The 54,951-nt window shown below is 32.2% G+C and carries 70 protein-coding genes and 1 pseudogene (1 of these 71 only partly in view); 54 read left to right on the top strand and 17 right to left on the bottom strand.

Features of this window, described 5'->3' with window-relative positions:
* Both HNQ03_RS12900 and HNQ03_RS12895 read right to left on the bottom strand, forming a co-directional pair.
* Positions 1-876, bottom strand: the 5' end (the start) of a protein-coding gene (locus tag HNQ03_RS12900) for a hypothetical protein (RefSeq protein ID WP_173780104.1). It extends 1,608 nt beyond the left edge of the window; only the first 876 of its 2,484 coding nucleotides appear in the window; the start codon lies at positions 874-876; its stop codon lies off the left edge, out of view.
* Positions 877-1,188: 312 nt separating this feature from the next.
* A complete protein-coding gene (locus HNQ03_RS12895; RefSeq protein WP_173780103.1) occupies positions 1,189-2,160 on the bottom strand; it encodes a hypothetical protein in 972 nt (323 codons plus the stop codon).
* Between the two features lie 137 nt (positions 2,161-2,297).
* On the opposite strand from HNQ03_RS12895, the gene HNQ03_RS12890 reads away from it, so the two are divergent.
* The 33 genes and pseudogenes from HNQ03_RS12890 (at position 2,298) to HNQ03_RS12725 (ending at position 20,086) form a co-directional block, all read left to right on the top strand.
* The gene (locus HNQ03_RS12890; protein WP_173780102.1) at positions 2,298-2,564 is read left to right on the top strand and encodes a transposase; all 267 of its coding nucleotides are present in this window, start codon (positions 2,298-2,300) and stop codon (positions 2,562-2,564) included.
* A 14-nt stretch (positions 2,565-2,578) separates the two neighbouring features.
* Positions 2,579-3,367: pseudogene (locus HNQ03_RS16055) on the top strand (IS3 family transposase); the annotation flags it as partial.
* A gap of 295 nt (positions 3,368-3,662) precedes the next feature.
* Entirely contained in the window at positions 3,663-4,184 is a 522-nt protein-coding gene (locus HNQ03_RS12875) for a hypothetical protein (protein ID WP_173780099.1), read from the top strand.
* 9 nt (positions 4,185-4,193) lie between these two features.
* A complete protein-coding gene (locus HNQ03_RS16260; RefSeq protein WP_173780098.1) occupies positions 4,194-4,490 on the top strand; it encodes a DUF805 domain-containing protein in 297 nt (98 codons plus the stop codon).
* A 212-nt stretch (positions 4,491-4,702) separates the two neighbouring features.
* Positions 4,703-5,329, top strand: a complete 627-nt coding sequence (rplC, locus tag HNQ03_RS12865; RefSeq protein ID WP_173780097.1) for a 50S ribosomal protein L3 — start codon at positions 4,703-4,705, stop codon at positions 5,327-5,329.
* The gene (rplD, locus tag HNQ03_RS12860) at positions 5,320-5,949 is read left to right on the top strand and encodes a 50S ribosomal protein L4 (RefSeq protein ID WP_173780096.1); all 630 of its coding nucleotides are present in this window, start codon (positions 5,320-5,322) and stop codon (positions 5,947-5,949) included. Before rplC ends, rplD begins: the two co-directional genes overlap by 10 nt.
* A 3-nt stretch (positions 5,950-5,952) precedes the next feature.
* On the top strand, positions 5,953-6,249 hold the full coding sequence (gene rplW / locus HNQ03_RS12855) for a 50S ribosomal protein L23 (RefSeq protein WP_173780095.1): 297 nt from the start codon (positions 5,953-5,955) through the stop codon (positions 6,247-6,249).
* Positions 6,250-6,263: 14 nt separating this feature from the next.
* Positions 6,264-7,085, top strand: a complete 822-nt coding sequence (rplB, locus tag HNQ03_RS12850; protein WP_173780094.1) for a 50S ribosomal protein L2 — start codon at positions 6,264-6,266, stop codon at positions 7,083-7,085.
* A 2-nt stretch (positions 7,086-7,087) separates the two neighbouring features.
* Positions 7,088-7,366, top strand: a complete 279-nt coding sequence (rpsS, locus tag HNQ03_RS12845; protein ID WP_173780093.1) for a 30S ribosomal protein S19 — start codon at positions 7,088-7,090, stop codon at positions 7,364-7,366.
* Positions 7,366-7,767: a 50S ribosomal protein L22 gene (gene rplV / locus HNQ03_RS12840; RefSeq protein ID WP_173780092.1), complete on the top strand. Its 402-nt coding sequence runs from the start codon at positions 7,366-7,368 to the stop codon at positions 7,765-7,767. Before rpsS ends, rplV begins: the two co-directional genes overlap by 1 nt.
* Before the next feature lie 2 nt (positions 7,768-7,769).
* A complete protein-coding gene (rpsC, locus tag HNQ03_RS12835) occupies positions 7,770-8,516 on the top strand; it encodes a 30S ribosomal protein S3 (protein WP_173780091.1) in 747 nt (248 codons plus the stop codon).
* An 80-nt stretch (positions 8,517-8,596) separates the two neighbouring features.
* Positions 8,597-9,022: a 50S ribosomal protein L16 gene (gene rplP / locus HNQ03_RS12830; protein ID WP_173780090.1), complete on the top strand. Its 426-nt coding sequence runs from the start codon at positions 8,597-8,599 to the stop codon at positions 9,020-9,022.
* 11 nt (positions 9,023-9,033) lie between these two features.
* Positions 9,034-9,228: a 50S ribosomal protein L29 gene (gene rpmC / locus HNQ03_RS12825; RefSeq protein ID WP_173780089.1), complete on the top strand. Its 195-nt coding sequence runs from the start codon at positions 9,034-9,036 to the stop codon at positions 9,226-9,228.
* A gap of 11 nt (positions 9,229-9,239) precedes the next feature.
* Positions 9,240-9,494 carry a 30S ribosomal protein S17 gene (gene rpsQ, locus HNQ03_RS12820; RefSeq protein WP_173780088.1) on the top strand — a complete coding sequence of 85 codons (255 nt, stop codon included), beginning with the start codon at positions 9,240-9,242 and terminating at the stop codon, positions 9,492-9,494.
* Entirely contained in the window at positions 9,494-9,862 is a 369-nt protein-coding gene (gene rplN, locus HNQ03_RS12815) for a 50S ribosomal protein L14 (protein WP_173780087.1), read from the top strand. The genes rpsQ and rplN overlap by 1 nt, the downstream gene beginning before the upstream one ends.
* A 20-nt stretch (positions 9,863-9,882) precedes the next feature.
* On the top strand, positions 9,883-10,203 hold the full coding sequence (gene rplX / locus HNQ03_RS12810) for a 50S ribosomal protein L24 (RefSeq protein ID WP_173780086.1): 321 nt from the start codon (positions 9,883-9,885) through the stop codon (positions 10,201-10,203).
* An 11-nt stretch (positions 10,204-10,214) separates the two neighbouring features.
* The gene (gene rplE, locus HNQ03_RS12805) at positions 10,215-10,766 is read left to right on the top strand and encodes a 50S ribosomal protein L5 (RefSeq protein ID WP_173780085.1); all 552 of its coding nucleotides are present in this window, start codon (positions 10,215-10,217) and stop codon (positions 10,764-10,766) included.
* 3 nt (positions 10,767-10,769) lie between these two features.
* Positions 10,770-11,039 (top strand): 30S ribosomal protein S14, encoded by a 270-nt coding sequence (gene rpsN / locus HNQ03_RS12800; RefSeq protein WP_173780084.1) that lies wholly within the window; start codon positions 10,770-10,772, stop codon positions 11,037-11,039.
* Between the two features lie 152 nt (positions 11,040-11,191).
* Complete coding sequence (rpsH, locus tag HNQ03_RS12795) at positions 11,192-11,590, top strand: 30S ribosomal protein S8 (RefSeq protein WP_173780083.1); 399 nt, start codon at positions 11,192-11,194, stop codon at positions 11,588-11,590.
* Positions 11,591-11,608: 18 nt separating this feature from the next.
* On the top strand, positions 11,609-12,154 hold the full coding sequence (gene rplF / locus HNQ03_RS12790) for a 50S ribosomal protein L6 (RefSeq protein WP_173780082.1): 546 nt from the start codon (positions 11,609-11,611) through the stop codon (positions 12,152-12,154).
* A gap of 15 nt (positions 12,155-12,169) precedes the next feature.
* Positions 12,170-12,517, top strand: coding sequence for a 50S ribosomal protein L18 (gene rplR / locus HNQ03_RS12785; RefSeq protein WP_173780081.1), 348 nt, complete (start codon positions 12,170-12,172; stop codon positions 12,515-12,517).
* A gap of 19 nt (positions 12,518-12,536) precedes the next feature.
* Positions 12,537-13,058, top strand: a complete 522-nt coding sequence (gene rpsE, locus HNQ03_RS12780) for a 30S ribosomal protein S5 (protein ID WP_173780080.1) — start codon at positions 12,537-12,539, stop codon at positions 13,056-13,058.
* Between the two features lie 11 nt (positions 13,059-13,069).
* The gene (gene rpmD, locus HNQ03_RS12775; protein ID WP_173780079.1) at positions 13,070-13,246 is read left to right on the top strand and encodes a 50S ribosomal protein L30; all 177 of its coding nucleotides are present in this window, start codon (positions 13,070-13,072) and stop codon (positions 13,244-13,246) included.
* 80 nt (positions 13,247-13,326) lie between these two features.
* Positions 13,327-13,776: a 50S ribosomal protein L15 gene (gene rplO, locus HNQ03_RS12770; protein WP_173780078.1), complete on the top strand. Its 450-nt coding sequence runs from the start codon at positions 13,327-13,329 to the stop codon at positions 13,774-13,776.
* Between the two features lie 8 nt (positions 13,777-13,784).
* Positions 13,785-15,167 (top strand): preprotein translocase subunit SecY, encoded by a 1,383-nt coding sequence (gene secY / locus HNQ03_RS12765; protein ID WP_173780077.1) that lies wholly within the window; start codon positions 13,785-13,787, stop codon positions 15,165-15,167.
* A gap of 5 nt (positions 15,168-15,172) precedes the next feature.
* Positions 15,173-15,388, top strand: coding sequence for a translation initiation factor IF-1 (gene infA, locus HNQ03_RS12760; protein ID WP_147756836.1), 216 nt, complete (start codon positions 15,173-15,175; stop codon positions 15,386-15,388).
* A 132-nt stretch (positions 15,389-15,520) separates the two neighbouring features.
* Complete coding sequence (rpmJ, locus tag HNQ03_RS12755; protein ID WP_007839480.1) at positions 15,521-15,637, top strand: 50S ribosomal protein L36; 117 nt, start codon at positions 15,521-15,523, stop codon at positions 15,635-15,637.
* 3 nt (positions 15,638-15,640) lie between these two features.
* Positions 15,641-16,018 carry a 30S ribosomal protein S13 gene (rpsM, locus tag HNQ03_RS12750; RefSeq protein WP_173780076.1) on the top strand — a complete coding sequence of 126 codons (378 nt, stop codon included), beginning with the start codon at positions 15,641-15,643 and terminating at the stop codon, positions 16,016-16,018.
* 12 nt (positions 16,019-16,030) lie between these two features.
* A complete protein-coding gene (gene rpsK / locus HNQ03_RS12745; RefSeq protein ID WP_173780075.1) occupies positions 16,031-16,420 on the top strand; it encodes a 30S ribosomal protein S11 in 390 nt (129 codons plus the stop codon).
* An 80-nt stretch (positions 16,421-16,500) separates the two neighbouring features.
* Complete coding sequence (gene rpsD / locus HNQ03_RS12740; RefSeq protein ID WP_173780074.1) at positions 16,501-17,109, top strand: 30S ribosomal protein S4; 609 nt, start codon at positions 16,501-16,503, stop codon at positions 17,107-17,109.
* Positions 17,110-17,142: 33 nt separating this feature from the next.
* Positions 17,143-18,138 (top strand): DNA-directed RNA polymerase subunit alpha, encoded by a 996-nt coding sequence (locus tag HNQ03_RS12735; RefSeq protein ID WP_173780073.1) that lies wholly within the window; start codon positions 17,143-17,145, stop codon positions 18,136-18,138.
* Positions 18,139-18,144: 6 nt separating this feature from the next.
* Positions 18,145-18,699: a 50S ribosomal protein L17 gene (rplQ, locus tag HNQ03_RS12730; RefSeq protein ID WP_173780072.1), complete on the top strand. Its 555-nt coding sequence runs from the start codon at positions 18,145-18,147 to the stop codon at positions 18,697-18,699.
* 124 nt (positions 18,700-18,823) lie between these two features.
* Complete coding sequence (locus HNQ03_RS12725) at positions 18,824-20,086, top strand: alkaline phosphatase family protein (protein WP_173780071.1); 1,263 nt, start codon at positions 18,824-18,826, stop codon at positions 20,084-20,086.
* 39 nt (positions 20,087-20,125) lie between these two features.
* Here HNQ03_RS12725 and HNQ03_RS12720 read toward each other — a convergent pair whose 3' ends face one another.
* The 6 genes from HNQ03_RS12720 to HNQ03_RS12695 form a co-directional block, all read right to left on the bottom strand.
* Positions 20,126-20,485 carry a hypothetical protein gene (locus tag HNQ03_RS12720; RefSeq protein WP_173780070.1) on the bottom strand — a complete coding sequence of 120 codons (360 nt, stop codon included), beginning with the start codon at positions 20,483-20,485 and terminating at the stop codon, positions 20,126-20,128.
* 332 nt (positions 20,486-20,817) lie between these two features.
* Positions 20,818-21,492 (bottom strand): hypothetical protein, encoded by a 675-nt coding sequence (locus tag HNQ03_RS12715; RefSeq protein ID WP_173780069.1) that lies wholly within the window; start codon positions 21,490-21,492, stop codon positions 20,818-20,820.
* Between the two features lie 209 nt (positions 21,493-21,701).
* Positions 21,702-22,256, bottom strand: a complete 555-nt coding sequence (locus HNQ03_RS12710; RefSeq protein WP_173780068.1) for an REP-associated tyrosine transposase — start codon at positions 22,254-22,256, stop codon at positions 21,702-21,704.
* 228 nt (positions 22,257-22,484) lie between these two features.
* Positions 22,485-23,060 carry a hypothetical protein gene (locus HNQ03_RS12705; RefSeq protein WP_173780067.1) on the bottom strand — a complete coding sequence of 192 codons (576 nt, stop codon included), beginning with the start codon at positions 23,058-23,060 and terminating at the stop codon, positions 22,485-22,487.
* 4 nt (positions 23,061-23,064) lie between these two features.
* Positions 23,065-23,364, bottom strand: a complete 300-nt coding sequence (locus HNQ03_RS12700) for a hypothetical protein (RefSeq protein ID WP_173780066.1) — start codon at positions 23,362-23,364, stop codon at positions 23,065-23,067.
* A gap of 94 nt (positions 23,365-23,458) precedes the next feature.
* A complete protein-coding gene (locus HNQ03_RS12695) occupies positions 23,459-24,289 on the bottom strand; it encodes a hypothetical protein (RefSeq protein WP_173780065.1) in 831 nt (276 codons plus the stop codon).
* Between the two features lie 44 nt (positions 24,290-24,333).
* Here HNQ03_RS12695 and eno point away from each other — a divergent pair, with 44 nt between their 5' ends.
* From eno to HNQ03_RS12675, 4 genes are all read left to right on the top strand, one after another.
* Positions 24,334-25,626 (top strand): phosphopyruvate hydratase, encoded by a 1,293-nt coding sequence (gene eno / locus HNQ03_RS12690; RefSeq protein ID WP_173780064.1) that lies wholly within the window; start codon positions 24,334-24,336, stop codon positions 25,624-25,626.
* Positions 25,627-25,826: 200 nt separating this feature from the next.
* Positions 25,827-27,113 carry a citrate synthase gene (locus tag HNQ03_RS12685; protein WP_173780063.1) on the top strand — a complete coding sequence of 429 codons (1,287 nt, stop codon included), beginning with the start codon at positions 25,827-25,829 and terminating at the stop codon, positions 27,111-27,113.
* A 369-nt stretch (positions 27,114-27,482) separates the two neighbouring features.
* A complete protein-coding gene (locus tag HNQ03_RS12680; RefSeq protein ID WP_173780062.1) occupies positions 27,483-27,668 on the top strand; it encodes a hypothetical protein in 186 nt (61 codons plus the stop codon).
* A 153-nt stretch (positions 27,669-27,821) separates the two neighbouring features.
* Positions 27,822-28,736, top strand: coding sequence for a dimethylarginine dimethylaminohydrolase family protein (locus HNQ03_RS12675; protein ID WP_173780061.1), 915 nt, complete (start codon positions 27,822-27,824; stop codon positions 28,734-28,736).
* A 140-nt stretch (positions 28,737-28,876) separates the two neighbouring features.
* Here the strand turns inward: HNQ03_RS12675 and HNQ03_RS12670 are convergent, their stop codons facing one another.
* A complete protein-coding gene (locus tag HNQ03_RS12670) occupies positions 28,877-29,536 on the bottom strand; it encodes a copper homeostasis protein CutC (protein WP_173780060.1) in 660 nt (219 codons plus the stop codon).
* A gap of 5 nt (positions 29,537-29,541) precedes the next feature.
* Entirely contained in the window at positions 29,542-29,925 is a 384-nt protein-coding gene (locus tag HNQ03_RS12665; protein WP_173780059.1) for a GxxExxY protein, read from the bottom strand.
* Positions 29,926-30,367: 442 nt separating this feature from the next.
* Between HNQ03_RS12665 and ctlX the strand changes: the two genes are divergently transcribed.
* The gene (gene ctlX / locus HNQ03_RS12660) at positions 30,368-31,291 is read left to right on the top strand and encodes a citrulline utilization hydrolase CtlX (protein ID WP_173780058.1); all 924 of its coding nucleotides are present in this window, start codon (positions 30,368-30,370) and stop codon (positions 31,289-31,291) included.
* 89 nt (positions 31,292-31,380) lie between these two features.
* Here ctlX and HNQ03_RS12655 read toward each other — a convergent pair whose 3' ends face one another.
* Entirely contained in the window at positions 31,381-33,582 is a 2,202-nt protein-coding gene (locus tag HNQ03_RS12655; protein WP_173780057.1) for an outer membrane beta-barrel family protein, read from the bottom strand.
* A gap of 383 nt (positions 33,583-33,965) precedes the next feature.
* On the opposite strand from HNQ03_RS12655, the gene HNQ03_RS12650 reads away from it, so the two are divergent.
* Complete coding sequence (locus HNQ03_RS12650) at positions 33,966-35,186, top strand: carboxypeptidase-like regulatory domain-containing protein (protein WP_173780056.1); 1,221 nt, start codon at positions 33,966-33,968, stop codon at positions 35,184-35,186.
* Positions 35,187-35,266: 80 nt separating this feature from the next.
* Complete coding sequence (locus HNQ03_RS12645) at positions 35,267-35,701, top strand: hypothetical protein (protein WP_173780055.1); 435 nt, start codon at positions 35,267-35,269, stop codon at positions 35,699-35,701.
* Positions 35,702-35,747: 46 nt separating this feature from the next.
* On the opposite strand, the gene HNQ03_RS12640 is transcribed toward HNQ03_RS12645, so the two are convergent.
* From HNQ03_RS12640 to HNQ03_RS12625, 4 genes are all read right to left on the bottom strand, one after another.
* The gene (locus tag HNQ03_RS12640; protein WP_173780054.1) at positions 35,748-36,086 is read right to left on the bottom strand and encodes a DUF3817 domain-containing protein; all 339 of its coding nucleotides are present in this window, start codon (positions 36,084-36,086) and stop codon (positions 35,748-35,750) included.
* A gap of 130 nt (positions 36,087-36,216) precedes the next feature.
* Positions 36,217-36,804, bottom strand: a complete 588-nt coding sequence (gene nadD / locus HNQ03_RS12635; RefSeq protein ID WP_173780053.1) for a nicotinate (nicotinamide) nucleotide adenylyltransferase — start codon at positions 36,802-36,804, stop codon at positions 36,217-36,219.
* A gap of 174 nt (positions 36,805-36,978) precedes the next feature.
* Complete coding sequence (gene recJ / locus HNQ03_RS12630) at positions 36,979-38,688, bottom strand: single-stranded-DNA-specific exonuclease RecJ (protein WP_173780052.1); 1,710 nt, start codon at positions 38,686-38,688, stop codon at positions 36,979-36,981.
* Between the two features lie 153 nt (positions 38,689-38,841).
* Positions 38,842-40,467, bottom strand: coding sequence for an ABC-F family ATP-binding cassette domain-containing protein (locus tag HNQ03_RS12625; protein ID WP_173780051.1), 1,626 nt, complete (start codon positions 40,465-40,467; stop codon positions 38,842-38,844).
* Positions 40,468-40,621: 154 nt separating this feature from the next.
* Between HNQ03_RS12625 and smpB the strand changes: the two genes are divergently transcribed.
* From smpB to HNQ03_RS12600, 5 genes are all read left to right on the top strand, one after another.
* Complete coding sequence (smpB, locus tag HNQ03_RS12620; protein WP_173780050.1) at positions 40,622-41,080, top strand: SsrA-binding protein SmpB; 459 nt, start codon at positions 40,622-40,624, stop codon at positions 41,078-41,080.
* A 77-nt stretch (positions 41,081-41,157) separates the two neighbouring features.
* Positions 41,158-42,597 carry an OmpA family protein gene (locus tag HNQ03_RS12615; RefSeq protein WP_173780049.1) on the top strand — a complete coding sequence of 480 codons (1,440 nt, stop codon included), beginning with the start codon at positions 41,158-41,160 and terminating at the stop codon, positions 42,595-42,597.
* A gap of 91 nt (positions 42,598-42,688) precedes the next feature.
* Positions 42,689-43,435, top strand: coding sequence for a YebC/PmpR family DNA-binding transcriptional regulator (locus HNQ03_RS12610; RefSeq protein ID WP_173780048.1), 747 nt, complete (start codon positions 42,689-42,691; stop codon positions 43,433-43,435).
* A gap of 50 nt (positions 43,436-43,485) precedes the next feature.
* Positions 43,486-44,310: a UDP-2,3-diacylglucosamine diphosphatase gene (locus HNQ03_RS12605; RefSeq protein WP_173780047.1), complete on the top strand. Its 825-nt coding sequence runs from the start codon at positions 43,486-43,488 to the stop codon at positions 44,308-44,310.
* Positions 44,310-45,281, top strand: a complete 972-nt coding sequence (locus HNQ03_RS12600) for a glycosyltransferase family protein (protein WP_173780046.1) — start codon at positions 44,310-44,312, stop codon at positions 45,279-45,281. Before HNQ03_RS12605 ends, HNQ03_RS12600 begins: the two co-directional genes overlap by 1 nt.
* Here the strand turns inward: HNQ03_RS12600 and HNQ03_RS12595 are convergent.
* Both HNQ03_RS12595 and HNQ03_RS12590 read right to left on the bottom strand, forming a co-directional pair.
* The gene (locus HNQ03_RS12595) at positions 45,270-45,569 is read right to left on the bottom strand and encodes a GNAT family N-acetyltransferase (RefSeq protein ID WP_173780045.1); all 300 of its coding nucleotides are present in this window, start codon (positions 45,567-45,569) and stop codon (positions 45,270-45,272) included. The genes HNQ03_RS12600 and HNQ03_RS12595 overlap by 12 nt on opposite strands.
* Positions 45,570-45,580: 11 nt before the next feature.
* Positions 45,581-46,336 (bottom strand): RDD family protein, encoded by a 756-nt coding sequence (locus HNQ03_RS12590; RefSeq protein WP_173780044.1) that lies wholly within the window; start codon positions 46,334-46,336, stop codon positions 45,581-45,583.
* 23 nt (positions 46,337-46,359) lie between these two features.
* On the opposite strand from HNQ03_RS12590, the gene HNQ03_RS12585 reads away from it, so the two are divergent.
* From HNQ03_RS12585 to HNQ03_RS12545, 9 genes are all read left to right on the top strand, one after another.
* Positions 46,360-47,343, top strand: coding sequence for a stage II sporulation protein M (locus HNQ03_RS12585; protein WP_173780043.1), 984 nt, complete (start codon positions 46,360-46,362; stop codon positions 47,341-47,343).
* The gene (locus HNQ03_RS12580) at positions 47,330-48,289 is read left to right on the top strand and encodes a DUF4013 domain-containing protein (RefSeq protein ID WP_173780042.1); all 960 of its coding nucleotides are present in this window, start codon (positions 47,330-47,332) and stop codon (positions 48,287-48,289) included. The genes HNQ03_RS12585 and HNQ03_RS12580 overlap by 14 nt, the downstream gene beginning before the upstream one ends.
* A complete protein-coding gene (locus HNQ03_RS12575; RefSeq protein ID WP_226927514.1) occupies positions 48,279-49,079 on the top strand; it encodes a DUF4129 domain-containing protein in 801 nt (266 codons plus the stop codon). Before HNQ03_RS12580 ends, HNQ03_RS12575 begins: the two co-directional genes overlap by 11 nt.
* A gap of 1 nt (position 49,080) precedes the next feature.
* On the top strand, positions 49,081-50,244 hold the full coding sequence (locus tag HNQ03_RS12570; RefSeq protein WP_173780040.1) for a DUF4350 domain-containing protein: 1,164 nt from the start codon (positions 49,081-49,083) through the stop codon (positions 50,242-50,244).
* 328 nt (positions 50,245-50,572) lie between these two features.
* Positions 50,573-51,043, top strand: a complete 471-nt coding sequence (tnpA, locus tag HNQ03_RS12565; RefSeq protein WP_173780039.1) for an IS200/IS605 family transposase — start codon at positions 50,573-50,575, stop codon at positions 51,041-51,043.
* A 309-nt stretch (positions 51,044-51,352) separates the two neighbouring features.
* Positions 51,353-52,345, top strand: a complete 993-nt coding sequence (locus HNQ03_RS12560; protein WP_173780038.1) for an AAA family ATPase — start codon at positions 51,353-51,355, stop codon at positions 52,343-52,345.
* 79 nt (positions 52,346-52,424) lie between these two features.
* Entirely contained in the window at positions 52,425-53,747 is a 1,323-nt protein-coding gene (locus HNQ03_RS12555; protein ID WP_173780037.1) for a DUF58 domain-containing protein, read from the top strand.
* 31 nt (positions 53,748-53,778) lie between these two features.
* Complete coding sequence (locus tag HNQ03_RS12550) at positions 53,779-54,204, top strand: OsmC family protein (protein ID WP_173780036.1); 426 nt, start codon at positions 53,779-53,781, stop codon at positions 54,202-54,204.
* Positions 54,205-54,209: 5 nt separating this feature from the next.
* Positions 54,210-54,689: a hypothetical protein gene (locus tag HNQ03_RS12545; RefSeq protein WP_173780035.1), complete on the top strand. Its 480-nt coding sequence runs from the start codon at positions 54,210-54,212 to the stop codon at positions 54,687-54,689.
* Positions 54,690-54,951 lie beyond the last annotated feature (262 nt).

Below are 54,951 nucleotides of genomic sequence, written 5' to 3'. Positions count from 1 at the left end.
GTTGTATGCCAATAGAAAGTACGCCACATTTTTTTCTTCTGCATTTTTTGCCATTTTCACCAAAGATTCAAACTCACTATTGTTGCTGAATTTCATGGAATTATAGGCGCTCTTTTTCTTATTTCTAGAATGCATAAAAACTTGAAAAAAATCGTAATTCGCTTCGTTAAATAACAATAGTCCACGTTCTGCGCCAGCTTTCTGATCGAGTGCATACCAATAAATAGGCGTATCTTTTTTCAATGGTTCTACATATTTTTTAAAGTCATTTACAGATGCTGCAAATTTGCGAGAATAATGGTTGAAACGTACCATTTGATAGCCATACCTCAATTTTATTTCAGGATTTTTTGCGGCGTTATAAAGACTTTTTAAGGCAGCAATAGTTTTTGCATAATTTAATTGAGTCGCATTTTTTTCAGAAGAATCTGATGGATAATAAAAAGAATCTGGATTTTCTTGGTATTGAATTCTCATGTAAGGTTCCATATATTTGGCCTGAATGAGATAATCCATTGCTTCTTTATATTTTGTATAAAATCTAACGCCGGTTTTTTGAAATAATGGGTGAGAGAGCTTCCCAGATTTTATATTATTTAAATGTTTGATGTCTACTAAGGTTACCAAAGCTCTGGTTTCTTCATAATTCAAATCATTATTAAAGAATTTCTGCCAAGCTTCAATATTTTCATCTAAAATTGCGTTTTCATCCTCATAAAAAGGACTAGAATATGTGAGCAAAAAAGGTTGATATGCTTTATTCGGAATTAAATTTTGCGTGAAAACATTAAAATATTCATAATCTGGTTCATACCATGCACAAGCTTTGGATTGTCCGTAAAATGCGATTAATACTAGTAAAATTAGTTTTTTCATTAGAGGTGTTTTTTAATATTCTTTTCAAAATTGACTTTGAGAGTTTTTAATTTTGCCTTAATTTTCTTAACCAAAACAAACTATGTTTGTTCCTTCTTAAAAAAAGCGCACTTAATTCTCTCAATTCCTTAATAAAACTCAATGGTGAAAATTAACAGCAAAAATAAACTTTGTCCTCCCGATTGCTCTCGGGATTTACCCTTGGTTTTGCTGAAACTTAACAAAGTTGTTAGACGCAGTCAATCTCCGATTTGACAAAGGTTGTGGATGAAATATCCACTATTAATTTTGTAAAGTTTAACATCCACAAATTCAAAATTGATAGTTTTTCAAAAACCGACGATCCAATTGATAATAAATGATGTTGTATTCAGAAATTTTATCATCAATAAATGCTAACGTTTCATCCAAATCATTTTGCGCTACAGATTCAATTTTAATGGTAAAATCTTTGCTCAAATACATCCCGAAATAGAAACCATCTTGCTTTAATTTAAAAGTGTTTTCAGAAATTTTTATAAAATTAGTATTATTTTTTAAATCTTGTATTGTTAAAGCGTTAATTAATTTATGTTTATTTTCAAAATTAGTAACAATTCCCCAGGAATAAATAGGAAGCGCAATATCCATTCTTAAAGGATAATCATCCAAATCGGAGAGATAATTTTTTAAAGTAGGCACATCCAGAATAGAATTTTTTGTTGAATTTTCTAATGGGGAAGAAGTTGCATAGCACATCAAATATACTTTTTGAACAGGTGGAATTCCCGTCGCTTTTTTATCTTTCACTTGATGCAGTCTCAAAGTGCAAGTAATCTGTTTTCCCGAAATTTGCTTTAAAGTCTCCAGAAATTTAAAATAATCATCTTTCGTTCCGGCAGTCCAATCACAATCTATTTGTAATTCATTATTAGTGTTGAGTTGAAGTTCTGCACTTTTTTTCTGTATTAAATTATGGATGCTTTCTGCAAGAAATTTTATTTCTTCTTTATTAATATGTAGAAACGCTTCATTTTTAATAAACACAACGGGAACAATTTTCTTATCCGTTTGAAAAGAAGCATCTTTAGTAATCACACCAACAGGTTGAAATTTGCCAGCAACTATATCTACATCAAAAAAACGAGTGTAGAGTAGAGGAACTTTCGCATTTTGAAGCGCAGTTTTTTCTTCATTATTTAAAGCCAGATTTGTTTTCCAATAATAGAAAGTGTGTTCTTTTGGAGTTTTGTCTTTGCAATTAAAAATTAGAAATAATAACAAAAAATAGAGGAGTTTTTTCATTGTTAAATTTAGAAAAAATAAATCATTAATGAAAGATTATTAATTCAAACATTTACCTTATTGTGAAATTCATCACTTTGTAGTCTTCCCCAAAAACCGGATCATTTAAAAATGTAGTTTTTAAATTTGGGAAGAATATGAAAAATAGCAGATTTACAGAAGTTCAGATCATTAAAATTTTGTCTGAACAGCAACAAGGAAAAACGGTAAATGAAATTTGCCGTTCAAATGGAATTAGCCAGCCAACATTTTACAAATGGAAGAGTAAATATGGAGGTCTGGATGTTCAACAGCTTTCGAAAATGAAAGAGATGGAGAAAGAACTCTCGCAGTACAAAAAAATTGTGGCAGAGCTTACTTTAGAAAATGTGGTAATGAAAGATGTCATCGCAAAAAAGTTCTAACGCCTTGTGAGAAGCGAGATTTAGTGGTTTATTCCAAAGAGTTCCACAAGATCAGTTCTCGCAAGGCGTGTAAGATCTTCAGTTTGAGAAGCTCGGTTTTCTATTATCAAAAGGTAATTAAAAGTGCCGATGATGAAATACGCATGGAATTGGTTTTGCTTGCAGAAAAGCATCAAACATGGGGATTTTGGACAATGCATCACCGTTTGAGAAACATAGGTTTTAAGTGGAATCATAAGCGAGTTTATAGGATTTATAAATCAATGAAACTCAATTTGAGGTGCAAAAGAAAGAAACGACTTCCAGCGAGAGTAAAAGAACCGTTGCTACGCCCAATTTACCCCAATGTAACTTGGAGTATGGATTTTATGCACGATACTTTGGAATGTGGAAAAAGCGTGAGAACCTTGAATATCATTGATGATTTCAATAGAGAGATTTTGAATATTACAATTGATACCAGTTTACCATCGTCAAGAGTTATCGCACAATTAAAGCAATTAATTGAATGGCGGGGAAAGCCGGAAAAAATAAGAGTAGATAATGGACCAGAGTTTATTGCAATGAAATTGAAGTTTTGGTGTGAAGAAAACGAAATCAAACTTCACTACATTCAACCAGGAAAACCTACGCAAAACTCATTGGTGGAAAGGTTTAACAGAACATTTCGGGGAGAGTTTTTAGATGTTTATCTATTTGAAAACATTATACAGATGAGAAATTATGCAGAAATATGGATGTGGATGTACAATAATGAAAGACCACATAGCGCATTACAATACCTTACACCACGGGATTTTTAATTGAAATATGGAAAACTCAGCCACACCAATCCAGCAGAGTTTCCAACATTCCAACAAAATTTTTACAGCGACAACAACAATTTATTAACAAAAAACTCTACTTTTGAATGTACCTAATGGTGGGAAGATTACAACTTCAATATTTTGTATTGTAAACTTTTTTCTGTACATTATAAACAAAATAAATATTATGATTAAAAGTTATTTAAATTTAATGTCCTACCTTTTTATTATGTTAATAATTAGTTGTAGTCGGCAAAACAATCCTGACATAGTTTCCAAAAATATAAATTCTATGACTTTGAATACAAATGATGTAGAAAGAAATAGTAAAGAAAATACTTTGACTTACAATGGTTTAATTATTTTCGATAAAACCACCAAAGAGACAAAAGCAGTTAATTTAAAAAATTCACCTGTTCCAGACATTACAATTTTGGCTCAGGAGAATCCTAATCTTCAATATCATCTGATGAAAAGTGAAGTTGAGCTTTTAGGTATCGTTCCAATTTTTAATAATGACGAAGAATTTACAGACTATATTGTCGAAAATAAAAGTGTGATAAATGCAAATGTAACGTTGTATTTAGATCATGAAGTAATTAATATTGTTCAAATTACTAATGGAGGTATTTCACAAATTGTAAGTAGTGGTGGTTCGGAAGATAGTGATTATCCGTGTACTTACGATGGCATAAGAACTTGTGTTGATGAAGGTATTCATGACCAAAACTGGTATCAAATGGTATTATGTATATCAGAAGGTTTTGGATGTGTAGTAGAGTGGTATATTAACTGTACAATTGATAACTGTTAAAAATTAACTATGAAAAATTACTTTAATTCGCTTGCAAACCTATTCAATTTTAATAAAAAAATTTCTTTGAAAGTATTTTGGATTTTTTTTGGTGTTATGATGATATTAAATATCATTATGCGATCATTGTATATGAGAGAAATTATCACAATAGAAATCTATAATGTTTATACTATACTCATTTTATTAACTTTTATATCATTTGGATTTAGACGATTAAAAGATGCTGGATTTTCTGGCTTTTTGTTTCTGATTCCGATACTTAATTTAATTTTAGCAGGGTTTCCTTCCAAAAAACAAGTATAGCAACTACGATCATCATTCAATTTAATCTTCATTTAACCGTGAAGATTTTTTTATTTCAACAAATTTAAAATTATTTTCAATCTCATTTTGTCAATTCCAAAATTATTTATACATTTGCACACTCAATTTGAGGAAGAAGTGTGCCTATTTCAATCATAGAAATCACTAAAACTCAATGAGAAAAATAGAAATCTTAAAAAGATATAAAATATATGTCAGGTATAATTGGAAAAAAAATCGGGATGACATCTCTTTTTGACGAGGCTGGGAAAAATATTCCTTGCACCGTTATTCAAGCAGGTCCATGTACGGTTTTACAGGTCAGAACCATAGAGAAAGATGGGTACGTTAGTGCTCAACTAGGTTTCGATGACAAGAGTGAAAAGAACGTTGGTAAAGCGTTAATCGGCCATTTTAAAAAGGCTGGTTCTACTCCTAAAGCTAAATTAGTTGAATTCTATCACGAATTCGTTAATAATTTAACAATGGGAGATGTAGTAAAGGTAAATCTATTCGCAGAAGGCGAATTTGTAGATGTAACTGGAACGTCAAAAGGTAAAGGTTTTCAAGGGGTTGTGAAAAGACACAACTTTGCGGGGGTAATGCAAGCGACTCACGGACAGCACAACAGATTAAGAGCTCCAGGTTCGATCGGTGCAGGTTCAGATCCTTCTAGAGTATTCAAAGGAATGCGTATGGCAGGAAGAATGGGTGGTGATAAAGTTACCGTACAAAACCTTCAAGTGTTAAAAGTAGACGAAGAGCAAAACCTTTTAGTAGTAAAAGGAGCTATTCCGGGAGCAAAAAATTCTTATGTAATTATCAGAAAATGGAATTAGTAGTATTAAATACACAAGGAAAAGAAACCGGAAGAAAAGTTGCATTTGATGAGTCCGTTTTCGGTATCGAACCAAAGCAACACGCGGTTTACTTAGAGGTGAAGCAATATCTTGCTGCACAAAGACAAGGTACGCACAAATCTAAAGAGAGAAGCGAAATTACAGGTTCTACAAAGAAACTGAGAAAACAAAAAGGAAGTGGTGGAGCCAGATATGGTGATATCAAAAATCCATTGTTCAAAGGTGGAGGTAGAGTTTTTGGTCCAAGACCAAGAGATTATAGATTCAAATTGAACAAATCTCTAAAAAGATTGGCAAAAAAATCTGTGCTTTCTCAAAAAATGAAAGATAACAGTATTATGGTATTGGAAGATGTATCTATGGATGCTCCAAGAACTAAAGATTTTATCACTATATTAGATGCATTAGCATTGAATGGTAAAAAATCTTTGTTCATTTTACCAGAAGCAAATAAAAATCTTTATTTATCATCAAGAAACTTAGGCAAAACGAAAGTTGCTAATTATAATGAGATCAGCTCTTATGATTTAGTACATGCTGGAGAAATTGTTTTCTTTGAAGGTGCTGTAGAGAAATTTCAAGAAAATTTAAAGAAATAAAGCATGTCGATAATTATAAAACCCGTTATTTCGGAAAAAGCAAACTACTTGACAGAATTGAGAGGAGATTATACTTTTTTGGTAAACCCAAAAGCGAATAAAATCCAAATCAAAAATGCGATAGAAAAGGCTTACAATGTGAAGGTAGCTGATGTGAGAAGTATGATATACGCTCCAAAAGTGACTTCTAAGCAAACCAAAAGAGGTATGCAAGTAGGTAAAACAAATAAAGTGAAAAAAGCAGTTGTATCTCTTGTTGAAGGAGAAGTAATTGATATTTTTTCAGTAGAAAACAATTAAAATAAACAAAAGTAATGTCTGTTAGAAAATTAAAACCTATCACCCCGGGACAGAGATTCAGAATTGTAAACAATTTTGAGGAAATTACTACTAACAAACCAGAGAAATCTCTAACCGTTGGTATTAAAAAATCAGGTGGTCGTAACCAAACAGGTAAAATGACCATGCGTCACATCGGAGGTGGACACAAAAAGAAATACAGAATTATAGATTTCAAAAGAAACAAATTAGATGTTTCTGCAGAAGTTCTATCTGTAGAGTATGATCCGAACAGAACTGCATTTATCGCACTTTTAGAATATACAGATGGAGAGAAGAGATACATCATCGCTCCAAACGGTATCAAAGTAGGACAAACAGTAATTTCTTCGGAAACAGCAGAGCCTAATGTAGGTAATGCTATGAAATTGAAAAACATTCCATTAGGAACTGTGGTTTCTTGTATAGAATTAAGACCAGGACAAGGTGCTGTAATGGCAAGAAGTGCAGGTTCTTCCGCACAATTAACTTCTAGAGATGGTAAATATGCCATCATCAAGTTGCCTTCTGGAGAATCTAGAATGATTTTAGTAGAATGTATGGCCATGATTGGAGCTATATCTAATTCTGATCACCAACTTACCGTTTCTGGTAAAGCAGGTAGAAGCAGATGGTTAGGTAGAAGACCAAGAGTAAGACCAGTAGTGATGAATCCTGTAGATCACCCAATGGGAGGTGGTGAAGGTAAATCTTCTGGTGGACATCCAAGATCTAGAAACGGTCAACCGTCTAAAGGTTACAAAACAAGAAACAAAAACAAAGAGTCTAACCGTTACATCTTATCTAAAAGAAAATAATTATGGCAAGATCACTTAAAAAAGGACCATTTATTTACTATAAATTAGATAAGAAGGTTCAAGCAAATATAGAGTCTAATAAAAAGACAGTAATCAAAACTTGGTCTAGAGCGTCTATGATTTCTCCAGACTTTGTAGGGCAAACAATTGCTGTACATAATGGGAAATCATTTATTCCTGTTTATGTAACAGAAAACATGGTAGGTCACAAATTAGGAGAATTTTCTCCTACTAGATCATTCCGAGGTCATACTGGTAACAAAAATAAAGGGAGTAGATAATGGGATCAAGAAAACAAGATAGCGCAATAGCTAGAAAAGAAGAAAAAAGAGATATTGTACAAGCTCGTATGAATGATTGTCCTACTTCTCCAAGAAAAATGAGATTGGTTGCAGATATTATCCGTGGCGAAAATGTAGAAAGAGCACTTTCTATATTAAAATTCTCCAAAAAAGGAGCTTCAATTAGATTAGAAAAATTGCTTTTGTCTGCAATGGCAAACTGGCAAACCAAAAATGAAGGAGCAGATATTGAAGAAGCAGATCTTATCGTAAAAGAAATTATGGTAGATAGTGCAAGACAATTGAAAAGATTGAGACCAGCACCACAAGGAAGAGGTCATAGAATCAGAAAAAGATCCAATCACGTTACATTAATCCTTGGTAATAAAGAAAGCAAATAGGTATGGGACAAAAAACAAATCCAATAGGAAACAGATTAGGAATCATCAGAGGATGGGATTCTAACTGGTATGGCGGAAAAGATTATGGAGACAGAATCGCTGAAGATTACAAGATCAGAAGATACCTAGACGCAAGATTATCAAAAGGTGGTGTTTCTAGAATATATATAGAAAGAACTCTTAAATTAGTTACTGTTACTATTACCACTGCAAGACCAGGTCTTATCATTGGAAAAGGTGGACAAGAAGTTGACAAATTGAAAGAGGAAATGAAAAAATTGACTGGCAAAGAAGTTCAGATCAATATTTTTGAAATCAAAAGACCAGAGCTAGATGCTGTATTAGTAGCAGATAGTATTGCAAGACAAATTGAAAACAGAATTTCTTACAGAAGAGCTGTAAAAATGTCTATCGCAAGTACCATGAGAATGGGAGCTGAAGGTATCAAAGTACAAATTTCAGGTAGACTGAATGGTGCAGAGATGGCTAGAAGTGAAAACTTTAAAGAAGGTAGAATTCCACTATCAACTTTCCGTGCAGATATAGATTATCACATTGCCGAAGCTGCTACACAATATGGTAGATTAGGTGTGAAAGTTTGGATTATGAAAGGGGAAGTTTACGGTAAAAGAGATCTAACACCATTAGTTGGTCAACAGAAAAAAGGTCCTTCTACAGGTGGTGGAGATAGAGATCGCCGTTCAGGTGGTGATAGAGATAACAGAAGACCTTCAAGAGACAGAAAATAATTACAAATTTTAGGCTCAAATTTTAAATTACCGTTACTTTTTTAAAATCAAAATCTAAAATTCAATCTAAAATTTAAATTATGTTACAACCAAAAAGAACCAAGTTTCGTAAGGTCCATAAAATGAAAATGAAAGGCATAGCTGGTAGAGGACACCAACTTGCTTATGGAACTTTCGGAATCAAAGCTACAGATGGAGCTTGGGTTACTGCAAGACAAATAGAAGCAGCACGTATTGCTGCAACTAGATATATGAAAAGAGAGGGTCAACTATGGATCAAAATATTTCCAGACAAGCCTATTACCAAAAAACCAGCCGAAGTAAGGATGGGGAAAGGAAAAGGTGCTGTAGAATATTGGGTAGCTGTAGTAAAACCAGGTAAAATAATGTTTGAAGTTGGCGGTGTTCCTTACGAAGTTGCTAAAGAAGCACTACGTTTAGCTGCACAGAAACTTCCAATTGTTACTAAGTTTGTAGTAGCTAACGATTTTGTTAAACCTCAATAAAAGATCTAGAAATGAAAAATGCTGATATCAAAAATTTAAGCGCAGGAGATTTGCAAAATAATCTAACTTCTATGCAAGCAGAATACACAAAGTTGAAACTTGCACACAAGATTAGCCCTTTGGAAAATCCTATTCAAATCAAAGATTTGAGAAGAACAATTGCAAGATTGCAAACAGAATTGTCTGCTAAACAACAACAACAATAATTCATTTTAAAATGGAAAGAAATTTAAGAAAACAAAGAATCGGAATTGTTTCTAGCAATAAAATGGAAAAAACTATTGTTGTAAGTGAAACAAGCAGAATAAAGCACCCGATGTATGGAAAATTCGTTTTGAAAACGAAAAAATATACAGCTCATGATGAAAATAATGAGTGCAACGAAGGAGATACAGTGGAAATTGTAGAAACAAGACCTTTGAGCAAGAGTAAGAGATGGAGATTAGTAAGAATCATTGAAAAAGCTAAATAATGTTACAAACAGAATCAAGAATAAAAGTAGCTGATAATACTGGTGCAAAAGAAGTACTAGTGATCAGAGTTCTAGGTGGAACAAGAAGAAGATATGCTTCAGTAGGTGATAAAGTGGTAGTTACTATCAAAGAAAATTCATCCGCTGGATCTGCTAAAAAAGGACAAGTTTCTAAAGCAGTTATTATTAGAACAAAAAAAGCAGTTCGTAGAAAAGATGGTTCATACATCAAATTTGACGACAATGCTTGCGTTCTTTTAAATCCAACAGGAGAAATGAGAGGTACACGTGTTTTCGGACCAGTTGCTAGAGAATTAAGAGATAAGGAATATATGAAAATTATATCTCTTGCTCCAGAAGTACTTTAATTTTACAAAATTCCAAGAAAATGACAAAATTAAAATTGAAAAGAGGAGATAACGTAATCGTTACTACCGGTAAATATAAAGGTACCAAAGGAGAAATTCTTCAGGTAATAAGAAAAGAAGGTAAAGATCCTAGAGTAATTGTTGCAGGCGCAAACATTGTTAAAAAACATATGAAGCCTTCTGCACAAAGTCCTCAAGGTGGTATTGTAGAAAAAGAAGCGTCTATTAATATTTCTAATGTTATGCTAACTGACAAAGATGGTAAAGCAACAAAAACTGGAAGTAAAATGGATGGCAATAAGAAAACTAGAGTAGCTAAATCTACCGGAGAAACAATATAATTAATACAACGATGGAATATATAGCTAGACCCATTAATAATTACAAAGAAAAAATTGTTCCTGCAATGATGGAAGAGTTTGGGTACAAATCCGTAATGGAGGTTCCTAAATTATTGAAAATCTGTCTTTCTCAAGGTTTGGGAGAAGCAAGTGCAGACAAGAAAATTGTAGATTATGCAATAGAAGAATTGACGATGATCACTGGTCAAAAGGCAGTTGGTACTATTTCTAAAAAAGATGAAGCAGCTTTCAAATTAAGAAAAGGAATGCCAATTGGAGCTAGAGTTACTTTAAGAGCGCATAAAATGTATGAGTTTTTAGATAGACTTACTTCTTCTGCTTTGCCAAGAATTAGAGATTTCAATGGTATCAAAGCTGATGGTTTTGATGGTAGAGGAAACTATAATCTTGGGATTACAGAACAGATCATCTTTCCAGAAATAGCAATTGATAAAGTAAAGAAAATTCAAGGAATGGATATTACTTTTGTTACAACTGCGAAAACTGATAAAGAAGCGAAAGCATTATTAACGCATTTTGGTATGCCTTTTAAAAAGAACTAAAAGATGGCTAAAGAATCAATGAAAGCGCGTGAGCGCAAAAGAGAAGCTACAGTAGCAAAATATGCAGAGAAAAGAAAAGCTTTGAAAGAAGCTGGAGATTACGAAGCATTACAAAGATTACCTAAAGACGCTTCACCAGTAAGATTACACAACAGATGTAAAATCACTGGAAGACCAAGAGGATACATGAGAACTTTCGGCTTATCTAGAGTTACATTTAGAGAGATGGCAAACAAAGGTCTTATCCCAGGTGTGAAAAAAGCAAGCTGGTAATTATTATCAATAAAAAATCCGGGTAATTAAGTTGAAATAAAGAACCAAGAGACAAGATAAGAGAACCAAGATTTAAATCTTGATTTTTGAATTTAAAATCTTGATTCTGAAATCAAAACTAATTATCATTAACCAAAATAATTTAATAAAAAATGGTAACAGATCCAATTTCAGATTTCCTAACTAGAGTAAGGAACGCTCAAAGCGCAGGCCACAAAGTGGTAGATATTCCTGCATCAAATGTTAAAAAAGAGATTACGAAAATTCTTTTTGAACAAGGTTATATTTTGAATTACAAATTCGAAGAAAGCGAAGTTCAAGGGAATATCAAAATCGCTTTAAAATATGACAAAAAAACCAACAAACCAGCTATGAAGTCTATACAAAGAGCTTCTAGACCGGGTTTAAGACAATACAAAGGAACAAAAGATCTTCCAAGAGTATTGAATGGTTTAGGTGTGGCTATTATTTCAACATCAAGAGGATTGATGACTGATAAGAAAGCCAGAGAAGAAAAAGTAGGTGGTGAGGTAATTTGCTACGTATATTAACAATTAAAAATTAGGAAAATGTCTAGAATTGGTAAAGCAATTATCACTATTCCTGCAGGAGTTACAGTTACCGAAGAAAATGGTGTTGTAACAGTAAAGGGTGCTAAAGGTACCCTAACGCAAGAATTAAAAGGTGGTATTTCATTAAAACAAGAAGACGGCGTACTTACACTATCCCGTGCTACAGAATCTAAAGAAGATAAAGCACTACACGGATTGCTAAGAGCGTTGATAAACAATATGGTGATAGGAACCTCAGAAGGTTTCACCAAAAAATTAGAATTAGTAGGTGTAGGTTATAGAGCTTCACATGCTGGGCAAAGATTAGATTTATCTTTAGGTTTCTCACACGGTATTGTAATGCACATGCCAGAGCAAATCACGATTGAAACACTTACAGAAAAAGGTAAGAACCCAATAATTACATTGTCATCTTTTGATAAGCAACTTCTTGGGATGGTATCCGCAAAAATAAGATCTTTCAGAAAACCAGAACCATACAAAGGGAAAGGTGTAAGATTCGTTGGAGAAATAATAAGAAGAAAAGCTGGTAAATCTGCTTAATAAAATCATAAGAATATGGCACTTACTAAAGTACAAAAAAGAATAAGAATAAAAAGAAGAGTAAGAGGGAAAATCTCTGGATCTTCAGAATTACCGAGATTAACTGTTTACAAAAGCAATAAAGAAATTTATGCTCAAGTAATAGATGATGTCTCTGGAACTACGTTGGCTTATGCATCTTCTAGATCATTGGATACAACAGGTACAAAAACAGATGTTTCTATTGCAGTTGGTAAAGCAATAGCAGAAAAAGCACAAACTGCTGGTATTTCATCAGTAGTTTTTGATAGAAACGGATTTGTATATCACGGAAGAATAAAAGCACTTGCTGATAGCGCAAGAGAAGCAGGACTAAAATTCTAATCATTAAATTTCGGAAATTATGTTAGGTATAGAAAATATAGAAAGAGTGAAACCGGGAGGATTAGAATTAAAAGATCGTCTTGTTTCTGTAAATAGAGTTACAAAAGTAACCAAAGGTGGTAGAGCATTCGGTTTTTCTGCAATTGTTGTTGTAGGAAACGAAGATGGTATCATCGGCTTTGGTTTAGGAAAATCTAAAGAAGTAGCTTCAGCTATTGCAAAAGCAGTAGAAGATGCTAAGAAAAATTTAGTAAAAATACCAAGAAAAAATACTACAATTCCTCACCAAACTTCAGCAAGATTTGGTGGTGCAGATATTTTCTTGAGACCAGCTTCACAAGGTACCGGTGTTATCGCCGGTGGACCAGTTCGTATGGTAGTAGAGAGTGCAGGTATTACAGATTTACTTTCAAAATCTAAAGGATCTTCTAATCCACATAATGTTGTAAAGGCAACTTTCAAAGCATTATTGGATATTAGAACACCAGAAGAAATTGCAAGAATGAGAGGTATATCATTGGAGAAAGTTTTTAAAGGTTAATTTTTAAGAAAATGGCGAAAATAAAAATCAAATTAGTAAGAAGTGCTATTAATAGAACTAAAAGACAAAAGAGAACTCTTGAAGCTTTAGGTTTTAAAAAATTGCAACAAGTAGTAGAACATGATGACTCTCCAGCAATTCTTGGAATGGTGAGAGCAGTAGGTCACCTTCTAGAAGTTCAAAAATAAGAAATTAGACAAGAGATTAGAGACGGAATTTTTATGAAGTCTCCAATCTCTAATCTTTTAATCTCAAATCTAAAAATATCATGAATTTAAATAAATTAAGACCAGCAGCAGGTTCTACACATAATTCAAAAAGAATTGGTAGAGGGCAAGGAACTGGAAAAGGTGGTACTTCCACAAAAGGACACAAAGGACAAAAGTCTAGATCTGGATACTCAAGAAAAGTAGGTTTTGAAGGTGGTCAAATGCCTTTGCAAAGAAGATTGCCTAAATTTGGTTTCACCAACATCAATAGAAAAGAATTTAGAGGTATCAACCTTGATACATTACAAATGCTTATCGATACTAAAGATGTAAAAGGAGACATCACAAGAGATGTTTTGATGGAACATGGTTTAGCAGGTAAAAATGATATGGTGAAAATTTTAGGTAGAGGAGAGCTGACAAGTGCAGTTTCTGTATCTGCAAACAAATTTACCAAAACAGCTGAAGAAGCTATTGCTAAAGCAGGCGGAAAAGCAATCACTCTTTAATACAAGAAATGAACGGATTTATACAAACACTCAAGAATATTTGGAGTCTAAAAGAATTAAGAGAAAAAATTCTCTTCACTTTGGGTATTATCCTAGTGTATAGATTTTCAACATACATTTCTCTTCCAGCAATTAATCTTGCTGAAGTTGGAGATTTATTAGAACATTATAAAAGTCAAGGTGGTAATAAGCAAGGTGCAGGTCTTTTAGGTTTGCTATCTTCTTTTACTGGTGGTGCTTTTGCAAATGCTTCTATCATGGCTTTAGGAATAATGCCGTATATTTCTGCATCTATTATTGTGCAATTAATGGGTATGGCAATTCCATATTTACAAAAACTGCAAAAAGACGGAGAGTCTGGTAGAAATACCTTAAATCAGATAACAAGATGGCTTACAATAGCTGTTTGTTTAGTTCAAGCTCCATCTTATCTTACCTCAATTACACAAATGTTTTTGCCTTACTCGCAATTTCAATCAGCTTATTATATAGAACCAAGCCAGTTTATGTTTTGGTTTCCTAGTATAGTATTATTGGTTGCAGGTTCTGTATTTGCAATGTGGCTAGGAGAAAAGATTACAGATAAAGGTATCGGTAACGGTATTTCTATCCTTATTATGGTAGGTATTTTAGCAGGTCTTCCACAAGCTTTCGTACAAGAATACGTTACGCAAACTGGAGCAGCTGGTGCTGGTACAATAGTGATTTTGATAGAAGTAATATTCTGGATGGTCGTTATACTACTAGGAATTTTACTTTCTGTTGCAGTTCGCAAAATCCCAATTCAATATGTAAGTAGAGCACAAGCTAGAGGTGGTGTTACTAAAAATTTGATGGATGGCGCAAGACAATGGATACCATTAAAAGTTAATGCAGCAGGTGTAATGCCAATCATTTTCGCTCAAGCATTGATGTTTTTACCAGGACTTTTAACAAAAGTAGATTCCACGAATACATTTTTGGGAGGTTTTAAAAATGTTTTTAGCTGGCAATACAATCTCTTGTTCGCACTTTTGATTATTATATTTACATTTTTCTACACTGCAATCACAATTCCTGTGAATCAAATGGCAGATGATCTAAAGAGAAATGGCGGTCTAATACCGAAAGTAAGACCAGGAAAAGATACATCTGATTACTTGGATGATATTTTATCAAAAATAACTTTGCCAGGTTCAATATTTTTAGCTATTTTTGCAATCCTTCCAGCGCTTGTGTTTGGTTGGCTAGTTCAAACAGAAGGATTTGCTTTGTTTTTCGGAGGAACCTCACTATTAATCATGGTTGGAGTTATTTTGGATACAATACAGCAAATCAACACGTATTTACTAAATCATCATTATGATGGTTTGATGCAGTCTAAATTATCTAGAACATCAAACCCACAATAAATTAAATGGCAAAACAGAAACATATAGAACAAGACGGCGTAATAACGGAAGCACTTTCCAACGCGCAGTTTCGTGTTGAACTAGAAAATGGGCATATTTTAATTGCTCATATTTCTGGTAAAATGAGGATGCACTACATCAAACTTCTTCCTGGTGATAAAGTTAGATTAGAGATGTCTCCTTACGATCTATCGAAAGGTAGAATTACATTCAGATATTAATTCAGAAAGTTCTGAATTTTATTATAGAAAACAACTTGTAATCCTGTGATTACAATTATCATTAAAATTTAAACAAAAGGGAATGATGCCGTAAGATCTCATTTAACCGTTGGAAAATTAAACAAAAGTCAAATGAAAGTTAGAGCATCTATCAAAAAAAGAAGTGCTGATTGCAAAATCGTCCGCCGAAAAGGTGTACTTTTCGTGATCAACAAAAAGAACCCAAAATTTAAACAAAGACAAGGCTAAATTATGGCGAGAATTGCAGGTATTGATTTACCAAAAAACAAGAGAGGAGTTATTGGTCTTACTTACATCTTCGGTGTAGGAAGAAGCACTGCTTCCCAAATTCTAAAAAACGCTGGTATCAGCGAAGATAAGAAAGTCAACGAATGGAATGACGATGAATTGGCATTGATCAGAAACTACATCACAGAAACCGTAAAGGTAGAAGGTGAATTGCGTTCTGAAGTTCAAACAAACATCAAGCGATTGATGGATATTGGATGCCAACGAGGAATACGTCACAGACTAGGATTACCTTTAAGAGGACAAAGAACTAAAAATAATTCTAGAACCCGAAAAGGAAGAAGAAAAACTGTTGCTAACAAAAAGAAAGCAAGTAAATAATCGGTAAGAATTATGGCAAAACAAACGAAAGCTACAAAGAAAAGAAAAGTAAAAGTAGAAGCGATTGGGGAAGCTCATATCCAAGCTACTTTTAATAATATCATTATCTCTTTAACCAACAAAGCTGGTGAAGTGATCTCTTGGTCATCTGCAGGTAAGATGGGATTTAGAGGTTCTAAAAAGAATACTCCTTTTGCTGCTCAAATGGCAGCAGAAAACTGTGCAAACATAGCACATGAAGCAGGTCTTCGAAGAGTGAAAGTATTTGTGAAAGGTCCAGGTGCAGGAAGAGAATCTGCTATTAGAACTTTAAACAATACAGGTATAGAAGTGAGTGAGATTGTAGATATTACTGCAATACCACACAACGGATGTAGACCTCCTAAAAGAAGAAGAGTATAATTTATTCAATGTTTATAAATTCAATTTTAATGTATTTAAAACCTTGAATTTTTAAATTCTGAACCTTTAATAAACAAATTATGGCAAGATATACAGGACCAAAAACAAAAATCGCACGTAAGTTTGCAGCTCCTATTTTCGGTGATGATAAAAACTTCGAAAGAAGAAAAAATCAACCACCAGGACAACACGGACCAAACAAGAGACGTAACGCGAAAAAATCAGAGTACGCTATACAGCTTACCGAAAAACAAAAAGCAAAATATACTTATGGCATCTTAGAAAGACAATTTTCTAATATGTATAAGAAAGCAGTAAGAGCAAAAGGGGTAACTGGAGAAGTTCTTTTACAACTTTGCGAATCTAGATTAGATAATGTAGTATTCAGACTTGGATATGCAAAAACTAGATCTGGGGCAAGACAATTGGTTTCTCACCGTCACGTAACAGTGAATGGAGAATTGGTGAACATTCCTTCTTACATTTTGAAAGATGGAGATGTAATCGCAATTCGCGAAAAATCTAAATCTTTAGAAGTAATTGCAGATTCCCTTGCAGGAAAATCTAATTACGATTGGCTACAGTTCAACGATGAAAAACAATCTGGTACTTTTATTTCTGCACCAGAAAGAATGCAAATTCCTGAAGATATTAAGGAACAGCTGATCGTGGAACTTTACTCTAAATAATAATTACTCTCAAAGTTTGCTCAACCAAATTATATGGCAATTTTACAATTCATAAAACCCGATAAAGTAATATTACTCAATTCTGATGATTTCAGAGGTCAGTTTGAATTCCGACCATTAGAGTCTGGATTTGGATTAACTATAGGAAATGCATTAAGAAGAGTTTTACTTTCGTCTTTAGAAGGGTTCGCTGTTACAGCGATAAAAATAGAAGGCGTAGAGCACGAATTTTCTACTATTCCTGGCATCATTGAAGATGTTACAGAAATGGTTTTAAATATGAAACAACTCCGTTTAAAAGCAAATACAGAGAATGCAACTTCTGAGCAGGTAACTGCAACAGTTAGTAATCAAACATCTGTAACTGCAGGAGATCTTGCAAAATCCATTAGTGGTTTTGATGTTTTGAATCCAGATTTAGTAATCTGTACGATGAACAAAGATGTAACTTTTGAAATTACTTTTGGTATAGAAAAAGGTAGAGGATATGTACCATCAGAATTAAATAAAAATACAAACGCACCATTGGGAACAATAGCGATTGATTCTATTTTTACACCAATTAAAAAAGTACAATATTCTGTAGAAAATTATCGTGTAGAGCAAAAAACCGATTATGAAAAATTGGTTTTGGATATAGAAACAGATGGTTCTATAAGTCCACAAAACGCTTTGACGGAGGCTTCCAAGATTTTGATTTACCACTTTATGCTTTTCTCTGATGAGAGAATCACTTTGGAAACAGAAGCTGTAAAAGCATCTATTCAATACGACGAAGAAACACTTCATACAAGACAATTGCTAAAATCTAAATTAGCAGATATGGATCTTTCCGTTCGAGCATTGAATTGCTTGAAAGCTGCTGAAGTAGAAACATTAGGAGAACTGGTTTCATATAGCAAATCAGACTTAATGAAATTTAGAAATTTCGGAAAGAAATCTCTTACAGAATTAGAAGAGCTAGTACATGCTAAAGGTTTAAACTTTGGTTTTGATACAGCAAAGTATAAACTAGACGCTGATAAATAAAATAAAATGAGACACGGCAAAAAATTTAATCACTTAAGCAGAACCGCTCCACACAGAAAAGCTATGCTTTCCAATATGGCATGTTCTCTTATTGAGCACAAAAGAATTAACACTACTGTTGCAAAAGCAAAAGCACTAAGAGTTTACATAGAACCTATCATCACGAAATCTAAAGAAGATACTACACACAATAGAAGAACAGCCTTCTCTTACCTACAAAGTAAAGAAGCCGTTACAGAATTGTTCCGTGAAGTTGCTCCAAAGGTTGCAGAAAGAAACGGTGGATACACTAGAGTTATCAAAACTGGTTTCAGACTAGGTGATGCTGCAGATATGGCAATGATAGAATTAGTAGATTTCAACGAAATGTACAATCCTAACGAAGAAGAAAAGAAAACTACTAGAAGAAGTAGAAGAGCATCTGCTCCGAAAACTGAAAAAGTAGCCACTCTTGCAGATGCAAAAGCTGAAGCAAAATCTGAAGAAACTGTATCTGATGCAGTAGTTGAGGAAACTCCAACAGCTGAAGTAGATTCTGAAGAAGAAAAAACAGAAGAGTAATCTTTTAAGTTTTCTTTTTACAAATAATAAATAACCACTTACTTTTTTAGGTGGTTATTTTGTTTTAAAAAATTTTCCAACGATCTCTAAAAATTAGCAGTCCATTTTAAAAATTTCATCTATTATGAAACATCTTATTTTTCTATTAATCTTAAGTTTTAATTTTTCCTATTCTCAATCAGATACAGCTCAAATCGTAATTCCGGATAGAGAAAATACCATCGCTGCAACAAAAAAACCTTATGTGATTCTTATTTCTGCAGATGGCTTTCGATATGATTTTGCTAAAAAATATAATGCTACTAATCTTCTAAAACTTGCCGAAAGTGGAGTTCAAGGAGAATCTATGTTGCCAAGTTTTCCGAGCATCACTTTCCCCAATCATTACACCATTGCAACAGGATTATATCCTGCCCATCATGGTTTGGTAGATAATTATTTTTATGATTATAAAAGAAAGGAAACTTATGCAATGAGCGACAAAACGAAGGTAAGAGATGGCAGTTGGTATGGAGGAATCCCACTATGGAGCTTGGCAGAAAAGCAAGGGATGATAGCTGCATCAATGTTTTGGGTAGGGTCAGAAAGTGATGCTGGAGGTAAAAGACCAACGTACTATTATAATTATCACGAGAAATTTTCCCCAGATGATAAGGTAGAAAAAGTCATCAATTGGTTGAAATTACCTGAGGATAAAAGACCTCATTTTATCACCTTATATTTTCCAGAAGTAGATCATGATGGGCACAAATTTGGACCAGAAAGCCCAGAAGCAGAGCAAGCTGTGCATGTGGTAGATGCTGCTGTAGGAAGTTTAGTAGCAAAAGTAAAAGAATTGGGATTAGAAAATATGAACTTTATTTTTGTTTCAGATCACGGGATGATAAAAGTAGCAAAAGAAGAAGCGATGGATATTCCAGAAATTTTGAAAGATAAATCTCGATTTGATTACTATAATTCTCAAACACTTTTGAGGGTATTTGTGAAAAATCCTGAATTAGTAAAAGAAACCTACAAAGAATTAAAGAGAAGTAAAAACAGAAATTACAAAGTTTATCTCGATAGCAACTTCCCCAAAAGATTTCATTTTTCAGAAAAAGACGACTTGTACGATAGGATCGGGCAAATACTTTTAGTTCCAAAAGCACCAAATATTTTTCTAGAAAAAGGGAAGAAAACATCTGTAGGAAAGCATGGCTACGATTCCAAAAAAACGCCCGAAATGCGTGCAACTTTCTACGCCTTCGGACCAGCTTTCAAAAATAATCTTAAGATAAAACCATTTGAAAATATACACGTCTATCCTTTGATAGCGCAAATATTGGGACTTAAAATTACAGAACCAGTAGATGGCAACATCAAAACACTAGAAAATACATTAAAATAGTTTTTCACATACCAAGAGCGAATTCAAAAGTTGAAATAATTATTTAGATAAAACAAGTGGAATTACTTGGTTGTCTTGTATAATAAACAAAGAATCTTTGGTCAATTTTGCTTGCACGCCATTTCTCTCGTAGATTTGGGTATCTTCATCACCATCTTTTTTGTCTAGAACAAATTTGGTATTGTTAGAATTGATGGTAATGGTATGATCTGCACCAGCATTTTGAAAAGTGACCTTTGCCCGTTCGCTATCACTTGCAATGTAGGTATAGCTTTGTGTTTCATCCATATTTAAAGAATTAATGCTCTGCTGTGCATTGTCTACACTTTCTGCGTTATTCTTTTTGCAGGAAATCAAACTTAAAACAATACATGCAGTTATTAAAATAGAATTTTTCATAAATAATTATTTTAATGAAAGTTAAGGATTTTATGCCAAATAAAACCTTTGCTTTTTTAAATTTTAAGGTTTTGAAAATCAGTATTAAATTAAATCTTTACAAGCTTTTGGAAGCCTTGTATCAAGGGTTTGTAGAAACCTGCGCATGTTTGTGATGAAACCTGCGCATGTTTGATATGAAACCTAAGCAAGAATGGAGTGAAACATGCGCATGTTTATGGTCAAAGTTGCGCAGGTTTTATTTTAAGGTGAATTAATTTGTTTTTTTTTAATGATGTTGGTCTCCGATTACAAATCCGCGACAGCAGGAGAAAAAAGAAAAGAGCTTGAAATTAGGAAGTTGACATTAACATAGCATCTTCTATTTCCCAATAATTATCATGCAATCTTAGTATAAATACAGCATTTCTACCGTAATAATCTTTTTTTATATGATGGTCAACAAAAACTAATGCTCTTTTTTTTGAAGTATCGAATACAATCTCTGAAAAATAGATAACACCTATCTCACAATCATTTGTATCATACTCTGCCAGATCTAGGACTTTTGCGGTACACAAATTAAATTGATTTGCTTTTATAGTACTTCGTATGCTTAAATTTTTAATATCTGGACTATTAGAAAAGTCTTTAAAAAAATCCTTCGTTCTGATTATGCGTCTTAAATAAACCTCGGTATTATCTGTAGCAAAATATGTATTTTTACTTTTAGTAGAATCTATATACAAATTGCAAAATTTTTCAGGATGATTAAAAATTTCGTTGTGCGCTTTTGTCTTCTCTTCGATATATAAATTATCATCATGAACTCTTAAACTATCAAAATATCTTTTATCACCTAAATAATCTTCTCTAAAAAAATAAGGTATCAACTGATCTGTTAAATCATTATATAGTTTTACATTAGTATCAGTAGATTGGCTTACACATTCTTTCAATTCCTCCTTACAATTCGTAATTAATAAAGAGAATAATAAAATCGTAACTATTTTAGTTTTAAAATTCATATTATTTAGGGATTTTGAGTTAATAACATGGTCTTGCTCGTAAATTATCTTCTGATTTTTTATAAATATCTAAAATAGATGGCTTTTTTTCTGATTTCAAGTCCCTGATTTAACGTTGTTGCCTAAAATCTTTTGCAGCATTATTCCCGTTGTCGCGGATTTTTAACCCGATCTCTTCCGATGTCGCGGATTTGCAATCCGTGACCACTTCACCCCATAAAAACAACTTCCACATCTATCGCACATTCTAAATCCGCATAATTTCTTGCACTGCTAAAATAGTAATGTTCTGGCTCACTTACAATTTTCTGCTTCACAGGATTTTGATGAACGTAATTTATTTTTTCTTTAATCCATTTATTAGAAAATACTTCTTCTGCATGATAGCCATCTTGCCAAACTTTATAATTTTGCTCTCGTGCAAGATGTTCGCAAGATTTTTTAAAATAATCTAACATCCACTCTTTTCTACTTTCAGGTTCAGATTGCATGGTTTCAATTATTTTCTTTGAAGTAAATTTTTTGAGATCTCGCATTATTTCAGAAAGCAAATATTTTCCGTCTGCTCTACAAAATAAATGCAGATGATTAGACATTAAACAATACGCAAAAATCGTCAAGCCTTTTTGTGTTTGGCAATATTTAAAAGAATCAATAATGACCATTTTCTGCGATAGTCTTGTAAAAACATCTACCCAACCAACAATTGTGATCGTGATGAAATAGGCACTATCTATTTCTGTGGCTTTGTAAGAAGTGGACATATTTTTTAATTAAAAATAGTTATAAGTTGGTCACGGATTACAAATCCGCGACATCTGGTTTTACCAATATCCCTCTATTATCAGAAACTTCTCCAGTGTTTACATCTAATAAACAGATACCTATTTCTATAATATCATTTACCATATTCTAGAAGTTTGCCTTCCCAACAAATAGCTTCTACATCTACAACTAATATTTTATCTAATATTTGTGCCATAATTATCCTACTATGGTATTATAGGTTCTGCATGTTCGTAATATTCAAAACCTTGCCACGAAAATGAAGTCAAGTTTGGATCGCCTATATCCCAAGCAAAAATATCTTGCTGATCGGTAGTATCATCATAGATTATAAAACAATCACCATTTTCATCATACTCAAATGTATATTTTGGCTCATTATTTTCATAAAAATATTTCCTTGTTTCAGTATTTATTGGTAATCCTGAAATATCAAGTCCTTGATAACATACTATTTTATTTCCACTATCAATAACTGATTTACATCTACCTACTAATATTCCATTTTCATAAGAATAAATAACTTCTAATTTAAGGTTATTTACAAAAGAAATATTGTAAAAAGAAACTTTTTTATTGAGGTATAAAGGTAATAAATTGTTTATATTTTCTGAATCATCTAAATAATAATAAGTAAATTCTACTTTACTATTTTCTATTCGTTCTGATTTTTTTAGTATGCCGTCTATATAAAATTCTTTGAGATATTCTTTCAACGAGGTTGTTTGGTTATTAGTAATATCCTTACCATAAATATTTTTAAATTTATTTGTTCCTGCCATAATATTAAAATTTTAAATAAGGTGGAACATCAAAGTCTGATATTGTAATGTAGAACTTTCTTTTTGAAACTTCTTTTGTAACTATCGAATCTAACTCCATATATTTTTGAAGTGTATTATAATTTGCACTATCTTTTTCATATATTTCTATAAACTCTTTATTTATATCAGGAGAAAGAACATCTCTAAATAATTTTTCATTTATATAAAATGTAACAATTTCTAACTCTTCTTTATTCCATTCTTTTTCCGACTTGCACCCTATAAAAAGGAGCAAAATTATTAGTAATTTAATAGATTTCATTAATTTCCTTTTTTTTTATTAATCTTCAACATCAGACATATTTTTAATTAAAGATAGTTATAAGTTGGTCACGGATTACATATCAGGTCACGGATTACAAATCCGCGACATTGGGTTTTTGAAATTCTTCCCATAGTTGATTAACTTCTTCTTGATTGGGAATACCATCACTACCAACTAATTTACATTTTTTATCTATATAATCTAAAAAATCATTATCAATAGAGGGTAGTTTAAAGTTAATACTTTTACTATGACTCATTGTTATATTACCTATATATATACCTTCATGCATATAAATATTGTCTTGAATAAATAATTGAATTAAGCCTTTATATGGATTTTGCAAATTAAATTTTATTACATTTTCTTTATCTTTAAAAACTTCCCAAGTAATATAAAAATATATGTATACATAATTTAATACATTTGTACTAAATTCAAAATTATATTTTATTGAAACATATTCTTTAAATTCAGTTATTGTGGGTAATTGATTATGCCAATTTTGATTAATATCATTTATTAACATTTGATTATCTAAACTAATCTTTCTTGCAAATGGAGTGTATGCTAAGTTTAAATTATCTTTCCAAATTTTTATTATATTAATAAAATCTTTGAATAATAATATACTTGAAACTTTATTTCCTGAATTTATTTTTAATATTGATGGATTATTTTTAAACAATTCATCTATTATTGAGTAAAATTTTTCTTGTATTGTCATATTATTGTAATTTATAAAAGTTTTTCTTTTCCCATATCGCGGATTTGCAACCTCATCCGAATTGATTTGTTCAATAAGAATCGATTCACTATCAAGATTACCTGTTATATATTTTTTAACTGATAATCCGATCTCGCGGATTTGCAATCCGTGACCAATCTTTACACAAAAGTAAATAAAATTTCCCGCCACCATAAAATTCCTTAAATTTGTAGTATTATACTATAAAAACAAAAAACATGAGTTACATTTCTTACATTGAGGCACGTCAAATTTTAGATTCCCGCGGAAATCCTACCATAGAAGTAGATGTTTTCACAGAAAGTGGAGCAATGGGAAGAGCTGCAGTTCCTTCTGGAGCTTCTACCGGAGAACATGAAGCCATGGAATTACGTGATGGCGGAAGCGCATTTATGGGTAAAGGCGTAAGCAAAGCCGTAGAAAATGTAAGAGAGATCATCGCGCCAGAATTAATAGGAATGCCCGTTACCGATCAGAATTATATCGATCAAATGATGATTGAATTAGACGGTACAAAAAATAAATCTAGCCTCGGAGCAAATGCAATTTTAGGTGTTTCTTTGGCAACGGCAAGAGCAGCGGCAACACATTTGAGAATGCCTTTGTATAAATATGTAGGTGGTGTAAATGCAAACACGCTTCCTGTTCCAATGATGAACGTGATCAATGGTGGTTCGCATTCAGATGCACCGATTGCTTTTCAAGAATTTATGGTAATGCCTGTGAAAGCAGAATCTTTCAGCGATTCTTTAAGAAAAGGGACAGAAATTTTTCATCATTTGAAAGCAATTCTTCATGGTCGTGGTCTTTCTACCGCTGTTGGAGATGAAGGTGGTTTTGCGCCAAAATTTAAAGGAACAGAAGATGCGCTAGATACACTTTCTCAAGCTGTAGAAAAAGCAGGATATAAAGTGGGAGATGATGTAATGTTTGCATTAGATTGCGCCGCGTCCGAATTCTACAAAGACGGAATGTACGATTATAGAAAATTTGAAACACCAGAATCTGCGCATTTCAATAGAAGCGAACAAGTAAATTATTTAGCAGAATTGGCCGCAAAATATCCAATTATTTCCATAGAAGATGGTATGCACGAAGACGATTGGGAAGGTTGGAAAATGTTGACAGATAAAATTGGAGATAGAGTACAATTAGTTGGCGACGATTTGTTTGTAACCAATGTAGAAAGACTTTCTAGAGGTATCAACGAAGGAATTGCGAATTCAATTTTGGTAAAAGTAAACCAAATCGGAACTTTAACAGAAACCATGGATGCTGTACAAATGGCACAACACAACCGATATACGTCCGTAATGTCTCACCGTTCTGGCGAAACAGAAGATTCTACGATTGCAGATCTTGCTGTAGCAATGAATTGTGGACAAATAAAAACGGGTTCCGCATCTCGCTCAGATCGTATGGCAAAATATAATCAACTTTTGAGAATCGAAGAAGCGTTGGGAGAAACAGCATATTTCCCAGGTTTAGATGCCTTCAAAATAAACAGATAGACAAAATCAATACACCGGATATTACGTTCGGTGTTTTTTGTAAATATTTGAAAATCAAATTAATAAATCTATAAACTATCAAAAAGACTGTTGAAAGGCCAAGATTTATAAAAATTTAACAATTATTTATTATAAATACAATGGTATTATTTTAATATTAAACACTTTTTCCGTACTTTTATCAAAACAAAATAAAGACAATGTCAGAAAATAAAGTAACAATAAACTACGATGGGAAATCCTTTGATTACCCAATTATAGAAAGCACCATTGGTGATAGAGGTATAGATATTTCTAAATTGAGAGATCAAACTGGTTTGATCACTTTGGATTTAGGATTTAAAAATACAGGTTCTACCATCAGTCAAATTACTTATTTAGATGGCGACAAAGGTGAACTATCGTACAGAGGATATCCGATTGAGCAATTGGCAGAAAAATCTAATTTCACAGAAGTAATGTATTTGCTTTTGCACGGAAATTTACCTTCCAAAGAGGAATTTTCAAGCTTTGAAGGAAGATTAAAATCTGACAATTATGTAAACGAGGAGATGAAAAAACTCATCGATGCTTTTCCAAGATCTGCACATCCAATGGGAGTTTTATCTTCCATGACTTCTGCACTTACAGCATTTAATCCAAAAGGTGTAGATGTAAAATCTAAAGAAGATTTAGATCATGCATCTGAAGTTCTACTAGCGAAATTTTCACATCTTTGTGCTTGGACTTACAGAAAAACACAAGGTTTACCATTAAATCACGGAGATAATTCTCTTAATTATGTAGAGAATTTCTACAGAATGGCATTTCGCAAACCAAACGAAGATTTCGAAATGGATCCTGTGGTTGTAGATGCATTAGACAAAATATTAATTCTTCACGCAGATCATGAGCAAAATTGTTCTGCTTCTACCGTAAGAATGGTAGGTTCTGCACATGCAGGTCTATTTACATCCGTTGCTGCAGGAGTTTCTGCACTTTGGGGTCCACTTCATGGTGGTGCAAACCAAGCGGTGATAGAAATGCTAGAAATGATTGATAAAGATGGTGGAGATGTTTCTAAATACGTAGAAAAAGCAAAAAATAAAGACGACAATTTCCGTTTGATGGGCTTTGGTCATAGAGTTTACAAAAACTTTGATCCTCGTGCAAAAATCATTAAAAAAGCAGCCGACGAATTAATTGCTAAATTAGGAATCCAAGATAAAACTTTAGAAATTGCAATGCAATTAGAAAAAGTAGCATTAGAAGATCCATACTTTGTAGAAAGAAAGTTGTATCCAAACGTAGATTTCTATTCTGGAATTGTATACAGAGCTTTAGGAATTCCTACAGAAATGTTTACCGTAATGTTCGCATTAGGAAGACTTCCAGGTTGGATTTCCCAATGGAAAGAAATGCGTTTGAACAACGAACCTATTGCTCGTCCAAGACAAGTATACCAAGGTGAAGCTGTAAGAGATTACGTTTCTATGGAAAGCAGATAATTTTTTCATTTAAAATATTTACAATCCCTTTCAATTTTTTGGAAGGGATTTTTTTCTGTCGTTGCGAGGAAAAAAAGAGTGCGCTGTCATTGCGATCTCGATAACTATCGGGAGAAGCAATCTTAACCTTAATTTTTTGGGCGCCAATTCCCGCCTTCCGTTCCCAAAACGAGGAACGAGTTTCGATGATTCAAATGAAAAATAGAAAATCTGAATCAATCTTTTTTTTGCTGGCTTCGACAAGCTCAGCCACCAAAAAAAGGATTTCCACTCAAGTCGGGGCGCAGATTTTCGCTAGATTCAAAATTTTGTAACAAATAGAAAATTCAATTTACTCATTGAAAATAGTCATCTTTTAAAAGTAAAATCATGAAAAAAGTTGAGAAAAAATATATTATCTTTTTGATAGTAGGAATTATCTTATTACTATTGCCCTTTATTCCCATAAATATTATCTCGAAAAATTTAAATGTATTGAGTTTTTGGCAAGGAGCAGGTGGAGCGCTTATATTTTTAGGCTTATTTTTTATTCTAAAAAATCAATTTTTAAAATGATTACAAGACAATATATTTTCGGAAATCTTAAAAAATAATCTACAAATTTTTATAATAATTTAATCTAGAAAATTTCTATTTTTATAAATACCGATATTAAACAAAACTCCCAAAACTACTTAACAATTCGTATATTTGTTTTTTACCATTTATATGAAGTTAAACATCAATAACGAAACCGGCAAATTAAAATCAGTAGTTCTTGGATTACCAGATTCCATGGGTGCACCACATTCTCTAGAAGATAGTTTTGATGCCAAGAGTTACCATTCAATTCAAAATAATATCTATCCTCAAGAAAAGGATATTACTTTTGAGATGACAGAATTTGAAAAGATTTTGAAAAAGCATGATGTAGAAGTTTACCGTCCGAGTTTGATAAAAGATTACAATCAAGTTTTCGCCAGAGATGTTGCTTTTGTAATAGAAGATAAGATGATTATTTCTAATATTATTCAAGATCGCTATGATGAGCAAGATGCTTATCGCAAAATATTTGCGAGAGTAGGATGGAAAAACATAATCAATCTTCCAGAATCTGCACATATAGAAGGCGGCGATGTTATTTCTTGGAACAATTTCATTTTTATAGGAACTTGCTTTTCCGAAGATTATAGAAACTTTAAAACTGCCAGAACAAATGAATATGCAATAGAAATTTTAAAAGAATATTTCCCTAAGAAGAGAATTATAGATTTAGAATTAAAGAAAAATGACACAGATCCTTTTCAGGGGATTTTACATTTGGATTGCACGTTTAATCCTATTGGCAAAGATAAATGCATCATTTACAAAGATGGTTTTGTAAGTGAAGACGATTATAAATTAGTGGTACAAATTTTTGGGGAATCAAATTGTTTTCATGTGACAAAGCAAGAAATGTTTGAAATGAATCCAAATATATTTTCCATTTCGCCAGAGATTGTGGTTTCAGATTCTAGTTTTACGAGGTTGAATAAGCACCTGCGAGAAAACTGGGGAATGACGGTAGAAGAAATTCCTTACCGAGAAATTTCCAAAATGGGTGGTTTATTGAGATGTTCTACTTTGCCATTGGTTAGAGAGTAGGTTTTACAACAGCCAGTTTGTCATGCTGAAAGCATCTTGAAGTCTAATAATACTACAGAGTTTCCTACGGAAAGACAAATAATGGGAAAATTCTGCGAAGAAATAGAAGTCACTCTTGTAAAATTCACCAATATTATTTCCTAAATCCACGTCTTGATCTCACTAATCTCTGTCTCATCCGCAAAAATGCCATATTTTGTAATTGCAGAAGAATGGAAATTGCTGCCGCCAGTTTCCTCTTTTACCCTTTTTATATTATCGGATCGTAAACCACCGCCAATTATTATATTTATTTTGTCGGAGTGTTTTTCGATGCTTTTTTTTATATTTTCCGCGCCATCTCGCAAATTTTCTGCGCCGCCAGAAGTCAGCACATTATGAAAGCCTAATTTTACTATTTTTGAAATTCCAAGTTCATAATCTGGTACACGATCTATTGCTTTATGAAAGGTACATGGAATTGGATGTGCAAGATCTAGCAAAAATTTATTTCTTTCTAGATCTATTTCCTGCTGTCTGCCCAAAATTCCAAAAACGAAACCATCTGCTCCATATTTTTTAAATTTATTGATGGATTCTATCATTTCTGCAAATTCATCGTCGCTGTAGTAGAAGTCGCCACCTTTTGGGCGAATCATTATATAAATGGGTTTATCAAATTTTTCTTTTAAATATTTAAATTCTTCCAGATCTGGCGTTGTTCCACCTTGAAATCTATCTCTACAAAATTCTATTCTATCTGCAACCGAAGCCAAGGCAATCTCTGCCGAAGTAAGATCAAAACAAGCAATTTCTAACATAATTTTTACAATTTATTTACCTTACGTTTAATACCATCTTTTAATAATTTAGAGTGAAAATTGATAATTATTCCTAATTTTAATTTAGTCAATTTTAAATAAGTCAAAACTTGAGCATCAACAATTGGATGAAGTTCTGATACAGCTTTCACTTCAATAATCACTTTTTCATTTACCAATAAATCTAAACGATAAGCGTTCTCAATAACGAGGTCTTTATGTTTCAAAGGTAGTGAAAGCTGAGCTTTAACATCAAGCCCAAGTTCTTTTAGTTCATAAGCTAGAATATCTTCGTAAGCTTTTTCTAACAAACCAACTCCATATGTTCTATGAATTTCCAAGGCAACTCCTATTATTTTATAGGAAATTTGATTTTCAGAAAGTTCCATTTCTATTTATTTCTAAAATATATTGAACTAATTTAAGATAAACTTTTGATAAATGCTATAATTGCAAATGAAACTCTAAGATTTTTTTTAACGCAAAGATATTTTTTGCTAAATTCTAACTTTAGTATGCAAAGATTTAATTGCAAGCAATTTGATTAAGTTTGTGAATAGTGATATATAAATTATTCGATTATTTTGTTTCCGTCAAACGTTAATTTAAATGATTTTTTTACAGCGTTTAAATTAAAAGCACTTCAAACATACGCTTCAATGACAAAGTCATAATCTTTGCCTACTATTTAGTAAATATACAGATAATCTTTGCGTTAAGAAAAAAGAAAAATTCTCAGTTTTATATTATTATAAAAATTTTAATCATCCTTATTTGTGATTAAAAATAATCAAAAAAATCATACTTTTGCCTAATTGAAATAAAAAAATTATGCAAACTACAGATACACTTTTGATGATTGAGCCTATTGCTTTTGGCTATAATGCTGAAACGGCAGAGAATAATTATTTTCAAGTAGAACAAAAGGGAAACGATATTCAAGCAAAAGCTTTGGTGGAATTTCAAAATTTTGTAGAAAAATTAAAATCTAAAGGCATTAACGTCATTTCTATAAAAGATACTTTGGAACCACATTCGCCAGATTCTATTTTTCCAAATAATTGGGTGAGTTTTCATGTTGATGGAACCGCGGTTACCTATCCGATGTTTGCAGAAAATAGAAGAGTGGAAAGAAGAAATGACATTATAGAAACCATTAAAACTGAAGGTTTTTTGGTGGAAAATATTTTAGATTTATCTCCTGCAGAAAATATGGGGAAATTTTTGGAAGGAACAGGAAGTATCATTTTTGATCATGATAATAAATTGGCCTATGGCTCTGTTTCATTGAGATTGGATGTAGAATTGTTTCAAGATTTTTGTGAGAAAATAGAATATACACCAATAGTATTTCATTCTTATCAAAATGCTAACGGCGAAAGATTGCCAATATACCACACCAATGTGATGATGTGTGTTGCAGAGCAATTTGTGGTAATCTGTTTGGATTGTATTGATGACGAAATGGAACGCGAGAAAGTGCAAGAAGTCATCAAATCTAGCCACAAAGAATTGATAGAAATTTCTGAAGATCAGCTGCAAAATTTTGCGGGTAATATGCTTCAAGTACAAAATACAGATGGAAAACAATTTTTGGTGATGAGCGAAACAGCTTTTAAATCTTTAACAGAAGAACAAATTTCTTCTATTGAAAACCATTGTGAAATTATTTATGCAGATTTAGAAACCATAGAAACCAACGGTGGTGGAAGTGCGAGATGCATGTTGGCTGAAATATTTTTGCCGAAATTGTAGAAAATTTAAACAATCTTCTTTTCAAATTTAAAAAATCCACACCAAAAATGATGTGGATTTCTTTTGAGAAATTAAAATGAAAAATTGAATTAAGTTCTGTCTTTTATAGATGAATTTGCGCTTTCCGTTTTGCGGATTTTTTCTACTTTTTTATTTCCAAAATTATAGGTTGCTCTTAAATTCACGCTTCTTTTGTATCGGTTTTGATTTACGCTGTTAAAGTATCCTGTGTTCTGTATTTCTTTGAAGGATTCTACATTGGTGCCTAAGATATCATTTACTTCAAACATAAAAGTCCAATCTTTATAGATTTTCTTTACAGATAAATCTAAACTTTGTAGGGTATCTAGTTTCCCTAATTCTACTTCTTGAGGCGATAAGTAGAAATAATTTATGCCAAAATACCAATCTTTTTTAGAAGATAAACGGATCGTATTATTAAGTTGCACCATATAAAAAAAGGTGTCTTTATTGATGTCATAAACGGGAAATTCTTCATTGGTAATTGGATCTGTAGAAAGTGAACCTTTAAAAATATTGTAGGCTAAATTTAAACTATTATTGGCATTCCAAATACCGTTAAAAAATGTTTTTTGCATTCCTATTGTGGCACCAAATTCCTGTTTATCTCCATAGTTTGTTCTTATGTATCTTAATTCAGTTTCGCCATTGGCATTTGTTTTTTGCAAAGGAATTTCTTGGTTTTCATCTTTTATAAAAGTGTGATTTAATACAAAGAAGTATGAATTTTTGAACATATAATTTATTTCATTCGTGTAGTAAGTAGATGCTTTCATAAAAGGATTATTCTGCACATAGTTTAATTCCGTAATGTATTGTCGGGTAGGATTTAGTTGGCCAAAAGATGGTCTTCTAATTCTACTAGAAAATGTATAGCTTAAAGAATTGTCTTTGTTAAAATTATAGTTTGCGCTTGCATACGGCAAAACATCAGCATAATCATTTGAGAAATGATAGAAAGGATCCTCTTTACCCAAAACGTCACCCTCGTTATGCGTTAATTCTAGGCGAGCTCCTATTTTTCCTGAAAATTTTTCACCGATGCTTTTCTCTAATGTTCCGTAAAATCCAGAAATATTTTCCTTGTATACAAAATGGTTAGAAAGATTGGCATCTATTCCAGATGGCGGAATTAAATTTTCAAAAGTGGTATCGTTATCCGTTTTTGTGTTGTTGTAGTTTCCTCCAAAAGATAAAGTAGTTTCGTGTTTTAATTTTAGAAAATAATCTGCTTGGAAACCATAATTATCTACAAATTGTGGATTGGCTTGCAAAAAACGAGAATTTACACCATTTGTAGCAAGATTGGTAGTTGTATTGGTGTTCTGTTGCATTCTATTATAATTTAAATAAGAAGCATTCATCACCAATTTACTGCCTTCTTCATCTGTTTTTAATTCATAATTTAAATTCAAAGAGTGGCTTTTAGACGTTGCATCTTCTATATTTAAAGTATTTGTTTTTTTGGTGGTATTTGCAATTAGATCTATTGCCGTATTATTTAAATTGGTTTGCGAATTATTGCTCCAATTATATCTGGTATTGTAAGACAGTCCAATATTTTGTTTTGGTGTAAGCTCATAATCTAAATTAATGTAGCCTCCCAAATTCTGATTGGGATCTGTCATTCCTCCAATACTGGTATTATTAAAAGTCGAATTTCCATTCGTTAACGTTAAATCTCTGCGAGTTTGTTGCAAACTAGAGTAGATGTTTCCATCTGCGCCCAATTTATCTTTTCTGTAATTTAGACTCAAAGCTGCAGAAGGCATATTGTAGAAAGATTGCTCGTCTGCTAATTTCAAAGTCCCATTTAAGCCATCGGTTTGCTTTTTTTTCAATACGATATTGATGATTCCATCGTTGCTTTCTACCACAAATTCTGAAGAAGGAACGGTGATAATTTCAATTTTCGAGATATTTTCTGAAGGCGTGTTTTTTAGCATTTCCATCACAGCTTCTGCATCCATATTGGTTTTTCTTCCATTGATGTAGATAATTGCGTTGTTTTTACCTAGAATTTTCAATGTAGAATTGTCTGTAGAAGAAACTAATGGTGTTTCTTTTAGTAAATCAAAAGCGGTAGTTCCTTTTGCAATTGGCGAATTGGCTACATCGTAAATCATGCGATCTGCTTTTTTTAAAAATACTTTTTTTTGAATGATTACTTCTTCTATATTTTCAGATTTTATAGAATCTTTTGGCGACGTTTCTTGCGCAAAATAGAGAGAACCAGAAAGTAAGGCGAGAGAAGTGATTAAAGTTTTCATGGTAAAATAGTTTTTAATAAAAAATAAAAGCCGCAGGTTATTAGTTTTGTGAATTTGCTTATTCGTTTTTCGCGACTTTTAGTTTCGGTAGTTTAGTTTTGTTATTAATTGACATTACAAAGATATGTTTTAAATTTAGTAATATGCAATACAAAGTAGTGTATTATTTTAAATTTATTTATAATTAATTGATTGTCAGTACTAAAAATTTATATTGATGAATTTGAATTTTAAATTATCAGCAAGAAACAGAGTATAAAATTCAACTCTTGCGTCTATTTTTAATTAAATTTTAGCAATTCTCGCTTCAATATTGCCAATAAATAATCTGAATTAATTTTGGAATATATTATTTACCTTTATGAGGTTAAAAAGCCAAAACCATGAAAAAATCAATTTTACTCTTGATTTTAGTGTTTTTTTTCACAAACGGATGCCGAACTGAAGCGATTGAAGAGACAAATGAAACAAACATCGTTTCCCCAGAATTTCAATACAATTATGGAAATACCGTAAACAGAAATTTCTTTGGTCAAGTTTTGGATAGAAGCGGAAATCCTGTATCTGGAGCTACAATTTCTATAGGAACTTCTACAGTTCAAACCAATTCTAAAGGGTTTTTCTTACTAAAAAATGTTTCGGTAAAAGAAAATTTTGCACATGTAAAAGCCACAAAATCTGGTTTTGTAAATGCTTCTAGAGTTTTGCTTCCTACAAATGGAGACAACCGCATCAATATCATGATGATACCTGCAACTACTACTGCTACAGTAAATTCTGGTGCTACAAGTACCGTTTCTCTACCCGATGGAAGTTCCGTTAAATTTGATGGAAGTTTCAAAAATGAAAATGGAAGTGCGTATACTGGAAGTGTAAAAGTTGCTTTATTTAATCTAAAAACTTCGGATACTTATTTTAACGAAACCATGCCTGGAAGTTTGCTCGCCGGAAATTCTCAAGGGCAATCCAGACTTTTGGAATCTTACGGAATGATGCATGTACAACTAACGGGAGACGCAGGGCAAAATCTACAAATTGCAGACAATCATACGGCAGAAATTACTTCGCCGATTGATGCTGCACAATTGGCAAGTTCGCCAAATACAATACCTTTATGGTCTTTCAACGAAACGGAAGGAATTTGGAGAGAAGAAGGAAGCGCTACCAAAGTTGGGAATAAATATGTAGGAAATGTGAAGCATTTTTCTTGGTGGTGTCCAAGTTTGACAACTAATCCAGTAATTTTAAATGTATCAGTGAAAAATTCACTTAATCAACCATTAGGAAATTTGCATATTAGATTAAGTGCAAATTCTGCTCAAGATTATGGTTTATCCACAAATTCTAATGGTTTAGTTACTGGCTTTGTTCCAGCAAATCAACCTTTAATAATGAAAATTTATGATAATTGCGAGAATTTAATACAAACATCTACAATTGGTCCATTCACAGCAAATTCTTCGAATATAGATGTAGTTTTGAATATTGCAACAGCTCAAAGTACATTGATAGAAGGAACACTTTTAGATTGTGCTGGAAACAATGTGATAGATGGTTTTGTTCAGATTTTTAGACCAACGGGAAATAATTTTTTTACAGTATAATTCCTGTAACAAATGGTCAATTTTCAATCAATAGCTTTGTTTGTAGTTCAAGTCCACAATTTCAAGTTGAAGGATATGATTTGGATAATTTGCAGACCACTGGAAATATTGCATTTACAGCATTCCCAGTTACAAATCTTAGTTTTATTACGTCTTGTAGTGCAATTAATGAAATAATTAATTTTAAAGTTGATAATGATCCAGTACAAACCTGTATTGGTATTTTTACTGGTAATTTAGACAATACTTACATTACAATTGATTGTGGAACCCCACAGTTTGCAATATTTGGAGGTGGTTTTACTGCTGCTGCAGGAACTTATACTTCTGGTTTTACTGTTGCATTTTATAATATACCAAATGGCATATCAGCAAATACACCAGGAAATAATTTTATCTTACAGATTAGTAATTTTGGACCAGTCGGTGGATATATTGATTTCACACTTAATGGAACTTTTGAGAATGGAACTCGTACAATTACAGCAACAGGTCATGTTCTTCGAGATTATTGATAATCATATATTTTAAATTAAAAAGGAGCAGCAATGTTCCTTTTTTTTATTCCCGATCCATTTTTGCAAACTTCTTTTCGATAAAAATAGTTGCAAAAGGGAAGAATGCAGCGAGAAGTGCAACTACAAAATCTTCATCGTCCCATTTGAAAATTCTTTTTGCGGGTAAGATTAGGAGTAAGTAAAGGGTGAAAAATAAGCCATGGATATTTCCGATGATGATGATGTAAATTGTAGGCAAAAGTCCTTCTCGATCATAGCGAATCCAGATCATCGCGCTAAACAATAATGCCCAGGAAATTGCTTCCGCAGTGCAAACTTGCTTAAACCATTTCGTGATTTTATCGTCTGAATATTTTGCAAAAAATTTATCTATAAATTCCATTTATTTATTTTGAATAAGTGTTACTATGCTAATTTGGAAATTAATTGCTCTTGCAAATATTGCAGATTTAATATTTTGTAAGATTTGCAAAAACTACAAAATCTGTACAATTAATTTCTTGACTTTTACATTACTTATAAAAACTACTCCCATCCAAAAATTCAAAAACTTCTGGCGGAAGCATCGGTCTTACGTTTTGGTTAAGTTTGATCATTTCCCGTATTTGCGTGGCAGAAAGTTCAATGATTGGAGCATCTATCAAACTAATATTCGGATGATTTAATAAGGGATTTTCTTCCAAATTATCAGCTTCTAATTTTCTAGGATAAACGATAATATGATTATTTTCTACTAAATTTTCTGAATTTTTCCACTTGTGAAGGCTTTTTAAATTGTCTTCGCCCATGATTAATGCAAAAGATTTTTCTGGATGTTTTTCTTTTAAATATGCTAATGTGTCTGTGGTGTAACTTGGTTGTGGCATAGAAAATTCTACATTAGAAGCGCGCATTTTTGGATAATTTTTCAAAGCTAAATTGACCATATCCAAACGGTGATAATCTTTCAACAAAGATTTTTTTTCTTTGAACGGGTTTTGCGGAGAAACTACAAACCAAACTTGCTCCATGTCTGATTTTTCTAAAATATAATTCGCAAGAATTAAATGTCCAATATGAATAGGATTGAAAGAGCCGAAGAAAAGACCAATTTTTGTCATACATTTTTTTTACCACATTAGTTTTTTAATTTACTGATGACTTTAGTAAGCATTAGCTCACATTAGTTTTGAAAATCAAAGATTTTCATTGAGATATTTTTAGCTAATGTGTTCTAAAATATTCACAAAGATATAATCTTTTCTCATGTACCTGATGTGTTAAAATTTTTGTGGTTAATGAAACTTCACGTCTCTGATATTAAAATAATAAGTTACATTTCCCTTCCAATGATTCTCGTCTAAGGTAAAAGCAACATCAAAATGTTTTGTGCGAAATTCTTCCGCAAACTCGCCTAATTTGAAACCTACGCATTCGATATTTTTGCCTGTGTTTTCTTGCTTTAAATGAAATTTAAGATGGCTTCCTTCTTTACCCATTTGCTTTACAAAACCCGTAACTTTTTGATTTTTCATCACAAAAGTAGGTTTCATATTCCTAGGTCCAAAAGGTGCTAATTTCCGATGAAAATTGATAAAATCTTTATCATAATCTTTCATTTTCATCTCTGCATCAATAAGAATAGTTGGTATTTTTTGATGTTCTTGTATACTTTCCGCAACTACTTTTTCAAATTTAATTTTAAAAGATTCAAACTTGTCTTTTTCCATAGAAAGTCCTGCTGCAGCTTGATGGCCACCAAATCTTAAAAAATGATCCGAACATTTTTCCAAAGCTTCATGCACATCAAAATCTGCCACACTTCTTGCGGAAGCTACTATTTCGCCATCATTTCCATCGGTGAAAACTAGGGTAGGTTTGTAGTGGTTTTCTATTAATCTAGAAGCCACAATACCAATCACTCCTTTGTTCCAAGAAGCATCGTAAACTACCGTTGTGAATTTTTTTTCTTCCTGATTTTCCTCTACTTGTTTTAGTGCACCTTCTGTAGAATAAGAATCCAAAGTTCTGCGTTGTGTATTGAGCGTCATGATATTTTCTACCATTTGTTGCGCATTTTTCAGATTGTCCGAAACCATTAATTCTACGGCAGCTTTTCCTTGGGAAATTCTTCCAGCAGCATTTATTTTGGGTGCAATTTCGAATACGATATTAGAAACATCAAAAGTAGCCAGTTTATCTTCGGGAATTAGTAATCTTAAACCTAACTTTCTTGTATTTCTTAAAATTTTAATGCCCATTTTTGCGAGCAATCTATTCTCACCTGTCATTGCTACAATATCTGCAGCTATGGAAATAGTCAATAAATCTGTAAGATCATACAATTCAGAATCTGGGATTTTGTAGATGGTATTTAATCCTTGGCAAAGCTTAAAACCAACGCCACAACCAGAAAGTTCTTTGTAGGGATATCTGCAATCTTTTCGTTTGGGATCCAAAACTGCGTATGCTGCAGGTATTTTTTCCCCGGGTAAATGGTGATCACAAATAATGAAATCTATATTTAAAGTGCTTGCATATTCTACCTTATCAATTGCTTTTATCCCACAATCCAACGCTATTATTAATGAAAATACGTTTGCGGAAGCGTAATCTATACCTTCTGTAGAAATTCCATAACCTTCCTTGTTTCTATCTGGGATATAATATTCTATGTATTTTTTGTCTACAATTTTGATGAGGTAAAGATACATCAACGCAACTGCCGTGGTTCCGTCTACATCGTAATCTCCATACACCAGAATTTTCTCACCGTTTTCTACAGCAGAAGCTACCCGATCTACCGCTTTTTGCATATCTGCCATCAAAAACGGATTGTGAATATCTTCTATTTTTGGCTTAAAAAATTCTCGTGCTTTTTGATAATCATCAATACCACGCATCACCAAAATTTTGGATTCAAAAGTTCCAAAACCAAGCGATGTGCTTATTCTTTCTACCGTTTCTTCATCGGGTTCATCTTTGTAAATCCATTTCTGAGTCATGTTTACAAATTTATGATTTTTTTTCTCGCAAATTGAACTTTCTGGAGTAAAGCAATTTTTTAAAATAAAAAGTCTTTCAAAATTAATTGAAAGACTTTTAAATATTATTTTATAATAATAAATTTCCTTTTCTCGTCATTAAGCTAAAAATTATTAAGAATACATTTGTGCTTGCATTTCCTTTATTTTCTTATCAGCAAGATATTCATCGTAAGTAACTTCTCTATCTATTGCGCCATTTGGTGTCAATTCTATCACTCTATTACATACAGTTTGCAACATTTCATGATCATGAGAAGCCAAAAGAATATTACCACGGAAATTTTCTAAAGAACTGTTTAAGGTTGTAATACTTTCTAGATCTAAATGGTTTGTAGGCTCGTTCATTAATAAAACATTGGCTCTTTGCAACATCATTTTGCTGAACATGCATCGCATTTTTTCTCCTCCAGAAAGTACGGTACAAGATTTTAGAGCTTCATCTCCAGAGAAAAGCATTTTCCCCAAAAATCCACGCATATATTCCTCGTGTCTTTCTTCGTCATTCTTAGTATATTGTCTCAACCAATCTACCAAATTAGAATCTTTATCTTGGAAAAACTCATTGTTATCCAAAGGCATGAAAGATTGAGAGGTAGTAATTCCCCACATAAATTCGCCTTTATCCGCTTTTTCGTTTCCAGAAATTATTTTAAAAAATTCTGAAATTGCCAAAGAGTTTTTAGAAATAATGGCAACTTTATCTTTATTTTTTAATTTAAAATTGACGTTAGAGAAAAGCAATTCTCCATCTTTTGTTTTTTCTAAATCTTTCACTTCTAAAATTTGATCTCCTGCATCACGATCTTGATCAAAAATAATCGCAGGATATCTTCTAGAAGATGGTTTGATATCATCAATACTCAATTTACTGATCATCTTTTTACGAGCGGTTGCCTGTTTTGCTTTTGCGACATTGGAACTAAAACGTGCGATGAAATCTTGCAATTCTTTCTTTTTATCTTCCGCTTTCTTATTAGCTTGCTGTCTTTGTCTGGTTGCTAATTGAGATGCTTGGTACCAGAAAGAATAATTTCCTGTATAAAGATTTAATTTTGCGTAATCTAAATCTGCAATGTGTGTACAAACGGTATCTAAAAAGTGTCTGTCGTGAGAAACTACAATTACCGTATTTTCATAATCTGCCAAGAAATCTTCTAGCCAAGCGATGGTTTCTATATCCAAATCATTGGTAGGTTCATCTAGAACCAAAACGTCTGGATTACCAAATAATGCTTGTGCAAGAAGTACTTTCACTTTGTCTTTATTTTCCAGTTCAGACATCATTGTGTAGAGCATACTTTCACCAATTCCAACATTGGAAAGCATCATTTGAGCATCGGTTTCTGCATTCCAACCACCCATTTCTTCGTAAACTACACCTAGTTCACCTGCTTTTATACCATCTGCATCAGAAAAATCTTCTTTTGCATAGAGCGCATCCATTTCTTCTTTTATCTTGAATAATTTTTCATTACCACGTAGAACTGTTTCTATTACGTTGAAATCATCGTAAGAATAGTGATCTTGCTCTAGCACAGACATTCTTTTTCCATTTTCTAAAGAGATAGAACCTGTTGTAGGATCTTGTTTTCCAGTTAGAATTTTCAAGAAAGTAGATTTTCCGGCACCATTTGCACCGATGATTCCGTAGCAATTTCCTTTCGTGAATTTTATATTTACTTCGTCAAATAGCACCCTTTTTCCGAATTGTAATGATAGATTTGATACTGTTAACATATTATATTTTAATTTTTTGCAAAATTACGAAAAGAATTTGGTTATATAAAAGGTCTTTTTTGTAATTGTTGGCGAGTACGATGTTACAAAAGTTTATAAAAAAAATTCTAAATCTATTGTTATTTCATATAAAATTAAGATATTCGCCATTGAAATGAAAATTGAAAAAACAGTAACGATAAAAAATAAACGTGCAAGGTTTGAATATGAACTTTCGGATGAGATAGAAGCGGGAATAGTATTATCTGGTACAGAAATAAAATCTTTGCGATCTTCTAAAGCTAGTATTACAGATTCTTTTTGCCAAATGATTAATGGAGAATTATACCTTATTAATATGATGATTGATGAATATAAATTGGGTACTTATTATAATCATCAAATAAAAAGAGATCGCAAATTATTGCTTCATAAAAGGGAATTGTTAAAATTTGGTAAAAAATTAAAAGATGTCGGTATTACAATCGTTCCATTGAAGTTATATATTAACGACAGGGGTTTTGCGAAGGTCTTAATAGCAGTCGGAAAAGGGAAAAAGCTATTTGATAAGCGAGAAAGTATAAAAAATAGAGAAAATAAAATAACTTTAGATCGAATTCTTAAAAAAAGTTAAAAAACATAACAAAAACATTGTGTATCAGGAAAAATTGTATTTATTTTGCAATATCAATTATTTAATCATTTAAATCTATGAAAAATCTAAAATTAGGAATTTCAGCATTGGCACTTACAGTTGCCTCTACTGTTTTCGCTCAAACTACCACTAATCCTTGGCTTATAGGAGTTGGTGCACATGGAGTGAACCACACTGCTGTAACAGGGAGCTTCGGAGATACATTTGGAAACACAGAACAGGTTTTCAATCTTGGTAATTATTCTATTACACCTCCATTGTCCAAACTTACTGTAGCTAGAAACATTAATAAATTTTTGGCAGTAGACTGGCAAACAACTGTTGGTAACGTAGAAAACAAACGTTTCAACATGGGTAAAGAATTTATGTTGATGACTGGTTTGGGTCTACAATTTAAAATTAACGGACTTTGGAATGAAGATTCCTGGTTCGATCCATATGTAAGGATTGGAGCAAACTACCTAAGACATGACTATCAAGGTCTTGCATTCCCAAGAACAGATGTAAATGGTCAAATCTATTCTGCATATGATGGAGATGGAAACTTATTCGGAAAAGCAAATCACTTTACTGCTGCAGGTGGAATCGGATCTAACTTCTGGTTAACAAAAGCTTTCGGTGTTGGTGTACAAGGAGATTATGTAGGTACTCCTACAGATAAATCTAATGTTGCTAATTTCTGGCAAGGTTCTGCTTCTTTATTGTTTAGATTTGGTAATACAGATAGAGATAAAGATGGTATCCTAGATAAAGATGATGCTTGTCCTGATACTCCAGGTTTACCTGAATTTCAAGGATGTCCTGATACTGACGGAGACGGAATTCCAGACAAAGACGATGAGTGTATTGATGTTCCTGGACCAGTTGAAAACAACGGTTGTCCTTGGCCAGATACAGACGGAGATGGTCTTATTGATAAAGATGACGCTTGTCCTACAGTTGCAGGTCCAATGGAAAACAATGGTTGCCCATGGCCAGATACAGACGAAGACGGAATCTTAGATAAAGATGATGCTTGTCCTACAGTTCCTGGTTTAGCTCAATACAATGGTTGTCCGAAACCTAGAACAGCTACAAGTGAAGAAGCTACAAACGCTTTGAATAATATTTATTTCAACTTTGGTAAAGCTACTTTACGTCCAGAATCTAGTGAAAAAATAAATGCTGCTGCAAAAATCTTAATGACAGATGGTGGTACTTATGTAATAGAAGGACAAACAGACAAAAAAGGATCTGATGCTTACAACTTAAAATTATCTAGACAAAGAGCTGCTGCTGTAGTAGACGCTTTGGAAGCTAGAGGTGTAAGTTCTTCTACTCTTAAATCTAGAGGTGTAGGTGAAGCAAAAGCTATGGTATCTGAATCTGCATCTGATGAAGCAAGATTGGTAGATAGAAAAGTAGTTGTAATCCCTATGGAAGGTGCTGAATACGACAACATGAGAAAAAATGACATGGAAGTTGTACCAGCTAAAAAAGCTACAAGAAAGAAATAATTAAATTTCTCTAATATATATAAAACGCTCTCAATTTGAGGGCGTTTTTTTGTGCAAATTTTGTATTTTTGCTAAAATTAATTTCAAAATAATGGGTAGAGCATTTGAGTATAGAAAGGCTAGTAAAATGGCAAGATGGGACAAGATGGCGAAAGCTTTTTCTAAAATAGGAAAAGACATAGCTTTAGCTGTGAAGGATGGTGGTCCAGATCCTGAAGCAAACCCTGCGTTGAGAAGATGCATCTTGAATGCGAAAGGTGCGAACATGCCAAAAGACAATGTAGAACGTGCCATAAAAAAAGCCAGCGGTGCAGATGCAGAAAACTATGAAGAAATTTCCTACGAAGGTTATGGTTTAGGTGGTGTTGCTTTCTTCGTGGATTGCACAACGAATAATTCTACAAGAACGGTAGCAAACGTTAGAGCCATATTCAATAAATTTGATGGTAATCTCGGTAAAAATGGAGAACTTGCTTTCCTTTTTGATAGAAAAGGGATTTTCACATTGGACAAAACAAGCATCACAATGTCTTGGGATGAGTTTGAAATGGAGCTTATAGATGGTGGAGCAGAAGATATAGAGAGTGATGAGGAAGAAGTTATCGTAACTACCGCTTTTGAAGATTTCGGTACATTTTCTCACAAATTAGAAGAGTTAAAGATTGAAGCAAAGAGTGCAGAAATAGAAAGAATTCCTACAACAATGAAGGCAGTTTCTGAAGAGCAATTTAAAATAAATATGAAAATGCTAGATCGCTTCGAAGATGACGATGATGTGCAGAATGTTTACCACAATATGGAAATCACAGAGGAATACTTAGCGTTGTTGAAAGCTTAATATTCTATTCATCATCAATTCATCTATAAATCTTTACTTTGCTTAAAACAATGAAAAGAAATGTAGATATTGTTGTTATTTCTGATGTTCATTTGGGTACTTATGGATGCAAAGCATACGAGTTGCTCCGATATTTAAACTCTATACAACCCAAAACTTTAATATTAAATGGTGATATTATTGATATATGGCAATTTAAGAAATCATACTTCCCGCAATCGCATTTAAAGGTTATAAAAAAAATACTATCTTTTGCCACGAAAGATACCGAGGTTTATTATATAACTGGTAACCACGATGAAATGTTTCGTAAGTTTACAGATTTTGAACTAGGATCACTAAAAGTATGTGATAAATTATGCCTCAGTTTAGATGAAAATAAGGTTTGGATTTTTCATGGTGATGTATTCGATGCTTCTGTGCATCATTCAAAATGGATTGCAAAATTGGGTGGTAAAGGATACGATTTACTGATAATCATTAATAACATCGTTAATTGGTTTTTGCTAAAAATGCGTAAAGAAAAATATTCCTTTTCAAAAAAAATCAAAGACAACGTAAAAAAAGCAGTTAAATTTATTGGCGATTTTGAATTGACAGCTTCAGAATTAGCTATTGATAATAAGTACGATTTCGTAATTTGCGGGCACATCCATCAACCACAAATGCGAAAAGTTACAACCAACAATGGCTCTTGTATGTACTTGAATTCTGGCGATTGGGTAGAAAATCTAACGGCTTTAGAATATAATGACCACAAATGGGACCTATTTTATTATTCTGAAAACGAAAAGGAACTAAAAGAAGATATATCAGAAGATTTAACCGACATTAACCATGCAGATTTGCTGAAAATTGTAACCAACTTTAAGTAATGGATATTTTATACGCCTTTCAAGGAACGGGTAATGGTCATGTAGCTAGAGCGCAAGAAATTATCCCGATTCTTAAAAAATATGCGAAGGTAGATACATTGATCAGTGGTCATCAATCTCAGTTAAGTGCGGATTTTCCAATAGATTATAAATATAAAGGTATATCGCTTTTATACAACAAATCTGGTGGAATTTCTTACAAGAAAATACTTCTAAAAAATAATTTTGTAGAGACAATAAAAATTATCAATCAAATAGAATTAAGTAAATATGATTTAATTCTGAACGATTTTGAGCCAATAACAGCTTGGGCTTGCAAATTGAGAGGTTTGAAAATGTTGGAGCTTAGCCATCAAGCAGCATTGGATTTTGCAGAAGCTCCAAAACCTTCGAAAAAATCTGTATCTGGCGAATTCTTTCTAAAAAATTATGCCCCAAGTGAGCAAAAAATTGGTTTTCATTTTGAAAATTATCATCCTAAAATAAAAAAACCAGTAATTAGAAAAAGTATCAGACAATTAACTCCTTCTAATGATGGCTTCTATATTGTGTATTTACCAAGTTTTTCAGATGAAAATCTAATCAAAACTTTAAAACAAATACCTGTTCAATGGAAAATTTTTTCAAAACATGCAAAAAATATTTCTCACTTTGAAAACGTATCCATCTTTCCAATAGATACTATTGAATTTTTAAAAAATTTTGCAAGATGTGAGGGAATTTTGTGCAACGCTGGCTTTGAAGGTCCTGCAGAAGCTTTATTTTTAAACAAAAAGTTGTTTGTAGTCCCTATTCACAACCAATATGAGCAAGAATGCAATGCTTTTGCCCTTCAACAATTGGGAATTAGAAGTTCAAAAATATTGGACGTCTTAGAAATAACAAATTGGGTAGCTTCGGCGCAAATTTTCACGGTAGATTATCCAGATGATATTGAAGAAATAATTACAAATGAGGTACTAACTTTTTAGCAAAATATCTTCCACATCATTCATTCTATTCATTACAGATCTTGCGTAGGAACAATGAGGATAAATTTTCCAATTCTCTTCTCTAGCAAATTTTATTGCTGCTTCTACCAAAAATTTCCCCATTCCTTTCCCCTCAAATTCTGGATATACCATCACGTATGAAATTATTAATTTCTTCTCCTCAGGATTTATAGTATAGGTTAATCTTCCGACTTCTTTATTTTCATCCTCTTCTTTCAGCATTTCTATATAGCCGCCATTTCCATTTCGTTTATTTTCTATTTTCATTTTTAATATTTTTAATTAAATTTTCCTGTAAAATGATTAAAATCCTCAATTACTTTGATGATGAATTGACGATCCGTATAATCTCTGCCATCTATTTCAATTTTCAGCAAGGTCTGTATCTTATCAGAGAGTTTACTTATCACTTGCTGATCATCTACTTTCAAAGCATATTGAAAATTATCTTTGATGATTCTCATATCATCATCACTCAAGATAACCACTTGCGGAAATGTTGGTTGATAATCTTCTGCTAAATTTACTAAAATTGTGTTGGATATATTTACATTTTTCTTCAAAGATATTACGGCTGTTCCAGATGCGAGATCTCCCAATCTTTGGTTATTTTTATTGATGATGGCAAATAATAAACCAACAACCGCAGAATTAGACCAAATATCTACCAATCGAAAAATCCATCGCACAAAATAATCACTGAAATGTGCTTGATATCCATCTATTTTTACCACTTTTATTTTTAAAATCTTCTTTCCAAAAGTTTGCCCTTCCATCAAACTTTCTAGCGTTACGGTATAAATATATACAGGAAAGGTGATCATTAAAATAATTGCCATTTTAGACCAATTATCAGATAAGGTTGAAAAATAATCGTCTAAACCTAATACTTTGAAAAATAAAAGATTGATAAGCACCATGAATGCTATTAAAAATAGCACATCCAAGAGAAATGCAAAGATTCTTTCTCCGATGCTTGCCAACGTAAAATTTATTTCTACATTTTGAGAAGTATTAATAGCAATTTGCGACATATTTTTTTTATTTTAGCCACACAATGAGAGAGGTAGCTTTTATCAAACAAAATAAAGAAAAATGGTTGGAAATAGAGCAGGTTATCGAAGGAAAAATTAAAAAAAATCCGGATGACCTTTCTTCTATGTACATCAATTTGGTGAATGATCTCTCATTTGCACAAACTTACTATCCAAAATCTAAGGCAACTTTATACATCAATCACCTTTCTACAAGCGTTTTTCAGAAAATTTATAAAACGAGGAGGATTGATAAGAACAGATTTTTGCAATTTTTTCTTACAGAAATTCCTTTGGTTATCTATGAATACAAAAGATATTTGTACTATGCTTTTTCATTTTTCTTTCTTTTTGTTTGTATTGGTGTTTTGATTTTCCATTATAATAAAGAATTTGTTTCCACTATTTTGCCACCGAGTTATGTGAATATGACGCTAGAAAATATAAAAAATGGCGGCGCAATGGATGTTTACAAAGGTGGGAGCAATTGGGGAAGTACCATTGGTATTATGTTTAATAATATAATGGTAGGTGCAAAACTCTATATATTCGGTATATTTGGTGGAGTAGGTTCTTTATATATTCTTCTGCAAAATTCCATAATGTTGGGTGTTTTTCAATATTTATTTTATGAGCATGGCGCTTTAAACGATTCTCTTCGAGGAATTTGGTTGCATGGTACTTTCGAAATTTTCGGTATGGTGATAGAATGCATGGCTGGTTTGGTATTGGGTACTTCTATTCTTTTTCCAAAGACTTTTTCTAGAATAAATTCTCTAAAAATAGGAATGAAAGATTCTCTCAAAATATTTGCAAGCACAATACCTTTCACCGTTGTAGCTGCGATTATAGAAGGTTACGTAACAAGATATGCACTAGAAATGCCAGAATTTTTGAATCTATTCATCATTTTTGGATGTTTAATTACCATCACTTTCTATTATTTCATTTATCCAAATATCGTTCACAACAAAATTAAAAAACAAACACTAAATGGAATTTTATAAAAAAAGAGATTTTGGCGCTATGATTAGTGATACTTTCCAATTTTTTAAAGAAAATGGAAAAAATTATTTCAAAAACTATTTTTTACTAAATGGTTTGCTATTGATTTTGCTAATGGTAATTGTTGTTTTTGGCTACAGAGAATTATTCTCCCAAATTTTCGACGCAAATACAGAAGGTCAAAATTATTTTTTTCAACAATATTTTCAAGAAAATACTATTGTCTTGGTAATCGTGTGTTTATTTGTATTGTTTTTATTCCTTGCAGTTTCTGTTATCAATTATTCTTACCCGGTTTTTTATCTTAAAAGATTAAGCGAAACTGGCGACAAAAACATTAAAGCAGATCAAATTTTAGGAGATATGAAGCGCAACGGAAAAAGAATGGCAATCCTTTTTCTCGGGTTATTTTTTGTAGTTTCTCCACTCGCATTAATACTTATTGGTATCAGTTATCTCTTAATATTCATCATTATAGGATTGCTAGTTTTACTTTTCGTGATGCCAACATTAATGAATGTGGTCAATTTTTTATTGTATGATTTTCTACACACCAAGAAAGGCTTTTTCGAAAGTTTGAGCTACGCCGTTCGCTCGCAATTCTCATACAGCCATCAAAGAGAAAAATCTCCCTTTTGGAAATATTGGGGATCCACAACGATAATGTATATCATCATTCAAGTAATTACTTCAATTTTTACTACAATTCCATTATTTATGATAATGTTCTCTGCATTTACGGTAAAAGAAAAGGGTGGAAACGAAAATCCATTTGACTCTTTGGGTATTATGTTTTTCGTATTTTATGGACTTGCAATTTTAATGTCCTTAATCTTAAGCAATATCATCTATGTAAACTCTGGCCTTTTGTATTATGATAGCAGAACAGACCTTCACAGAGACAAAAATTTAGAAGAAATAGACACCATTGGTACTCATGCAATCTAGAATTTTCCTACTCTTTTTAGTTTTTATTTCTTCTTTTCTTTTCTCTCAAGATGAAGAACAAATTTCGCCTGGAATATTAGATTCTATTTCAGTAGTAGAAGATATGAATACCATAAAGATCGATTCCCTACTTAGAACAAACTATACTACAGAAAATACACTTTATCCTAAAAAATTAGCAGACAATTTCACGAAAAAATATCAAAGCAAAGAATTTGATTATTCTACCATAAAACCTCAAGAATCTCTTTGGACTAGAATAAAAAGAAAATTTGAGAAAATCTGGGAAAGTATATTTGGAAACGCTCCCAATGCTGTAGGTGGTGTAGAATTATTTTTGAAAATATTAGCTATTTTAATTGTTGCAGCAGCTTTATTCTTCATCATTCGGTATTTGCTTGGGAAAGATGGAAATTTCTTTTTCTCTAGAAAAGATAAAGTTATAAATATCAATAGTTCAGTGCTTCATGAAAACATACATGAGATAAATTTTCCAAATTCTATTGCAGAGTTTGAAAATAAAAGAGAATTTCGCTCGGCAATACGGTATCAATTTTTATTTATTTTAAAGAAAATGACGGATCAAAAACTGATACATTGGAATCCCGAAAAAACAAATACCGACTATATTGCAGAAATTGCTTCAGAAAATAACAGAGATTCCTACCAAAAACTATCTTATATTTTTGAGAACGTTTGGTATGGTGAGCAAAAAATAGACGAAGATTTGTATCAAAAATTTAAAGAAGATTTTTTAAATTCTTCTTTATCAAAAAATAAAATACTGTGATATGAATAAAACATTCAAATTATACGGTATTATTTTCATCATCGTGATGGTAGTTTTGGTTTTGCTAGAAATGAGCAAAGCAGAAGTAATAGATTGGCGAAAAAACTATCAAACAAAAGAAAAATCTCCGTTTGGCTTGTATATTTTCGATCAAGAAGCGCCAAAATTATTAAACAATAAGCTAAAAAAAGTTGCGCTTTCGCCATACGATTATTATCAAGACAATAAAAAATACGAACCTCATAATATTCTATTAATCGAGCAAGATATAGACGCAGAATCTTGGAAAAAAATTAAGAATATGGTCAACCTTGGCTCAGATGTATTGGTTATATCTGATAATTCTTTCCCAGATCCGATAGAATCTATGGATCTGCATCTTAGTCGTGTGAATTTTGAAGATATAAACACATTAAAATTCACGGATAAAAATTTAAAAAATGATTCGCTTATTTTAGATAAATTTCCTACCAGACAAGGTTTCACTTATGTTTCCGAAGATGTAGAAATTCTGAGCACAACAGATACTTTTGATGAAATTGGCGCTAATTTTATTAAATTTAAAAGTGGAAAAGGACACATTTATTTTCATTCAGAGCCACTCTTTTTAACAAACTATTATCTGCTTAGTTCCAAAAATTCCAAATATTTAGAAAATGTATTTAGCTATTTGCCAGATAGAAAAACAATGTGGTTTACCGCAGATAGTCGAGAATCTGGATCAGCATCCAGTCCATTAAGTTTTATTTTGGCAAATGCACCATTAAGATATGCTTGGTATTTGCTTTTAATCGGCTTGTTGATTTTTATTTTTTTTCAAGCAAAGCGAAAACAAAGAATTATCCCAATTCTAAAACCGCTAGAAAATAAATCTGTCGAATTTGTGAAAAGTATCGGAAACCTCTATCTTCAAGAAGGCGATTTTCATGATATGATGGCAAAAAAAGCGCAGTATTTTCTGCATAAAGTTCGATTAGATCTTTTTTTAGATACCAAAATCTTAGATGATAAATTTGCCAAAAAATTACAATTAAAAACGGGAAAAAATTTAGTGAAAATTGAAGAAGCAATAGTTTTAATCAACAAAGCGCAAGATCCGTATGCTCAAGTGCAAAAAGAAGATTTGATAAAAATGAACAATATATTAGATGATATTTTAGGGTAGATTTTGAAGAATAATTAATTGGAGCTATTTAAATACAAAAATGCTTCATAGAAGCCCAAACTTCAAAAAAATAAAATGCAAAATGGCTTCAGAGAAGCCCAACCTTTGTAGATATTAAAAAAAATTAGAACGCAACACGGCTTCAGAGAAGCGCAACCTTTGTAGATATTAAAAAAAATTAGAACTTCAGAGAAGTCCAACCTTTGTAGATATTAAAAAAAATTAGAACGCAACACGGCTTCAGAGAAGCCCAACCTTTGTAGATATTAAAAAAAATTAGAACGCAACACGGCTTCAGAGAAGCCCAACCTTTGTAGATTTTGTAATTATGGCAAACACGTATTCACAAATTTTTATCCAATTGGTTTTCGCTGTAAAATATAGAGAAAAATTAATTACAGAAGAAAAAAGAGATCGATTAGAAAAGTACATTACCGGAATTATTCAAAATAAAAACCAGAAATTGTTGGCTATTTATGCAAATCCAGATCATATTCATATCTTGATTGGCTATAATGATTTGAATGTTTTGATTCCAGATATTGTACGAGATATAAAATCGGATTCTTCAAAGATGATGAATGATGAAAATTGGTTTCGTGGTAAATTTAATTGGCAAATAGGATATGGTGCGTTTTCTTATTCCAAAAGCCAAGTAGATAGAGTTTCCAAATATATTTTAAACCAAAAGGAACATCATAAGAAACAATCTTTTAAACAAGAATATTTGGAATTATTAACAAAATTTGAGATAGAATACAAAGAAGAATATGTGTTTGAATTTTTCGATGATTTGTAGATTATACCAAACAAGATTATAATTTAGTCAAAACATTATGGTATAATGCCGACACACTATGAAAATAGTGCAATGCAATTGGACTATATTGAATAGGTAGTCGGTATTAATTATACACAAAGGTCTAGCTTCTACGAAGCTAAATTGCGATATTGTAGATGTGATTATAAAGGTTTTGCTTCTATGAAGCAAACAATATTTTATAGATTTTATTTGAAAATAAATCTTTTGTATCTAGGTTTAGCTTCTATGAAGAATATGAAAAAGAAATACTATATTTAATAATTAGAAAAAATAATTCCTAAAAAAATGGAAAACGAAATATACAAAATACCAGATTTTCACGCGAGAGTAGATTTGTCTGCTCTGCAAAACAGTTTAAATCTTGTAAAATCAGAGATAGGAAAAGTGATTGTTGGTCAGGAAAATATGATCGATCATCTTTTGGCGGCGCTACTTTCCAATGGTCACGTTTTAATAGAAGGCGTTCCCGGTGTTGCAAAAACCATCACCGCAAAACTTTTGGCAAAAGCTATTTCTGTAGATTTTAGCAGAATACAATTTACGCCAGATTTAATGCCTTCGGATATTTTGGGTACAAGCATTTTCAATGTGAAAAACTCTGAATTTGAATTTAAACAAGGACCTATTTTCTCCAATTTTATTTTAATTGATGAGATCAATAGATCGCCCGCAAAAACGCAAGCAGCCTTGTTTGAGGTGATGGAAGAGCGCCAAATCACGATGGATGGAACGGAGTACAAAATGGATTTGCCGTTTTTGGTAATTGCCACACAAAATCCTATTGAGCATGAAGGAACGTATCGTCTTCCAGAAGCGCAATTAGATCGTTTTTTATTCAAAATAAATGTTGGTTATCCAAATATTGATCAAGAAATTATGATCATCAAAAATCAGCATGAAAATAAACTAGAAGATAAAACAGATGCTGTAAAAGCGGTACTTTCTGCGCAAGATTTGCAATCTTACCAAAATTTGGTAAAAGATATAATCGTCGAGCACAATTTATTAGAATATATTGCAAAAATAATTGTGAATACGAGGGAAAATCAATTCTTATATTTAGGTGCTTCTCCAAGAGCAAGTTTGGCATTATTAACTGCAAGTAAAGCTTTTGCGGCAATACGAGGTAGAGATTTTGTAACACCAGAAGATATAAAAGAAGCTTCTTTTGCAGTGTTGAGACATCGAGTAATGGTTTCTCCAGAAAAGGAAATGGAAGGTTTGACAGCCGATGAAATCATCCGCCAAATAATGGAAAGCATAGAAATACCACGATAATCTTCATTCTGTCATTGCGAGAAACGAAGCAATCTCAAACGCCAAACACCAAATTAATAAATCATTAAAAAGATATAAATTGAAATCGCTTTACATCAATACCCGTTTTTTCCTCCTGCTAATTGCAGTAGGATTTTCTTATGTATTTGCTTTCTTTTTCCCAATATTAATGAATTTTGCCCACCTATTTTTGGTGCTATTAATTATCGTATTTTTAGTAGATTATCTATTTCTTTTCACCGAAAAACAGGGAATCAATGCACAAAGAATTTTGCCAGAAAAAATGAGCAATGGCGATGAAAATAAAATTAAAATTGATGTAAAAAACAATTTTAGATTTAAAATATTAGTCAAAATTATTGATGAAATCCCTTTTCAATTTCAGAAAAGAGATTTTGTGATTAATCAAAAAATTCTTTCAAATAAAAACGTTCTGTTAGAATATATTCTAGAACCAAAAGAACGTGGCGAATATAGTTTTGGAAATTTAAATGTATTTGCGCAATCGCAAATTGGTTTGGTTTCCAAAAGATTTCAATTTCAAAAAAATGCAATGTTGCCAGCTTATCCATCCTTTATACATTTAAGAAAATACGAATTGATGGCACTTCAAAATGAATTTCTATTAGGCGGAATTAAAAAAATCCGAAGATTGGGACATACCATGGAATTTGAGCAAATTAAAGAATACGTACCTGGCGATGATATAAGAACGATCAATTGGAAAGCAACTTCCAAGCGAAATCAACTGATGGTAAACCAATATCAAGATGAAAAATCTCAACGCATTTATTTATTGATTGATAAAGGAAGAACCATGCAAATGCCTTTCCGAGGTTTGAGTTTGCTAGATTATTCCATCAATGCAACGATGGCGCTTTCTCATATTATTTTGAAAAAATTTGATCGCGCTGGAATGATGACTTTCTCCAAAAAAACCGAAAATAGAGTAGTTGCGGATAACAAAAGCGGACAATTGAAAAAGATTTCCGAGGCTTTGTATAATATCCAAACCAACTTCTACGAAAGCGATTTTAGCAGATTGTATACTGATGTGAGATTTAATATCGGACAAAGAAGTTTGCTTTTACTCTTCACCAATTTTGAAACTTTGGATGCCGTAAATCGCCAAATGAAATATTTGCGTGGAATTGCAAAAAACCATGTTTTGGTGGTTATTTTCTTCAAAAATTCTGAATTGCAAAATTTAATAAATGAAAATCCTGAGAACATGCAGGAAGTCTATGATCAAATAATTGCAGAGAAATTAGAGTTTGAAAAGAAACTCATCATTCAAGAGTTGCGAAAATACGGTATTTATTCGCTCTATACTTTACCAGAAAATCTGAATATAGAAGTGATCAATAAATATCTGGAAATAAAAGCGAGAGGGATTTTGTAAGAATGCAATCAGCAATAAATAATAACGAATTATGAAAATCACATTAAACAGAATCAACGATAATTACCTTTTTGAATGCAAAAATTCCGTAGGAAATAGTATTCTTCTCAACAATGTTTCTCATTCAGATTCGGATAAAGGTGTTTCTCCTATGGAATCTGTATTGATGGCAGTTGCGAGTTGCAGTGCGATAGATATGATTTCTATTTTGAAGAAGCAACGGCAAGAAGTCACTTCATTTTCCGCAGAAGTTACGGGTGAAAGAATAGAAGTAGATGAGGCGAAACCTTTCAAATCTATTTTGGTGAAATTTTTTCTGGAAGGAAACATCGACCCGAAAAAAGCGGAAAGATCTGCCTCACTTTCGTTTGAAAAATTCTGCTCAGTTTCTAAAACTTTGGAACCGAATGTGACGGTGGATTATGAAGTTTTTGTGAATGGGGAAATTGTAAGTTAATTTGAATGAGAATTGCCTTTATATTTTTTATTTTAATAATTTCTAGTTGCAACAAGAAGGAAATTGTAAAGGAATATCCACTTATTCATGAAAGATATTTTTCAGTGTCGGAACTTGAAGGTAAGATTGATAGTATAGGAAAGATTAAGAAAATAAAATCCGGCGGACCACCACCAGAATTTGGTGATGAAATTGATAAAAGATATTTGTTGGGTGCAATTCATTTTATTGTAGAAGACAGTTTAAAATCACGGTATGTTATCAATTATTTGGAACCTTCAATGATGAATTATTTGATAATTCCTCCTTCAAAAGAAGATTCGTTGTTCCAAATACAAGAATGTGCAGAAATCATTCGCAAAGCAAAATCAATTTCCACTTCTAAAATTACCTCTATTTTAGGTCAAAATAGAGTAAAGATTGCTTACAATATTTCTCGAAGACCTTTGCTGATAACATTCGCCTTAAAAAATGATACTTTATAAGGCGATGCTATGTATAAAATTCTAACTTTTATGGAAAAGAATGAAATGCAAAGTTATTATATTAGAAGAATGAATGATGAGGAAATTAGTTTTCTAAACACTTTTAAATAATTGAAAAAGTCTCTAATCAAAACGAAAATCTGCGCCCCGACTTGATGATAATTTCCTATTTAGTCAGCGCTTAAAAACACTATGATTTTCAATTTCTAAAATTTTAATATTGATATTTTCTGGAATTTTTGATTCCAAGTTAAAGTTATCA

The sequence above is a fragment of the Frigoriflavimonas asaccharolytica genome (genome assembly GCF_013294015.1).
Classification (GTDB): Bacteria; Bacteroidota; Bacteroidia; order Flavobacteriales; family Weeksellaceae; genus Frigoriflavimonas; species Frigoriflavimonas asaccharolytica.
The sequence above is the reverse complement of the archived record's forward strand: the minus strand, read 5'-3'. Positions and strand labels throughout refer to the sequence as shown.

What these genes read in the sequence shown, in the direction of transcription:
- HNQ03_RS12895 (WP_173780103.1), bottom strand. Translation starts at nt 2,160, where the DNA reads ATGAAAAAACTCCTCTATTTTTTGTTATTATTTCTAATTTTTAATTGC.
- HNQ03_RS12890 (WP_173780102.1), top strand. Translation starts at nt 2,298, where the DNA reads ATGAAAAATAGCAGATTTACAGAAGTTCAGATCATTAAAATTTTGTCT.
- HNQ03_RS12875 (WP_173780099.1), top strand. Translation starts at nt 3,663, where the DNA reads ATGACTTTGAATACAAATGATGTAGAAAGAAATAGTAAAGAAAATACT.
- HNQ03_RS16260 (WP_173780098.1), top strand. Translation starts at nt 4,194, where the DNA reads ATGAAAAATTACTTTAATTCGCTTGCAAACCTATTCAATTTTAATAAA.
- rplC (WP_173780097.1), top strand. Translation starts at nt 4,703, where the DNA reads ATGTCAGGTATAATTGGAAAAAAAATCGGGATGACATCTCTTTTTGAC.
- rplD (WP_173780096.1), top strand. Translation starts at nt 5,320, where the DNA reads ATGGAATTAGTAGTATTAAATACACAAGGAAAAGAAACCGGAAGAAAA.
- rplW (WP_173780095.1), top strand. Translation starts at nt 5,953, where the DNA reads ATGTCGATAATTATAAAACCCGTTATTTCGGAAAAAGCAAACTACTTG.
- rplB (WP_173780094.1), top strand. Translation starts at nt 6,264, where the DNA reads ATGTCTGTTAGAAAATTAAAACCTATCACCCCGGGACAGAGATTCAGA.
- rpsS (WP_173780093.1), top strand. Translation starts at nt 7,088, where the DNA reads ATGGCAAGATCACTTAAAAAAGGACCATTTATTTACTATAAATTAGAT.
- rplV (WP_173780092.1), top strand. Translation starts at nt 7,366, where the DNA reads ATGGGATCAAGAAAACAAGATAGCGCAATAGCTAGAAAAGAAGAAAAA.
- rpsC (WP_173780091.1), top strand. Translation starts at nt 7,770, where the DNA reads ATGGGACAAAAAACAAATCCAATAGGAAACAGATTAGGAATCATCAGA.
- rplP (WP_173780090.1), top strand. Translation starts at nt 8,597, where the DNA reads ATGTTACAACCAAAAAGAACCAAGTTTCGTAAGGTCCATAAAATGAAA.
- rpmC (WP_173780089.1), top strand. Translation starts at nt 9,034, where the DNA reads ATGAAAAATGCTGATATCAAAAATTTAAGCGCAGGAGATTTGCAAAAT.
- rpsQ (WP_173780088.1), top strand. Translation starts at nt 9,240, where the DNA reads ATGGAAAGAAATTTAAGAAAACAAAGAATCGGAATTGTTTCTAGCAAT.
- rplN (WP_173780087.1), top strand. Translation starts at nt 9,494, where the DNA reads ATGTTACAAACAGAATCAAGAATAAAAGTAGCTGATAATACTGGTGCA.
- rplX (WP_173780086.1), top strand. Translation starts at nt 9,883, where the DNA reads ATGACAAAATTAAAATTGAAAAGAGGAGATAACGTAATCGTTACTACC.
- rplE (WP_173780085.1), top strand. Translation starts at nt 10,215, where the DNA reads ATGGAATATATAGCTAGACCCATTAATAATTACAAAGAAAAAATTGTT.
- rpsN (WP_173780084.1), top strand. Translation starts at nt 10,770, where the DNA reads ATGGCTAAAGAATCAATGAAAGCGCGTGAGCGCAAAAGAGAAGCTACA.
- rpsH (WP_173780083.1), top strand. Translation starts at nt 11,192, where the DNA reads ATGGTAACAGATCCAATTTCAGATTTCCTAACTAGAGTAAGGAACGCT.
- rplF (WP_173780082.1), top strand. Translation starts at nt 11,609, where the DNA reads ATGTCTAGAATTGGTAAAGCAATTATCACTATTCCTGCAGGAGTTACA.
- rplR (WP_173780081.1), top strand. Translation starts at nt 12,170, where the DNA reads ATGGCACTTACTAAAGTACAAAAAAGAATAAGAATAAAAAGAAGAGTA.
- rpsE (WP_173780080.1), top strand. Translation starts at nt 12,537, where the DNA reads ATGTTAGGTATAGAAAATATAGAAAGAGTGAAACCGGGAGGATTAGAA.
- rpmD (WP_173780079.1), top strand. Translation starts at nt 13,070, where the DNA reads ATGGCGAAAATAAAAATCAAATTAGTAAGAAGTGCTATTAATAGAACT.
- rplO (WP_173780078.1), top strand. Translation starts at nt 13,327, where the DNA reads ATGAATTTAAATAAATTAAGACCAGCAGCAGGTTCTACACATAATTCA.
- secY (WP_173780077.1), top strand. Translation starts at nt 13,785, where the DNA reads ATGAACGGATTTATACAAACACTCAAGAATATTTGGAGTCTAAAAGAA.
- infA (WP_147756836.1), top strand. Translation starts at nt 15,173, where the DNA reads ATGGCAAAACAGAAACATATAGAACAAGACGGCGTAATAACGGAAGCA.
- rpmJ (WP_007839480.1), top strand. Translation starts at nt 15,521, where the DNA reads ATGAAAGTTAGAGCATCTATCAAAAAAAGAAGTGCTGATTGCAAAATC.
- rpsM (WP_173780076.1), top strand. Translation starts at nt 15,641, where the DNA reads ATGGCGAGAATTGCAGGTATTGATTTACCAAAAAACAAGAGAGGAGTT.
- rpsK (WP_173780075.1), top strand. Translation starts at nt 16,031, where the DNA reads ATGGCAAAACAAACGAAAGCTACAAAGAAAAGAAAAGTAAAAGTAGAA.
- rpsD (WP_173780074.1), top strand. Translation starts at nt 16,501, where the DNA reads ATGGCAAGATATACAGGACCAAAAACAAAAATCGCACGTAAGTTTGCA.
- HNQ03_RS12735 (WP_173780073.1), top strand. Translation starts at nt 17,143, where the DNA reads ATGGCAATTTTACAATTCATAAAACCCGATAAAGTAATATTACTCAAT.
- rplQ (WP_173780072.1), top strand. Translation starts at nt 18,145, where the DNA reads ATGAGACACGGCAAAAAATTTAATCACTTAAGCAGAACCGCTCCACAC.
- HNQ03_RS12725 (WP_173780071.1), top strand. Translation starts at nt 18,824, where the DNA reads ATGAAACATCTTATTTTTCTATTAATCTTAAGTTTTAATTTTTCCTAT.
- HNQ03_RS12720 (WP_173780070.1), bottom strand. Translation starts at nt 20,485, where the DNA reads ATGAAAAATTCTATTTTAATAACTGCATGTATTGTTTTAAGTTTGATT.
- HNQ03_RS12715 (WP_173780069.1), bottom strand. Translation starts at nt 21,492, where the DNA reads ATGAATTTTAAAACTAAAATAGTTACGATTTTATTATTCTCTTTATTA.
- HNQ03_RS12710 (WP_173780068.1), bottom strand. Translation starts at nt 22,256, where the DNA reads ATGTCCACTTCTTACAAAGCCACAGAAATAGATAGTGCCTATTTCATC.
- HNQ03_RS12705 (WP_173780067.1), bottom strand. Translation starts at nt 23,060, where the DNA reads ATGGCAGGAACAAATAAATTTAAAAATATTTATGGTAAGGATATTACT.
- HNQ03_RS12700 (WP_173780066.1), bottom strand. Translation starts at nt 23,364, where the DNA reads ATGAAATCTATTAAATTACTAATAATTTTGCTCCTTTTTATAGGGTGC.
- HNQ03_RS12695 (WP_173780065.1), bottom strand. Translation starts at nt 24,289, where the DNA reads ATGGTGGCGGGAAATTTTATTTACTTTTGTGTAAAGATTGGTCACGGA.
- eno (WP_173780064.1), top strand. Translation starts at nt 24,334, where the DNA reads ATGAGTTACATTTCTTACATTGAGGCACGTCAAATTTTAGATTCCCGC.
- HNQ03_RS12685 (WP_173780063.1), top strand. Translation starts at nt 25,827, where the DNA reads ATGTCAGAAAATAAAGTAACAATAAACTACGATGGGAAATCCTTTGAT.
- HNQ03_RS12680 (WP_173780062.1), top strand. Translation starts at nt 27,483, where the DNA reads ATGAAAAAAGTTGAGAAAAAATATATTATCTTTTTGATAGTAGGAATT.
- HNQ03_RS12675 (WP_173780061.1), top strand. Translation starts at nt 27,822, where the DNA reads ATGAAGTTAAACATCAATAACGAAACCGGCAAATTAAAATCAGTAGTT.
- HNQ03_RS12670 (WP_173780060.1), bottom strand. Translation starts at nt 29,536, where the DNA reads ATGTTAGAAATTGCTTGTTTTGATCTTACTTCGGCAGAGATTGCCTTG.
- HNQ03_RS12665 (WP_173780059.1), bottom strand. Translation starts at nt 29,925, where the DNA reads ATGGAACTTTCTGAAAATCAAATTTCCTATAAAATAATAGGAGTTGCC.
- ctlX (WP_173780058.1), top strand. Translation starts at nt 30,368, where the DNA reads ATGCAAACTACAGATACACTTTTGATGATTGAGCCTATTGCTTTTGGC.
- HNQ03_RS12655 (WP_173780057.1), bottom strand. Translation starts at nt 33,582, where the DNA reads ATGAAAACTTTAATCACTTCTCTCGCCTTACTTTCTGGTTCTCTCTAT.
- HNQ03_RS12650 (WP_173780056.1), top strand. Translation starts at nt 33,966, where the DNA reads ATGAAAAAATCAATTTTACTCTTGATTTTAGTGTTTTTTTTCACAAAC.
- HNQ03_RS12640 (WP_173780054.1), bottom strand. Translation starts at nt 36,086, where the DNA reads ATGGAATTTATAGATAAATTTTTTGCAAAATATTCAGACGATAAAATC.
- nadD (WP_173780053.1), bottom strand. Translation starts at nt 36,804, where the DNA reads ATGACAAAAATTGGTCTTTTCTTCGGCTCTTTCAATCCTATTCATATT.
- recJ (WP_173780052.1), bottom strand. Translation starts at nt 38,688, where the DNA reads ATGACTCAGAAATGGATTTACAAAGATGAACCCGATGAAGAAACGGTA.
- HNQ03_RS12625 (WP_173780051.1), bottom strand. Translation starts at nt 40,467, where the DNA reads ATGTTAACAGTATCAAATCTATCATTACAATTCGGAAAAAGGGTGCTA.
- smpB (WP_173780050.1), top strand. Translation starts at nt 40,622, where the DNA reads ATGAAAATTGAAAAAACAGTAACGATAAAAAATAAACGTGCAAGGTTT.
- HNQ03_RS12615 (WP_173780049.1), top strand. Translation starts at nt 41,158, where the DNA reads ATGAAAAATCTAAAATTAGGAATTTCAGCATTGGCACTTACAGTTGCC.
- HNQ03_RS12610 (WP_173780048.1), top strand. Translation starts at nt 42,689, where the DNA reads ATGGGTAGAGCATTTGAGTATAGAAAGGCTAGTAAAATGGCAAGATGG.
- HNQ03_RS12605 (WP_173780047.1), top strand. Translation starts at nt 43,486, where the DNA reads ATGAAAAGAAATGTAGATATTGTTGTTATTTCTGATGTTCATTTGGGT.
- HNQ03_RS12600 (WP_173780046.1), top strand. Translation starts at nt 44,310, where the DNA reads ATGGATATTTTATACGCCTTTCAAGGAACGGGTAATGGTCATGTAGCT.
- HNQ03_RS12595 (WP_173780045.1), bottom strand. Translation starts at nt 45,569, where the DNA reads ATGAAAATAGAAAATAAACGAAATGGAAATGGCGGCTATATAGAAATG.
- HNQ03_RS12590 (WP_173780044.1), bottom strand. Translation starts at nt 46,336, where the DNA reads ATGTCGCAAATTGCTATTAATACTTCTCAAAATGTAGAAATAAATTTT.
- HNQ03_RS12585 (WP_173780043.1), top strand. Translation starts at nt 46,360, where the DNA reads ATGAGAGAGGTAGCTTTTATCAAACAAAATAAAGAAAAATGGTTGGAA.
- HNQ03_RS12580 (WP_173780042.1), top strand. Translation starts at nt 47,330, where the DNA reads ATGGAATTTTATAAAAAAAGAGATTTTGGCGCTATGATTAGTGATACT.
- HNQ03_RS12575 (WP_226927514.1), top strand. Translation starts at nt 48,279, where the DNA reads ATGCAATCTAGAATTTTCCTACTCTTTTTAGTTTTTATTTCTTCTTTT.
- HNQ03_RS12570 (WP_173780040.1), top strand. Translation starts at nt 49,081, where the DNA reads ATGAATAAAACATTCAAATTATACGGTATTATTTTCATCATCGTGATG.
- tnpA (WP_173780039.1), top strand. Translation starts at nt 50,573, where the DNA reads ATGGCAAACACGTATTCACAAATTTTTATCCAATTGGTTTTCGCTGTA.
- HNQ03_RS12560 (WP_173780038.1), top strand. Translation starts at nt 51,353, where the DNA reads ATGGAAAACGAAATATACAAAATACCAGATTTTCACGCGAGAGTAGAT.
- HNQ03_RS12550 (WP_173780036.1), top strand. Translation starts at nt 53,779, where the DNA reads ATGAAAATCACATTAAACAGAATCAACGATAATTACCTTTTTGAATGC.
- HNQ03_RS12545 (WP_173780035.1), top strand. Translation starts at nt 54,210, where the DNA reads ATGAGAATTGCCTTTATATTTTTTATTTTAATAATTTCTAGTTGCAAC.